This is a genomic window from Alcaligenes sp. Marseille-Q7550, assembly GCF_965112015.1.
Genome location: NZ_CBCOPU010000003.1, coordinates 336,480 through 388,803 on the forward strand (window position 1 = coordinate 336,480; position 52,324 = coordinate 388,803).

Below are 52,324 nucleotides of genomic sequence, written 5' to 3' on the forward strand. Positions count from 1 at the left end.
CGTGGTGGAGCGCAGCGTCTGGTCCAGCTTGTAGATGATGTTGGCCATCTGGAAAGCCACGTTGGCTTGCACGCTGCTGTCGGGAATGGGAACGTGAGTCGAGTTCATGGTGCCTTGGAAGAGTCTGTCCTGCAGCGCGCGGCCCCGCTTGCCCGGGACCGCGGCCTGGCCATCAGTATACAGCCAGGCGCCGTGCTCAGAACGCACCGGTGGGCGCATGGCTGGCCGCCCGGAAGATCTGCTCGTAGCTCCACGGATTGGCCATGGCCGAGCGCACCACCTGCGCGCGCACCTCATCGGGCAGGTAGCTGATTTCACCGTACAGGCAGGACCACTTCTGGCAATGCTCCACGATGGCCCGCTCGCTGTTCTCCCACGCCTCCAGTGCATCGGGTATCTCCCGGGGATCCTGGATGTCGCCCAAAAAGCTGGCCAGGGCCAGGCCGTTCTGCATGGCCATGCCGCCGCCCTGCCCCAGATTGGGCGGCTGGGCATGGGCGGCGTCGCCCAGAATGGCGGCGCGCCCGCTGGACCAGGCCTTGCAGCGCGTGATGCTGTAGCGGCCCCAGCTGACCGGGCCGTCGATGCGCTCGATCAGGTGCGCCCATTGCGGGAACAGCGCCGACCAGTACGCCTTGTCGATTTGCGTGTTGCAGGCGCGCGCATCGTCATGCGGACAAGTCAGGGCCAAATAGGTCTGCGTATCGCTGACGGGCGTGATGAGCAGGCGGTGCACGCCGTTCCAGTTCTCGATGTACTTCTTCGCGTCCTCGGGCGCGGTATCGTCGGGACGGCGTTCTATCATGGTGCGCAAGGCGCCTTCGCGCGTCTGCTCATGCAGGATCTCCAGGCCCAGGGACTGGCGCACACGCGAACAGATGCCGTCGGCCCCCACCACCAGGTCGGCTCGCAGGCGTTCGCCCGAAGCAAGCTGCACTTCGCCGCGCGCGCTGGCGCCTATGGCCTCCACATTGGTGCGCACGCGCATTCCAGCCCGCTTGCCGGCCTGCTCCAGCGCCTTGAGCAATTGCGAGCGCATGATGGTGATCAGGCGCCGATCGGGCGGCGTGGGGCCGCTGTCGATGACGCGGTTGTGCTGGTCGCGCTGCTCGAAATGGCTGCCGTAGAAGGCGCCTTCGATGGCCTGATCGTAGGCGTCGATCGCCTTGAGCACGCGTAGTCCGTTTTCCCAGATATAGATGCCCGAGCCGTTGGCTCGCAGTTCCGGCTGGCGCTCCAGCACCGTCACGTCCCAGCCGCGCTGCGCCAGGGCCGCCGCCGTGGCCAGTCCGCCCAGGCCGCCGCCCGCCACCAGGGCGCTCAGTTTCTTGTCTGCCATGTGCGCTCTCCTCAGACCTGCGCCCACAGGGGCAACGTGTGGCGGCTGTCCAGAGTCCGTTCGCCTTCCAGCGGCACGTACCATTCGCTCAGCAGGCCGTCCGGGTCGCGCAGGAAGAAGGATCGCTTCCAGGGCAGGCGCACGTCATGCACCGGCGTGATGCCCAGGGCCTGCAGGCGCTCCAGCGTCTGTTCCAGTTCCGCGACGCCGCCCAGCTCGAAGCTGCCGTGCGAAAAGGCGGCCTGCTCGTCGCCCACCAGGACCAGGCTGTAGTCGTAGTCGGACAGGCCGGCCTGAAGATAGGCCACGCCCTCTTCCTGGTGCACGACGCGCAAACCGCCGACCTGGGTGTAGAAATCCAGCATCCCAGCCAATTGCGCGGTGCGCAGCACCGCGTGGGTGACGCGCCGGGGCTGTACGGGCGCGCCGGCGACCGTTTCCAGGATGGGGTCGGTGTCGTAGCGGCCTTCGGTGAACGGCTCCTGCGCGGCCGGATCCCAGCGGCTGGTCAGCAGCTCCATCGGGCCATTGAGCACGCTGCGCCAGTCCTTGATCGTGTCGCAGTAGAACTCGTTGTAATTGCCGTCGGGATCGAACATATAGACGCTATGGGCCACCTGGTGGTCCACGGTCATGTCGATGTCGCGTTCCTGCTGGCGGGCCCGCTTCCAGCCTTCGACCAGTTCGGCTTCGTTCTCCAGCTCCCGGGCCAAATGGTTCAGGCCCGGGACCAGGCCTATGGTGCCCGGCAATTGCAGCAGGCCGTCGCGCCCATAGCGGTTCACGCCTTTGGTGGTTTCCATCATGCCCAGGTCGTGCGGCGTATGGCCGGTTCCCAGGAAGGTGGCGATCAGGTCGGGCTCGGTGAATTCCACTTTCAGTCCGCAGACCTGGCTGTAGAAGTCTTCCGCGCGCTGCAGCTCATCCACCCAGAGATTGACGTGGCCCAGTCGGCGGGGATGGAAGCAGGTCGCGGCCTGCGCCGCGGCGTGCATGGTTTGGCTTGTCATGGTGTCTCCTCCTTGGCATGACAGTTCATGGTCTGGAGCACGGCCAGCGTCAAGGCGCTGTCGCCCTGCTCCAGATCCATCAGGACATTGAAATGGTTGCGTCCGGCAATCGCCATGCTGCGCACGGCGCAGCCGGCCAGGCGGCATTGCTGCGCGTAATGAATGCTTTGCGCCTGCATGACGGCGGGCTCGAGCGCGCCCCAGGCCACCAGTACGGGCATGCCTGCGGCAGGCGGGTGCAGCGCGGGGCTGAATGCCTGGGCCAGGGTATGGTCCAGCTTCAGCCAGTCGTTCACCGGCGTGTGCATCAGCGGATGCAGGTCCATGACGCCGCTGAGCAGGCTGGCGCTGTGGATGCGGCGCTCGTTGCGCGCGGCATCGCTCGCCAGCAGCATGCCGGCCAATTGAGCGCCGGCCGAACTGCCGCTGACATGGATGCGGTTCGGAACGGCATTGAACTGCCCAGCATGACGCGCGATCCACTCCAGCGCACGCTCGCACTGGGCCACGATCTGCGGCAGCGTGTAGGCGGGAGCCAAACCGTAGTCCAGGCAGGCCACGGCGGCGCCGGCGGCGTGCAGGCTGCGCGCCATCATGGCCGAATCTTCCCGGGCCAGCATGCGCCAGTAGCCGCCGTGGATGAACAGGTACAAGGGTGAACCGGGCTCGCGGGCGGCATAGACGTCCAGTCGTTCGACCGGATCAGGCCCGTAGGCATGGGAGCTGAAGAAGCCGGGCAAGGCGGCCCGGGACGCATCGCTGGCGCGGCGATAGGCCGCCATTTCCGCCGCAAAATCCGGCACCGAGGCCTGCAGCCGGTACTGCCCCAGGTCCGCATGGTCGAAGCGCAACTGGTTCATGGCTTCAGGCCTCCCGTGCCGAGGGCAGCAGGGTCAGGACGACAAATCCCAGCAGCACCAGCACTTCCACGGCCAGGAAGCTGCCGAACGCCCAGATGTAGGAGCCTGTCAGGCTCAGCAGCAGTCCCAGCAGGGACGGCGCGACAAAAGTGGCGAATACTCCGCCCATTTCCGCGTAGCCGGCTGCGCAAGGGCCCAGGTTCACGCCGTAGCGTTCGCCCACGTAGCTGAAGATCGCCCCGCCGTGAAAGACGCCCACCCCGCACAGGAACGCCACCGCCAGCAGGCCGGCATGCGGCAGGGGCTGCCAGGCGGCCACGACGCAGGCGATCGCCGCCAGAATGGTCAGCAGCATGCCCAGACGCATCACGCCCACCCGGGTGTAGCGGTCGCTGGCGTAGCCGCCCAGCAGCAGGAAGAAGACTTGCGACAAGCCCATCAGCGTGCCGAACAGCGGGGCCTGCGCCGGCGCCATGCCCTGTACGTCGATGAAGGCGGGAATCAGCCAGGTGGCCGTGGCGGCGACCGAGAACAAGGCGCCGAAGATGGCCAGGACGCCGACCCAGATCCAGGGGGGAAGCAATCGCCCGCAGCACGCCGGCGTCGACCTGGATCTTGTCGTGCGGATCCTGGTAGGGGCCGGGGCGCACGATGATCTGGGTCAGCAGGCAGGCGCCCAGCGTCAGGCCGCCCAGCACGAAGAAGAAGGCGCGCCAGCCATGCTCCATGGCATAGGGCAGGCCCAGGGCGAAGTCCAGCGTGATCGCCAGCGAATAGGCCGCCAGGATGATGCCCAGCACCAGGCCCTGGCGACGCGGCGCGAACCATTGCATGACGATCTTCATGGAGCCGACCCAGACTGCCGAATCGAAGAAGCCGACCACCAGGCGCAGCAGGACCAGTTGCAGAAAATCCTGCGCCTGGGTCTGGGCCAGCATCAGCAGGCCGCTGCCGCCCAGGCCGATCAGATAGAGGCGGGCCGAACTCATGTGCCGGCCGCGCGGCGCCCAGAACAGCATGCCCAGCGCGAAGGACACTCCGAAGGCGCCCTGCACCAGCCCTGCCTGGGCCTCGCTCAGGGCCAGGTCGGCGGACACGATCTTGATCACTGCCGCAAAGCCATAGAAATCGGCCGCCAGGCACATCTCGCCGGCAACGGCCATCAACAACATCAGCACCGCCACGCCGCGCAGCGGCGTGGCGCTCATGGACGGATTGCCCGTCGCACCCTGTCCCATCATGTCATCCCCCTTTATGTGATGTTCAAGCCGGGCGCTTGTGCAGCGCGCCCTTTCCATTTGCTTTAAACGTGAAGGATTATGGGGATTCTCAATAATTCATGTCAATACATATGTATTAGTATATTCTCTATGGGGGTAAGGACTGATTCGTCAGTCGTCTCGTTCGGAGATTGTCTTTGGGACAAGCATGATCACGCTCGCGGCCAGGGCGCAGGCCAGCGTTACCTGCGCCAGTTCACCCCACCAGGCGGAGATTGCCAGGCCGGCCCCCAGCAACAGGCTGTACAGCAGGCCGAAGATGGCTCCTGCCCTGCCCGCCATCGATCGATAGCGGCGCAGAGCCCCGGCCAACAGATTGGGGATGGCCAGCGCATAGGCCAGGGAAACCAGCATTGCCGGCAGCAGGAACGCCAGGCTGGCGCGGGCCGCCTGCAGGCCCATGCCGGCCGCGGCCAGGAAAAGAACGCCGCGCCACACCAGCCTGTCCGCGGACAGGCCGGCCGCCAGCCAGCGCCGATTCAAGAACGCTCCCGCCAGGGTGCCGGCGGCCAGCAGCAGCCCGCCCGCCAGCAAAGGACGCGTGCCTGAGCCCAGGCCCTGCAGCAGGAATGGCGCCCATTGGTAGAAAGCGAATGCCGCCGTATTGAACAGGGCCACGAGCATGGCGGATCGCCAGATGCCCGGATCCCGCAGCAGGCGCCAGCCCATCTGCGCCATTGAATCGCCCGTGGCGGGATACCGACGGGTTTCGGGCAGATGGCGCAGACTTGCGCCCAGAAGCAGCAAGGCAAGGACGAGCAGGCCCAGGAACACGGCCGTCACGCCGCCGGCGGCAGCCAGCAACACGCCCATGGCCAGGCCCAGCAAGGGGCTGAGCGCCAGGGCGACGCCCATCAGGCCGAAGATCTTCGATAGTTCCTCGGCCTGGTAGCGGTCCCGCAGCATGGTCTGAACGCCGATGGACCCGACGGCCGCGCCGAAGGCGCTCAGCATGCGCGCGCCCAGCAACAGGCTGAAGGTGGGGCTGAACAGCGCTGCCAGGCACCCCAGTCCGTATACGGTGAGGCCGGCCAGGACCGCGGGGCGGCGGCCGGCGCTGTCGCACAGCCAGCCCCAGAACAGCACGCCAGCGGCGAAGGCGGCGAAGTAGACCGACAGGGTCTGGCCCGCCCGGCCTGAGGACACCGCATAGGCGTCGGCGATCAGCGGCAGGGCCGGGCTGTAGGCGGTTTCGACCACCTGGGGAAACATGATCAGGGCGATCATCAACAGGAGAAAACGAGTCATGGAGCACACTTGTAAATGGCAAAGACAGCCAGCGTAGCCCTGGCAGGAATTCCCCATTACAAGTATTCTGAATAAAAACCCATGAAATCGGACATTGATGCCCTGGCTGACTGCTGACGATCCCTTTCCCGAGCTGGCCGGACGCCATGCGCTGGGCATTGCCGCTCGCTTGGTTCAGCACGACTCCGGTCTGCACCGCCACCCCTGGGGCCAGATTCTGTACACCCGCAGCGGCTGCATCAGCGTGACGCTGGATACGCAGCTGTGCCTGCTGCCGCCGGGCCGGCTGATCTGGATTCCCGCAGGCCTGCCCCATCAAGCACGCATGAGCCGCCATGTCGACTATCGCTCCGTGTACCTGGATCCCGCCCACTATCCCGGCCTGCCCGCCCAGGTGCAGATCCTGGGCGCCAGCGAATTGCTGACGGCGGTGCTGGAGCGCGTCGCTCAGGCGGACCTGGATCAGGACTGGGACCAGGCGCCCGGCTTGCACCTGATGCGCCTGTTGCTGCACGAACTCGAGCTGGCGCCCCGCCAGGCCCTGTTTCTTCCCCTGCCTGCGGACGCGCGCCTGCGGCGGATTCCCGTGGACGTCCTGCCCCCCGCCCTGAACGTCCTGGCCAGCCGCCTGGGCGCCGGCCAGAAGACCATCAGCCGCCTGTTCAAGCGCGACACCGGCTTGACGTATCAGCAGTGGCGCCAACAGTGGCGCTTGCTCAAAGCCATCGAACAACTGGCGACGGGACTGAGCGTCACTCGCGTCGCCTCCGGGCTGGGCTTTGCCAGCGACAGCGCTTTCATTGCTTTCTTCAAGGATCAGATCGGCGTCACGCCCGGCCAGTACATCCGCCAGCGCGACGATTCCATGGAGGCTGGCGGCGGAAAACGGCAGACCGGGGCGCCGACGGTGCTACGATCGAGCACGGATTCATAAACAACGAGGGGACAATACATGACGCAACCGCTACGCCTGACTCTCCTGGCCGCCTGCAGCCTGATGGCCGGCGCCGCCCTGGCGCAATCCGGCCAGAACTTGACCGAACAGGCCTTGCACAAGGCCGACGCCCTGGAGCAGCAGGTCATCGAATGGCGCCGCCATATCCACCAGCATCCCGAACTCTCCTACCAGGAGCAGAACACGGCCGCCTATATCCAGTCGGCGCTGGCTGCCATGCCCGGCTTCGAGGTGCAGACCGGCATCGCGCAGACCGGCATCAAGGCGGTCCTGAAAGGCGGCAGGCCGGGCCCGGTGGTTGCGCTGCGCGCCGACATGGACGCCCTGCCCGTCCTGGAGCGCAACGAGCTGCCGTTCAAGTCCACCGCCAAGGGACAGTGGCAAGGCAAGGAAGTGCCGGTTTCGCATGCCTGCGGCCATGATACGCACGTCGCCATGCTGCTGGGCGCGGCCAAGGTTTTTTCCGACATGCGCGCCGAACTGCCGGGCACCATCGTGCTGCTGTTCCAGCCCGCCGAAGAGCAAGGCCCGGGCACGCCGCTGAGCGGCGCCAACGCCATGATGAAGGAAGGCGTGCTGGACAAGCCCAAGGTGGATGTCATCATGGGCCAGCACATCGGACCCGGCTATCCGGCCGGCACCATAGGCTATCGCCAGGGCAGCATCATGGCCAGCGGCGATGTCTTCGCCATTTCCCTCAAGGGCAAGGGCGGGCATGGCTCCTCGCCCTGGAACGCCGCCTCGCCCGTGGTGGCCGCGGCGGAAACGGTGGTGGCCTTGAACAACATCATCGCCCAGCGCACCGATCCGCTGGACGGCACCACGGTCGTCACCGTGGGCATGCTGCAAAGCGGCAACCGGCCCAACGTCCTGCCTGAAAATGCGGAGATCTCGGGCACGGTGCGCTCGCTGTCCAAGAAGAACCAGGCCACGGCGCATGAACTGATACGCCGCTATGCGGACAATATCGCCAAGAACCATGACGTGCAGGCTTCGGTGCGCATCGACACCGGCTACGAAGTCCTGATCAGCGATCCTTCGGCTACTCAGATCGTCATTCCCGCCCTGAAGCTGGCGGCCGGCGCGGACGGCGCGCGGGAGGTTCCGCCCGGCATGGGTTCCGAGGATTTCGGGGCGTTTTCCAAGAACATTCCCCTGGTGTTCTGGCGTCTGAATGCTTCGCCCTACCCGGACAAGGCCGGTGCGCCCAACCATTCGCCGGAATTCATGGTCGATGAAAAGGCCTTGCGCGTGGGCGTGCGCGCCCTGGTGGCCAGCGCCCTGACCTATATGACGCAGGCCGGAAAATCCTGATCAGTCGGGCCTTTCAATAAAAAATGCGCGGGCTTCGCGCATTTTTTCCCCTGTTGACGTATGGCGCGACTAAAAAAACCGCGCCTTTCGGCGCGGAGACTGTTTTCAAGCGCGACGCTATCAGCGGATCTCCAGCTTCCTGGCGCCTGTTTCGCCCTTTTTCTTGGGCAGGGTCAGCTCCAGCACGCCGTTTTCGCACTTGGCGTCGGCCTGCGTGTCATCGATGTCGTGGGCCAGGCTGAAACTGCGGGTCTGCACGCCATAGTAACGTTCGCTGCGCAGCACGGTCTCGCCCTGTTTTTCTTCCTGACTGCGCCGGGTTTCCACGCGTATGGATACCACATTCCCATCGACGGTCACGTTCACGTCTTCCTTGTTGACGCCGGGAATTTCCGCCGTCACCCGGTAGGCGTCCTCGTCCTCGTGCACGTCCAGGCGGATGTGCTGGTGGCCTTGCCCGGCCAGCGATCCCACCACCGGCATGCGTCGGAACATGTCTTCAAAATCGCGGAAAGCGTCCAGGTTCGTCAGTTCGCCAAAAGGATTGAAACGGGTCAGATTGTTTGCCATGTTCATCTCCTGTTCGCAGTGTATGCCGAGCCCTGAGTGTTCCATGGGGCGCCGGGCTCTGTTCGCCTCCAGAAAATCATATGGCGGCCCGGCCGGCTTTTTCAAGCCAAAAAATCAAGGGCTTGTCATGCGAGGTCAAGCCCTGGCAATCGAATGGGTGCGTGACGGATCAGGCGGAGGTGCCGGTGCGCGGCTGGCCGTCCAGTCCGGCTTGCAGCAGCGCCGGGTGGTCGTCGGGCACGACCGGGATTTCCTTGCCTTCCTTGTCCACGACCTTGCCGTCGACGACGCGGTCGCCGTCATTGAGCAAGGCCAGGTCGGACTCGCGCAGGTAGCGGCCCGTGCCCGCCGCGAAGACCGATGGCTGGTCCGAATTGCCGACGGTCAGGTGGTTGAACAGCAGGTTCAGGACGATGGCGACCAGCGCGGCCGAGCTGATGCCCGAGTGGAAGATGGTGGCGAACCAGACGGGGAAGTGCTCGTAGAACTTGGGCGCCACGATGGGAATCATGCCCGCGCCTATCGAGGTGGCGACGATGATCAGGTTCATGTTGTTTTCATAGTTCACCTTGGCCAGGGTGCGGATGCCGCTGGCGGCCACCGTGCCGAACAGCACCATGCCGGCTCCGCCCAGCACCGACGAGGGTACGGCGGCGACCAGCCGGCCCATGATGGGCAGCAGGCCCAGCGCGATCAGGATCAGGCCGCCGAAGGCCACCACGTAGCGGCTCTTGACGCCGGTCACGGCCACCAGGCCCACGTTCTGGGCAAAGGCGCTCTGGGTGAAGGAGCCGAACACGGGCGCCACCAGGCTGGAGAGCATGTCGGCGCGCAAGCCGTCGCCCAGGCGGCGCGAGTCCACCTTGGTGTCGATGATGTCGCCCACGGCCAGGATGTCCGCCGAGGTCTCCACCAGCGTGACGATGATCACGATGAACATGGAGATGATGGCGGCCGTCTGGAACGTGGGCATGCCGAAGTGGAACATCGAAGGCAAGGCGAACACGGGGCCGTCGCTGACGGCCGAGAAATCCGCCTTGCCCAGGGCCACGGCGATCACCGTGCCGATGATGATGGCCAGCAGGATGGACAGGCGCGAAATGGTGGCGCTGCCCAGCTTGCTCAGCAGCAGCACGATCAGCAAGGTGACGGCGGCCAGCGAAATATTGCCCACGCTGCCGAAGTCCGGGGACTGGGCGTTGCCGCCCATGGCCCAGAAGGCGGCGACCGGCATCAGCGTCAGGCCGATGGTCGTGATCACGCAGCCGGTCACCAGAGGCGGAAAGAAACGGATCACGCGCGAAAAGATCGGCGTGATCAGCAGGCCGATCAGGGATGCGGCGATGACGGCGCCAAAGACCGCCGGCAGCCCGCCGCCGCCGCCCAAGATGGCGATCATGGTGGCCACGCCGGAGAAGGATACGCCTTGCACCAGCGGCAGGCGGCAGCCGAAGAAAGGCAGGCCCAGGGTCTGCAGCAAGGTCGCCAGGCCGCCCATGAACAGGCAGGCCGTGATCAGCAGACCGGTCTCCGACGGCGGCAGGCCGGCCGCCTCGCCGATGATGAGCGGCACGGCGATGATGCCGCCGTACATGGTCAGGACGTGCTGGAAGCCGTAGGCCAGGTTGGGGCCCAGACCCAGGTTTTCGTCTTCAGGACGCTGCGCGGGAGCGGCGCCCGTGGAGGGTGTTGTCGTCACGTTGGTGTCTCCGAACAATAGGCAGGCAGGGCTCTGCGGCCCTGTCGTGAAGAAATTCAGACGGCGGCGGCGTCCAGCACTTTATCGCGCAGGCGGCGGGCGGCCTGCTGGTGGCGTTGCATCAGTTCTTGCAGATCGATGCCGCAAGGCTGTCCGTCGATGACGCGCCATTGGCCGGCCACCATGACGCGGTCGGCGCGGTCGGCGCCGCACAGCAGCAAGGCCGCCAAGGGGTTCTCCGCGCCCGAAAAGCGCAGTTCGTCCAGGGTGAACAGGGCCAGGTCCGCCTGCTGGCCCACTTCCAGGCCGCCGATGTCCCAGCGGCCCAGGCAGCGGGCCGAGCCTTGCGTGGCCCAGCGTATGACGGCCTCGTGCGTCACCTGGCCGGGCGCGTAGCGCAGCCGGCCCAGCAGCATGGCCTGGCGCATCTCCTGCGCCAGATTGGAGTGATCGTTGGAGGCCGAGCCGTCCACCGCCAGCCCCACCGGCGCGCCGGCCGCTTCCAGTTCGATGGTGCGGCACAGGCCGCTGCCCAGGACCATGTTGGACGAGGGGCAATGCGCAATGCCGGTGCCGGCCTGCCCCAGACGGCGAACCTCGTCATCATTGAAATGGATGCCATGGGCCAGCCAGGTGCGATCGCTGAGCCAGTCCTGCTCCTCCAGGTAATCCAGCGGACGCATGCCGAAGAGCTTTTCGCAGTACGCGGTCTCGTCTTCGGTTTCAGCCAGATGGGTGTGCAGGCGCACGTCCTCGCGCTGGGCTAGCGCCGCGCTTTCGCGCATCAGTTCCCGACTGACGGAAAACGGCGAGCATGGCGCCAATGCGATGGTGACCATGGCGCCGTCCTCGCGCTGATGATAGCGGCGGATCAGGCGCAGGCTGTCGTCCAGAATGGTTTTTTCGTCCTGCACGACGCTTTGCGGCGGCAGTCCCCCCTGCTCGCGGCCCACGCTCATGGAGCCTCGCGTCAAGGCGGCGCGCACGCCCAGGCGCTGGGCCGTTTCCGCCTGGCAATCGATGGCCTGCCGCAAGGCGCCGGAGAAGACATAATGGTGGTCCGCCACCGTGGTGCAGCCTGATTGCAGCAGCTCCACCATGGCCAGCTCGCTGGCGACCTGCATCTGCTCGTCGTCCAGCCCGGCCCACACGTCATACAAGGTGGTCAGCCAGGGGAAAAGAGGCTTGTTCAGGGCCGGCGTATAGGCGCGGGTCAGCGTCTGGTAGAAATGGTGATGAGTGTTGACCAGGCCGGGCAGGAGCACGTGCCGGGACGCATCCCATGCCTGATCATAGGCCTGGCGCGGCTGGGAGCCCGCCGCCACTTTTTCAAGAATGTGGCTGCCCTGGATCAACAGGCCGCCCCGCGCGGCGGGGTCCGAACAGGCCAGTGGATCCCGTATCCACAAGACGGGGGAAGTGCGACTCATTGTGCTGTCTCCTGCGTTTAATTCTTTTTTTATTGTTGTCGCTTCGCACAGCGGCCTTATCAAGCTCAGGTGATAAGGATTATTCAGCCCTGCCCAGGCGCCCTGCCCTCAGCCGCCTGGCCCGGGCAGAAAACTCGCATCATAGTAAAAAACGTATCTGATCCATACGAATTTTATTATGTCCGATGGTCTTACACGAGTTGATTTCGAATCCGCAAAAACAGAATCTTCTCAGGACTTACCCTGTGGACAAAATCTTTATTCTGCCTTTCTTTTCACTCCTCGGCTTATAAGCCTCTGGGCTATAAAGAAATTGCGCCGCGCCGGGCCCGGCCAGACCTGGAAGAGCGCCGCCGCTGCATTTTTGAATCAGGTCCGCATCCCATGTTACTTGTCTTGCTACGCCTCATCGGCGTGCTGGTGCAGCTCGACAAATCATAACGAGGAGATCACATGCAGCACATCAAGATCAAACCCGGCGCTCCCCTGGCCGAACAGGCCGAGATCGGCCACAACCGCTGGCATCCGGACATTCCAGACATGACCAGCGTGAAGCCGGGCGAGGAAATGATTCTGGAATGCCTGGATTTTCTGGACGCCCAGATCGAGAACACGGACAGCGCCAACGATGTGCGCGACGTGGACCTGACCCGCGCCCACCCCTTGACCGGTCCCATCCATGTGGAAGGCGCCGAGCCGGGCGACATCCTGGTGGTGGACCTGCTGGACATACGCTGCATCACGCCCGTGGGATTTTCAGGGATCTTCGCCAAGGAGAACGGCGGCGGCTTCCTGGCCGACCATTTCCCCGAAGCCGACAAGGCCATCTGGGATCTGCACGGCGTCTACGCCACCTCACGCCACATCCCCGGAGTGCGCATTGCCGGCATGATGCACCCCGGCCTGATCGGCACCCTGCCATCGCACGATCTGCTGCGCGAATGGAACCGCCGCGAAGCCCTGCTGGTGCCCAAGGGCCACGCCAAACCGCCTTATGCCGATACCGCCGTGCTGCGCGGCGTCAAGGGCGCCGAGTTCGACCGCATGGCCGCCGAGGCCGCGCGTACCGTCCCGCCGCGCGAGCATGGCGGCAACCTGGACATCAAGAATCTGACCATCGGGTCGCGCATCTACTTCCCTGTCTACGTCAAGGGCGCGGGCCTGTCCATGGGCGATCTGCACTTTTCCCAGGGCGACGGCGAGATCTCCTTCTGCGGCGCCATCGAAATGGACGGCGCGGCCCATCTGGGATTCGACCTGATCAAGGGCGGCATGGCCAAGTACAACTTGACCGCGCCCATCTACGTGCCCGGTCGCCATGATCCGCGCTACGACCAATGGCTGCATTTCACCGGCATCAGCGTGGAGGAAGGCGTCAATCATTATCTGGACGCCACCGTCGCCTCCCGCCAGGCCTGCCTGGCGGCGATCGACTACATCACCCGCGTGACGCAGCTCTCCCGCGCCCAGGCCTATATGCTGCTGACCGCCGCGCCGGTGGAAGGCCGCTACGGCGGCGTCGTGGACCTGCCCAACAGCTCGGCGTCCCTGGCCCTGCCCACGGGCATTTTCGACACCGACATCCTGCCGCAGGGGGCCCTGAACCAGGCCGCCCGGTTCGGCCGGCCCGGCACGCGCTGCACCTTGTCCTGAACCATGACGGCCGCGGGTTCGAGCAAGGATCCGCGGCACTGTTTTCCGGGAATAAGCCCATGCCTTTGTACGATTATCTTTGCAACCATTGTCTGACCCGCAGCAGCAGCCTGCGCAGCATCGCGGCCCGCAATGACCCGCAGACCTGCCCGGCCTGTCGCCAAAGCGTCTTGCTGCTGCAGTTGAGCGCGCCGCGCCGCCTCTTCAGCAAGGACGGCCCGTCGCGCACCCTGACGCCGCAGCAGGCGCTGGCGGGCGCCGACGTCACCGGACCGGGAACGCGTTCCCGCAGCCGCAATTCGGTGCTGCATACCTGCATGGGGCCGGGATGCAGCGTCTGCGCTTAGCGCATCAATGCCGTCACGGCAAGCTGTCAGATTTGACAGGGCCTTGCTCCAAGGCCCGACCCGCCTGGGCAGGCCAGGCACGAGGACTACACGCTTGTGTTGACGTTACAACAATAAGATACAAATACGAATCACTCCTGTCTATAATCGAGAATCAGTCTCATTAACAACAGGGTGGGTTTCATGTCTGTATCGCCGTTTCCCGCCGCTGCGCGCCATTCACGCAGCGGCCTGTCTTTTTTTGCTCTGACTGCTCTGGGCGCTGCACTGCATCTGGCTTACGGCGCTGCCGCCCTGGCACAGCAAGTGGACGAACTGGACCGCATCGTGGTCAAGGCCGAACAGGAGCTGAAGCAGACGCTGGGCTCGTCCATCATCACCCAGGACGACCTGCAGAAATCCCCGCCCGCCAACGATATTTCCGACGTGCTGCGCACCATGCCCGGCGTGAACCTGACCGGCAATTCAGCCAGCGGCCAACGCGGCAACAACCGCCAGATCGACATGCGCGGCATGGGCCCGGAAAACACCCTGATCCTGATCGACGGCAAGCCGGTCAGCTCGCGTTCCGCCGTGCGCTTTGGCTGGCGCGGCGAGCGCGACTCGCGCGGCGACACCAACTGGGTGCCGGCCGAGCAGATCGAACGCATCGAAGTGCTGCGCGGCGCGGCCGCCGCCCGCTATGGCAACGGCGCGGCCGGCGGCGTGGTGAACATCATCACCAAGCCCGCGACCGAGAGATTCCAGGGCACGGTCTCGCTGTACGGCAATCTGCCCCGGCACAGCGAGGAAGGCGCCACGCGGCGCATGAATTTCGGCCTGAGCGGCCCCATCAGCGAAAGCTTGTCCTTTCGCCTGTACGGCAATCTGAACAAGACCGACGCGGACGATTACGATATCAACAAGGATCACGCTTCCAAGCGCGGCGGCAGCAATCTGGGCACCTTCCCGGCCGGGCGTGAAGGCGTGCGCAACAAGGACATCAACGGCCTGCTTTCCTGGCGCCCCGACAGTCGGCAGACCGTGGACCTGGAAGCGGCCTACAGCCGCCAGGGCAATATCTACGCCGGCGATACGCAAAACACCAATACCAACGACGAGGTCAAGCGCCACCTGGGCGACGAGACCAACAAGCTGTACCGCCAGAGCTATTCCCTGACCCATAGGGGCGACTGGAACGACAAGACCAATTCCCTGGCCTATTTCCAGTACGAGAAAACGCGCAACTACCGCATTCTGGAGGGCTTGGCCGGCGGGACGGAAGGCGCCTTCAACGATCCTGCCCGCGCCCAGGACGGCGGCTTTGGCACCATAGACCTGAGCACCATGACGGCGCATGCCGAGGCCAGCCACCAGTTCAAGACGGGCAGCGTGGAGCAGTACGCCACGCTGGGCATGGAATGGGTGGGCCAGGAACTGAATGACAAATCGTCCGAGCTGGCCCTGCGCAACCGCTCCCGCATCCCCGGCGCGCCCACCGCATACCGGGCCAAGTCGCGCGCCAACATCTATTCCGTGTTTGCCGAAGACAATATCTACGCCACCGACAGCACCACGGTGACGCCCGGGCTGCGCTTCGACTATCACGACAAGCACGGCAGCAACTGGAGCCCTTCCCTTAACCTGTCCCATGCCGTCACCGACAACTGGACGGTCAAGGCCGGGATAGCCCGCGCCTACAAGGCGCCCAACCTGTACCAGAGCAACAGCGGCTACACCTTGTACAGCCTGGGCAACGGTTGCTGGGGCAACACTGGCGGCCCGAACGATGCAGGCTGCTTCCTGCAGGGCAACTCCGACCTGAAGGCCGAGACCAGCATCAACAAGGAACTGGGCATTGAATATGCGGGCGATGACGGCGTGGGCGCCAGCTTGACCTACTTCCACAACGACTACCGCAACAAGGTGGAAGCCGGGCGCGTTGCCGTGGACAGCTTCAGCGCCATGAACAACCAGCAACTGGTTCTGCAATGGGAGAACATTCCCAAAGCCGTGGTATCGGGTCTGGAGGGCAATCTGACCCTGCCCCTGGCCCCGGATTGGCTGTGGCAGACCAACTTCACCTATATGATCGAGTCCAAGAACAAGACCACGGGCGAAGCCTTGTCCACCATTCCCAAGTACACCATCAACAGCACCCTGGACTGGAACATCGATGCCGACTGGTCGCTGCGCGCCAAGGCGACCTTCTACGGTGAACAGAAACCGCCCAAGTTCGACTACTACGGGCTGCCGCTGGAAGGCTCGGCGACCGACAAGGTGTCACCCTACGCCCTTTTCGGCCTGAGCACGCAGTACAGGATCAACAAGCATTTCCGCCTCAATGCGGGCGTGGACAATATTTTCGACAAACGCCTGTTCCGTCGCGGCAACGCCATCGGCGTCAACCTGAACACGCCCAACTACATTTACGGCGCCGGCGCCTACACCTACAACCAGCCCGGCCGCACTTTCTTCCTGGGCCTGACCGGCACGTTCTGACGCGTTCGGCCGAGCGGCCTGCGCAGCAGGGGCTCCGTCCTTCAAAGGACGGGGCCCCTTTTTCGTCGCTTCAATCCCGACCATTTCAGTCGGACATCAACATTTCAGACCTTAAACGATGGGCTTTGACTTCCATCAAGGATAAACCGCTGCTTCCTTTATATGCTTATAACTGTAAATAATTTAAACGGGTCTTACCCAGGCATAAAGAGGTCAGAACATGATGCCCCCCGCCGCGCCCCAAAAGGGCAAGCGCCGCTTTCTCAAAGAGCTGCTGGGCCTGAGCGCCAGCGCCACCATCATCCCCATTCAGCCGGTCCAGGCCGCCATGAACAGCCAGCCGCCGCGGCGCGACGGCGGCAAGCCCGGCGCACGCTACGGCATGGTGGTGGACCTGCGCAAATGCATAGGCTGCCAGGCTTGCACCGTTAGTTGCTCCATCGAGAACGCGCCGCCCATAGGCCAGTTCCGCACGACCGTGCTCCAGTACGAAGTGCTCGACGGCCAGCAGCAGGCCGCCATGCTGAGCCTGCCGCGCCTGTGCAATCACTGCGACAACCCGCCTTGCGTGCCTGTCTGCCCCGTGCAGGCGACCTTCCAGCGCGAGGACGGCGTGGTTCTGGTGGACAACGAGCGCTGCGTGGGCTGCGCCTACTGCGTACAGGCCTGTCCCTACGACGCCCGCTTCATCAATCACGAGACCCAGACAGCGGACAAATGCACTTTTTGCGAGCACCGGCTGGAGGCCGGCCTGCTGCCTGCCTGTGTGGAGAGCTGCGTCGGCGGCGCCCGCGTCATCGGCGACCTGAACGACGAGCACAGCGCCGTCTCGCGCCTGATGCGCGAGCACAAGGACGAGATCCGCGTCCTGAAGCCGGGCATGAACACCAATCCGCATGTGTTCTACATAGGCTTGCCCGATGAATTCGTCGATGGCGTGGACGGCCAGGCCAGCGTGCGCCTGACCACGCAATTCTAGGAGAAGGCCATGACCATCATCGAACTGCTGACCCCTGCCTACGAAGTAGCCTGGCTGCCCTGGGCCGTACAGTATTTCTTCCTGGTCGGACTGGCCGCCGCCAGCGCCCTCTGGGTATGGCGCTGCGCCTGGTCGGGCGACGGTGCTTTGCGCGCGCTGGAGCCGGCGCTGATGATCGTGCTGCTGTGCAGCAGCATCGCCGCCCCGATATCCCTGCTGGCCGATCTGCACCAGCCGGGCCGCTTCTGGCATTTCTATGCCCATTTCACGCCCTGGTCCTGGATGTCACTGGGCGCGGTGCTGCTGCCCCTGTTCGTGGGCCTGTCCCTGGCCAATGTGCTGGCCTGGTGGCTGGACCGCCGCGTCCTCTGGCGCTGGCTGAGCCTGGCGCTGCTCGCGTCGGCCCTGTCCATCCTGGTCTACAGCGGCGCCGAAGTCATGGTGCTGCGTTCGCGCCCCTTGTGGAACACCGTGTTCCTGCCCGTCAATTTCGCCCTGACGGCCGCGTTGGCCAGCCTGGGCGCCATCCTGCTGGTGGCGCGCTGGCTGCCCGGCGGCACGGCATCCTTGCCGGCGGCTGCTCTGCGCCGCTGGGCCCTGGCGACCGTCCTGGCGCTGGCGGCCGGCGCCCTGCTATGGATGGCCACGGGCTTGTTCGGCCGCAGCCGTTCTTTCGAGACAGCCATGGAGCTGTTCCGGACCTACCCCGTCTGGCGCGTGAGCTTTCTGGGCTCGCTGGCCGCCGGCCTGCTGATCCTGTTCCTGCTGAGCCGCCCCGCCGCCGCCCTGCAAGGCCGCCTCCACAGCCTGCTGTGCGCCCTGCTGATGCTGGGTTCGGCCTGGGTGTTCCGCTGGATCATCTTCATGGCCGTGCAAGGCGTGCCCAAGTACGGCGCCGGCCTGTATCTGTACACCATGCCGCTGGGCAGCGACGGCCTGCTGGGCATGCTGGGCGTGCTTGGCCTGTGCATCGCGCTGCTGTCCCTGAGCACCACCCTGCTCTCTCTTTTCCCGGCCCGCCGCCGCGTCCTGGCGGCCTGAGCCCGCGCTGACATCCTTGAATCCAGGTTTGAGTCATGAGCAAGAAAAACGAAACCACCAATCTGTCCCGCCGGCAGATGCTGACCCGCGGCGGAGCCGCCGTGGGCGGCCTGGCCGCTTTTGCCGCCGGCTATAGCGACACCGTCGTCAAAGCCGTGAAGGGCCTGGGCCAGGGCACCGCCGGCGCGCCTGCCGCGCACGCCACCCGCGGCAACTCTTTGCAGGCCGAATTCCGCATCGATCCCGTCACAGGCCTGCTGGACACCCAGCCCGGCCAGGTCGTCAGCCCGTCCAGTTGCCTGGGGTGCTGGACGCAATGCGGCGTGCGCGTGCGCGTGGACACGGAACACGATGCCATCCTGCGCATCGCGGGCAATCCCTACCATCCGCTGGCCACCACCCAGCCGGCCGCCATGGATCAGCCCGTCCGCGAGGTCTATGCCATGCTGGGCGGCGAGAACGGCCTGGAGGGGCGCGCCAGCGCCTGTGCGCGGGGCGCCTCCATGCTGGCCCAGCACGCCAGCCCGTACCGCGTCCTCTCTCCGCTCAAGCGGGTCGGGCCGCGCGGTTCGGGACAATGGCAGCGCATCAGCTTCGAGCAATTGATCGAGGAGGTCTGCGAAGGCGGCGATCTCTTTGGAGAAGGCCTGGTCGGCGGTTTGCGCGCCATCTGGGATCACCAGACGCTCATCGATCCCAAGAATCCGGAATACGGTCCGCTGGCCAATCAATTGTTGTTCACGGATTCGGCCAATGAAGGCCGCACACCCTTGATCAAGCGCTTTGCGGAGCAAGCCTTCGGCACCGTCAACGTCAGCAACCACGGCTCGTACTGCGGCCAGAGCTTTCGCGTGGGCACGGGCGCGGCCATGGGCGACATGAAAGGCATGCCCCACGGCAAGCCGGACTGGAAGAACGCCCGCTTCGGCCTGTTCATCGGCGCGGCGCCGGCGCAGTCGGGCAATCCTTTCCAGCGCCAGGGCCGCGAACTGGCCGAGGCGCGTTCCCGGCCCGAGAACACCTTCCGCTACGTGGTGGCCTCCCCCATCCTGCCGACCTCCTCCAGCCTCGCGTCGCGCAGCGGCAACCGTTGGCAGCCCGTGCTGCCCGGCAGCGACCTGTCGCTGGTCATGGGCATGCTGCGCTGGATCCTGGAAGAAGAACGCTTCGACGCCGATCATCTGGCCCGTCCGCACGCGCCCGCCGCCGAGGACGAGCAGGCCGCTTCGTGGACCAATGCCGCCCACCTGTTGATTGCGGAGCCCGGGCATCCGGCTTTTGGCCGCTATCTGCGAGCATCCGATCTGGGTTGGGAAACGGTCGAAGGCAACGAACCAGCGTTCATCGTCGTGGACGAGCAGAACGAGCTGCGCGCCCATACCGAACTGGATCGCGCCGTGCTGTTCGCTGAACGCACCGTGATGCTGGACGGCCAGGAAGTGCGTGTCTGCACCGCCCTGCACATGCTGCGCGAGCGGACCCGGGAGCAGAGCCTGGCGCAGTATGCCGAGCGTTGCGGCATGGAGGAAGCCGCCCTGGTGGAGCTGGCCCGCGAATTCACCAGCCACGGCCGTTACGCCGTGGCCGACGCCCACGGCGGCACCATGAACGGATCGGGTTTCTACACCGCCTACGCCATCGCCATGCTCAACACGCTGGTAGGCAACCTGAACCTGAAGGGCGGCCTGGTGCTGGACGCCGGCCCCTTCGGTCCATTCGGCCCCGGCCCCCGCTACAACTTCGCCCAGTTTCCCGGCAAGGCCGCCGCCAAAGGCGTGGCCCTGTCCCGGCACCGCTTCGCCTACGAAAAGTCCAGCGAGTACCAGCGCCGCAAGGAGAACGGCGAATCTCCCTATCCCGCGCCTGCTCCCTGGTACCCGGCCGTGGGCGGGCTGAGCAGCGAAATGATCGCCTCCGGACTGAACGGCTACCCCTATTCGTGCAAGGTGTGGATCAACCACATGAGCAATCCGGTCTATGCGATTGCGGGCTTCAAGAACGCCATGCTGGACAAGCTCAAGGATCCGGCCGTGCTGCCGCTGTCCATATCCATCAACCCTTTCATCAACGAGACCAACGCCTACGCCGATTACATCGTGCCCGATACCGTCACCTACGAAAGCTGGGGCGTGTCCGCGCCCTGGGCCGACGTGATCGCCAAGTCCTCCACCGTGCGCTGGCCCGTGGTCCAGCCCCGCGTGGACCGCACGGCGGACGGCCGGCCCGTGAATCTGGAAAGCTTCCTGTTTGCCGTGGCCCTGCGCCTGGGCCTGCCCGGCTTTGGCAAAGGAGTGCTCAAGGACAAGAGCGGGCAGGCGCACGACCTGCTGTGCGCCGAAGATTTCTACCTGCGCGGCATGGCCAATATCGCCTATGGCGCGGGCCGTCCGGTGGGGGATGCCAGCGACGACGATATGCGCATGACCGGCGTGGACCGCCTCTTCCCTGAATTGCAGGCTCGTCTGCATCCGGAAGAGCAGCGCAAAGTCGCCATGCTGCTGACGCGCGGCGGCCGCTTCGATCGCGTCGAGAACGCCTGGAAAGGCGAGCAGCTCAAGAACCGCTACGACACGGCCCTGCAGATCTGGAACGAAGACCTGGCCCGCATGCGCCACTCCATGACGGGCGAGCGCCTGAGCGGCTGCCCCAGCTGGTATCCCACGCGGCTGGCCGATGGCAGCGCGATGCGCGACCATTTTACGGAACAGGACTGGCCTTTCCTGATGAGTTCCTATAAATCCAATCTGATGAGCTCCATGTCCATAGGCATGGACAGGCTGCGGCAAGTGCATCCGCACAATCCCATCTCTCTGAACCAGGAGGACGCCGGGCGCCTGGGCATACGCAACGGGGACCGGGTGCGCGTCAGCACGCCGGGCGGTTCGGTAGAAGGCGTGGCCCTGGTGCGCGGCGGCATCATGCGCGGCGCCATCGCCATCGAGCACGGCTTCGGCCATACGGAACTGGGCGCGCGCGCCCATGCCATAGACGGCCAGCCCATGCCCCACCAGCCCGCCCTGGCGGCAGGCGTGAACCTGAACGAGCTGGGTTTTGCCGATCCGACTCGCGGCAAGGGCCAGGACAATGTCTGGATCGACTGGGTTTCGGGCGCCGCCGTGCGCCAGGGCCTGCCGGCGAAGGTCGAGAAGATCATGGCCTGACCGCCGCTGCCCGCCGTGACGCATCGCTTCGCCCCCATCCAGGGCGAAGCGCCCAGCCTTGCAAGCGGAACATCCGCTTGCAAGGCTTTTTCAATGTTGTTGCAGGCCCTTCTTGGGGCGGGTCCGCTCCAGCCGCAGGTAGCGGATTGCCAGATTGAGATTGCGGCCCACCGACATGCCGATGAACAAGGTCCATAGAGCTGCGGCGGCGACGGACAGCATCGGGTTTCTTGCCGAGACTGCGCCGGATTCGATGGCATAGTGAAGCGCGAACTCGAAGAAGAAGGTCGCAAGAATCACGACGAGCATCATTGCGTCGCCGGGAAGAGAAATGGTGTGCTTTGCTCGATCAGCGGCGATGGTCCAAGTGCGCACATGGTAAGTTCCGACCCCCAGCCCTATCACGCTTCCGACTATGCCCGCCAGAAGATCGAACAGGCCGACTGAAGAAAACAGCTCAAGGTAGCCTCGAGCGCCGAGAACCAGCATCAATGCGGGCATGATGAGCAGGCGTTCGACCCGAATAGTCCGGGGATAACAGCGCGCCACTCCCATCCAGAGAAGCACAAGAAACAGGACGTAGACATAGAGCGGTACGTGAGACATGGCTGACCTCCTCGATGTCAAATACGATCCTGATGTTGTCAGTATCTGGCCGCGATAATTGCGGTGTCAAGGCGCGTGCCGTCGACGTTCAGCCATTAAGGCCCCTTCTCTTGCTGGAGACTTTCTTTATCAAACAGGGAAATTTTTTCCGTTAATTGCATTTTTGTATTCGCATAGCATCTACCCGCATACTCGGTTGGGTTCTGGCATGAGGAATCCGCTTGGGAAAGCCTACTACAGCAGCAGCCTGCTTTCCCTGAAAATGCACATGGGCGCATACGGCGCCCATGCCCTATTCCTTACAAGCCGGACTTCACAGCGGCATTGATTGACAGCGATGCAAACACCGTCAAGCGCTGCGATGCACGCTCAGGCCCGCAAAGCTCTGTGCCACCGGCATGATCTCGATGTAGTTGACATTCATGTGCGCCGGCGCGTTCATGATCCAGCAAATCGTGCCTGCCACGTCTTCGGGAGTCAGCGCCTGCACGTTCTGGTAGACTGCGGCGGCCTTCTCCTCGCTGCCCAGGCGCACCTTGGAAAAGTCCGTGCCCGAACACAGGCCGGGCGCCACGGTGGAGACGCGCACTGCCGTACCCGCCAGGTCCGCCCTCAGGTTCTTGCTGAAATGATGCACGAAGGCCTTGGTCGCTCCATAGACATTGCCGCCCGCATACGCATAGGCGCCGGCGGTGGAACCCAGGTTGATGACGTGTCCCCTGTTCTGCTCCACCATGCCGGGCAGCAAGGCGTGGGTGATATGCAGCAAGGAGCTGATATTGGTGCTGACCATGGTGTCCCAATGCTCCAGACTGGACTGCTGGGCCGGCGCCACGCCCAGGGCCAGGCCCGCATTGTTGACCAGCACATCGATGGACGGGAAGCGTGCGCGTATGTCGGCCAGCGCCGCTTCCACGGCGCTGCGGTCGGTCAGGTCCACGCTGACGGGCACGAAGCGCTCGCCCAGCTCGCTTGCCAGCTCCTGCAGCTTGTCCTTGCGGCGCGCCAGGCCGATGACGGTATGGCCTTCGGCCACCATCTGGCGTGCAATGGCGGCTCCGAATCCCGACGAGGCTCCCGTGACGACTGCGGTTTTCATGTTGCTCTGTTCCTGTATGCCCGCCGGCAGCGCCGGCGAGCGATTAAAGTATCAAGAATAGCAAAAAAGCCCGCCCGGGTCAGAGGCTGGCCGGGCGTTCCAGTCCCAGATGGCCGCGCAGGGTGCGGTGCTCGTAATCCTGGCGGAACAGGCCCCGCTTTTGCAGCACGGGAATGACCTGCTCCACGAAATCGCGGATGCCGCCCGGCAGTGACGGCGGCATCAGGTTGAAGCCGTCCGCGCCTTCGTTGCGCCACCACAGCTCGATCTGGTCCGCGATGGATTCCGGAGTTCCCACCATGGTGCAATGGCCGCCGCCCGCAGCCAGGCGGCCCAGCAATTCGCGCACGGTGGGCTGTTCGGTCTGGATGATGCGCAGCACCGTGGCGTAGCGCCCTTTGGGCCCCTTGAAACTCTCCAGAGGCGGCAGGGGCGGCACGGGCGCGTCCAGATCCCAGCCCATGCAATCCTGGCCCACGAACGTGCCCAGCTGGCGCAGCGAGGTTTCCGCAGGCAGCAATTCGTCCAGCTCGCGCTGCTTGCGGCGCGCCTCGTCCATCGTGGAGCCCACATAGGTGACCAGACCCGGCATGATGGGCAGGGGCACGCCCCGCCCCGTCGCCTGCACGCGCCGCTTCATGTCGCGGTAGTAGGCCTGGGCGGACGGCAGATCGTAGGCCACGGCATAGATGGCCTCGGCCTTGCGGGCCGCCAGGTCGCGTCCCTGCTCGGAAGCGCCGGCCTGGAACAGCACCGGCTGCCCCTGGGGAGAGCGCGGCAGGGTCAAGGGCCCGTCCACCAGGAAATGCTCGCCTTGATGATGGATCTGGCGCACCTTGTCCACCTGCGCGTAATCGCCTTGGCGATTCATCACCAAGGCATCATCGGTCCAGGAATCGAACAGCTTCAGGGCCGTGTCCACGAACTCCTCGGCCCGGGCGTAGCGCCAGGCATGGTCGGGCATGGCGGCATAACCATGATTGCGCGCCTCCGCATCGAACATGGAAGTGACCACGTTCCAGCCCATGCGTCCCTGCGAAACATGATCCAGCGAGCACAGCATGCGCGCCGCCACGAAAGGCGTGTAGAAGGTGCTGGACACCGTACTGATCAGGCCGATGCGCTCGGTGGCTCGCGCCAGCGCGGACATCAAGGTCAAAGGCTCCAGGAACCAGCGCGGCCCGTCGGCCACATTGTCCGTGGACTGTCCGTCGGCAAAGAAGATGGCGTCCAGCTTGCCCTTTTCGGCCAGTTGGGTCAGTTCTTCGTAGAAACGGGCGTCGCCCAGGCGCTCCACCTGGGAATCAGGATGGCGCCAGGCGGCGCGGTGATGGCCGCAGCCATGTATGAACAGGTTGAAGTGCAGCTGTCTCATCCGTTTTTCACCAGTCCGCCATCCACGACCAGGTTCTGTCCCGTGACGGCGCGCGCCCAGGGACCCGCAAAGAAGAGCGCCGCATCCGCGAATTCCTCGGGCGTGGTCACCCGGCGCAGCGGCGTGCTGGCGGCGATCAGGTCGAACACCGCTTCCGGCGTGGCCGCCGAGGCGTCCGTCGTGCGCAGCAGGCCGCCGGAGATCATGTTGACGGTGATCTGCTGCGGGCCCAGGTCCTGCGACAGGGTGCGCGTCAGGGACAGCAGCGCCGCCTTGGCGGCCGTGTAGTCGTGATAGGGCACGACGGGATTCTGGAACAGGTTGGTGCCGATATTGATGATGCGGCCAAAGCCGGCTTCCTGCATGCCCGCCAGGGCGGCCTGCGTCGTGTTCAAGGCCCCGCCCACCACGCCTTCCAGCTGCTGATGCAGGTCGGCCCAGCGCAGCGTGTCCGCATGCGGGCGCGCATCGCCATTGAACTTGAAAGCCGGCAAGGCATTGTTCACCACCGTGGTGACAGGCGCGCCGAAATGCTGGCGCGCCGCGGCGAACATGGCCCGCACCGCTTGCGCGTCGGTCACGTCGGCCTGCACCGCCAAGCACTGGCCGGGAAACTCGGCCGCCAGGGCCTGCGCGCCCGCCGCGCTTGTCAGGTAATTGATGACCACCCGCGCGCCCTGGCGCGCAAAAGCGCGCACCAGGCTGGCGCCCAGGCCGCGCGCCCCGCCGGTGACGAGGACGACTTGCCGTGAGAGTTCCGAGATATGGTCCAGAGACATGACATTCCTTCCAAAGATTCGGCGAGGATGTCAGCCCTGTCCGGACAGGGGGAATGAGGGTTCGACATCCCTTCGCCAGTATGAGCTGGATCAGGTTCGACGGGTTTTATCTCAGCCCTTTTGGAAAAGGACACCCCGTGCCGCAGGGCAGACCATAGCACAGAACGCGCCTTCAGTCTTTATTGACTTTCAGGCCGCGCGCTTCTAAGCTTTGCGCAGTTCCTGGGGGAGTCCTTGGAACGTGTTCATTTCATGGCTCGCAAGACGACGGCCAGTCGCAATCCTGGCGCGCGACGGCAAGGCCATGAAAAGACCATGAACACGTTCTTGACGGGCTGAGATTCCGCTCTCATGCGGTAACCCTTCGAACCTGATCCGGATCATGCCGGCGAAGGGAAGGAAACGCGGCCGATCGGCCTGCCTGCAGCCTGTCGCGCTGCGCACGCCGCCTCACACGCCCATTTCTATCCCTCCATTCTTGTCCGCCCTGCGCCCAACCGGGCCGCTGCAGGCGGGTTCGCGCCTGCCCTGTCAGGCTTTGGGGAGATATCATGCTGAACCAGAACGCCACGCTGCTGTGGCTGATCGCCTTTTCAACCTTGTTCGCGGTGGCCGGGGTGCTGTACGCCCGGCGCCAGAACGGTTCTCTGGAAGACTTCGTGGTGGCGCGCAACAGCCAGAGCGCGCTGGCCACCATCCTGACCCTGCTGGCCTCGTCCCTGGGCGCGTGGATCCTGTTCTCCCCCGCCCAGGCGGCCACCTGGGGCGGCCTGTCCGCCGTGATCGGCTATGCGCTGGGCTCCATGTCCCCGCGCCTGGCCATGATCCCGCTGGGCAAGCGCATGCGCGAGCTGCTGCCGCGCGGCCACAGCCTGACCGAGTTCGTCATCGCCCGTTACGGCCGGCCCATGTATGCGCTCACCTTGCTGATCATGCTGTTCTACATGTTCATCGCCATGACGGCGGAAATCACTGCCATGTCCAAGATGATCACCCTGATCGCGCCCATTCCCTTGTGGGTCACGGCCAGCGTGGTGCTGGTGGCCACGCTGATCTACACCTCCTATGGCGGCCTGCGCGCCTCCATCTTCACGGACAAGGTGCAGATGCTGGTGATCGTGCCCATGCTGTTCCTGATCGTGCTGTTCGGCTGGCAGGCCGTGGGCGGCCCGGCGCAATTGCTGCGCACCGTGGAGCTGCAGGCGCCGCGCCTGGTGGAGCTGAGCGACCCGGTCGGCGTCAAGGCGGGCCTGACCTTTTTCGTGGCCATCCTGCTGACCGGCCTGTTCCACCAGGGCAACTGGCAGCGCATCTATGCCGCCCAGAGCGACAAGGCCATGCGCAACGGCTTTCTGCTGGGCGGCCTGTTCGTGGCGCCCTTCATCTTCCTGATGGGCTTGTTCGGCCTGGCCTTCGTGGGCCTGGGCGGCCAGGGCGACAGCTCCGTGGCGCTGTTCAACGTGATTCTGCCCCAGGCGCCCGTCTGGTTCCTGGTGCTGCTGATCCCGCTGGGCCTGTCGCTGGTCATGAGCAGCGCCGACACCGTCATCAGCGCCGTCTCCAGCCTGGTGGCCGTGGACCTGGGCCGGCTGATGCCCCAGCGCAGCACTGCCCAGATGATGCGCCTGGCGCGCTGGCTGGTGTGGCTGAGCGCCATTCCGGTGCTGGTGGCCTCCTCCCAGGGCTACAGCGTGCTGTACCTGTTCCTGCTGGCGGATCTGTTGTGCTCGGCCGCGGCCTTTCCGGTATTCTTCGGCCTGTACAGCCGCCGCTACGACGGCTTCACGGCCACCCTCAGCACCGTGGCGGGCCTGGTTGCGGGACTGGCCATCTTCCCGCGCCCCAACGGTGCGCTGGACTATCTGCTGGAATCCTTCGTGCTGGCGGCCGTGGTGCCCGCCTTGGTCACCGCCATCATCATGCCCCTGCGCCGGCGCCTGCCCCACTTCGATTTCGGCAAGCTGGCCGGCTCCACGCGGGTCCTGGACCAGAACTGAATGTGAGCGCGCACACGCGCGCCGGCCTCGCCATGAAGGCCGGGACCGGTGCGCAAGCACAGGATCAAGGTCGGGTCTGCCCCTCAGGGGCCGTCAACAGGATCAGTTCCACGCGCCGATTGCTGGCACGTCCTTCGGAGGTTGCGTTGTCCCCCAGTGGCCGCGTATCGGCGTAGCCCACGGCGCTCAGGCGCTGACTGGCCACGCCATTGGATTCCAGATAGCGCACCACGCTGCCGGCGCGCGCGCCGGACAGCTCCCAGTTCGATGGATAGCGGTAGCTGCGGATGGGCACCGAATCCGTATGGCCTTCGATGACGATCTGGTGTGGTGTGGAGTTCAGCACCGTCACCAGCTTGCGCAGCACGCCCAGGCCTTCCAGCCCCAGGTCCGCGCCGCCCGAAGAGAACAGGATTTCGCTGTTGATGCGGAAACTGATGGACTTGTCGTTGACCACGATGTCGATATCGTCGCCCAGGCCGTCCAGCTGCAGGCCATGATCGCCCGCGCCCTGCCCCGGCGCCTTGCCGCTTTCGGGCAGCAGCCCCGCTCCGGCCGGCATCGCGCCGGCGGCCCCGGCCTGGGCCACCGCCGTCATCCCGCCCTGCCCCGCGCCCGCTTCCGACTGGGCGCGCTTGCCGGCGAAGGACAGCATGACGATCATCAGCACCAGCAGCAGCGTCATCATGTCCAGATAGGTAGTCAGCCAGGACTCTTCTTCCTCGGGCGCGGCCAGCGCCGGCTCGTCCCAGCGGCGCTCCCGCCGCGCGGCGAGATTGCCGGCCAGCTGCTGCTCGGCCATGCCGCGGCGCGCTTCTTCCAGTTCCTTCTGGACGGCCTTCTGGCGCTCCGCCAGTTCGCCCAGGGTGATGTCCTGCTCCTTGCGTGCCATGGCGCTCAGCTCCGCTCGGGAGCCGGATCGGGATCATCGTCGCGGCCGCCCCGGTCGTTGATTTCATCCTGATACTGAGCCATGAAGGAATTCAGGGCTTCCCGCATCAGGGCCGGACCGCGCCGCTGGCTCATCATGGACACGCCCTGCATGATCATGTTCATCAGCACCACGCGCTGTTCGGTGCGGCGTTCCAGCTTGACGGCCACGGGCTTGAAGACCAGGTTGGACAGCAGCACGCCGTAGAAGGTCGTCATCAGCGCCAGCGCCATCTGCTGGCCGATGGACGTGATGTCGCCATCGCCCAGCAGGAACATCAGGTTCACCAGGCCGATCAGCGTGCCCACCATGCCGAAGGCGGGCGCAAAGCTGGCCATCAGGCGGAACAGCTGGGCCTCCGCATGTTCGCGCGCACGCAGCCGGCTGATGCGCCATTGCAGCAGATCCTGGATGTCTTCTTCAGGCGCCCGGTCTATGACCAGCTGCACGCCGGTCTTCAGAAACGGATTGGCCACTTTCTCCAGCGCGGTCTCCACCGCGCGTATGTCGCCCATCATCCACAGGCGCGAGATGTTGATCAGCTCGTCCATGTCCTGCTGGGTATACAGGCGTTCATTGCGCAGCACGGTGCCGATCAGCCCGAAGATGCGCACCACTTCGCTCAGGGGATAGCTGATGAAGGTGGCCGCCAGCGTGCCCACCAGCACCACGGCGAGGCTGGGCAGGTCCACGAACAGGGCGGGATTTTCAGCGGTGAAGAAAAGGATGACGGCGAACAGCAGCACGCTGGCCACGATGCCGATCAGGGTAGAGGGATTCATGCACAAGTCCTGGTTGCGGGCCCAACGGCCCTCAACCCTACATATCGGCCGTGCAAGGACTTTCTTTAGACGTGAAGATTGATCTGGATCAATCCGCGCGCTCGTACCAGACCTGGATGTCCGCCTGCACGCGCACCGGCGTCGTGCTGCCGGCCCAGCTCCAGACCTCGTGCTGCAGGACGAAGCCGCGCCGCGCGTCCTGGCCCGCGAAGGCGCTGGTGTTCAATACTGCGCCGTTCATGTCCACGCAGGGGCCGCCGCCATCCAGGCACAGGCGGCTTTTCAACACGGCGCGGCCGCCATGGCGATAGCTGACATGCACCTTGCGTATCGTGATCGCACCGCTTGAACGGGCCAGCTCCGGAGGGGCCGGAAACGACTGGGCGGCGCGCGGCAGCCCGGTAGTGATCGCAGGTCCCAGTTGCTGGGCTCCCCACGACGGGGACGCTGCCTGCGCCGGCGCCATTGCCGACATGGCGGCAAACACGCCGTGAATTAAAAAACTGTTTAAAAATACAGCTAATTTCTTTTTCATGCCTGTTTCGGTTTCGTTTAACTGTATCTTTATACAGATAAAATAAGCGCCTTAACGAAAGCGGAAGCCCGACTTAAGTTTTTTTTCAACTTTTGCGCGTAAGCGACTAATATAACTGGACATTTTTCTGGTAGCATTAGCGCACGGATCTGATTGAAGTTCTGTTTCTCGCCCACGGAAACCGAAGATGCAACAACACAGAAAAAAGAATTTTATACGCCTGGCGCTCAGCGTCTTGTTTTCAGTGCCCTTTTCGACCTCCACCCTGGCCCAGACCGTCGCCCTGGCGCCCCAGGCCGTCACGGCAGAGCCCGCCTCGGCCGTCAGCTACAAGGCCCCGCACCTGGTCTTCAAGAAGAACCTTCAGCCGGTCACCTATACCGAAAACGACAGCCAGCGCGCCCTGAACAGCCTCAAGCACGACGCCCTGATCCAGAACGCCGCCCTGCGCTCGGAGATCGCCTTCGTCCAGGACCTGGAGTCGGCCACCGTGCTGTACCAGAAGAACAGCGACGCCGTGCGGCCCATCGCCTCGATCACCAAGCTGATGACCGCCCTGGTCGTGGCCGAGTCCGGCCTGCCCATGGACGAAATGCTGGAGATCATCGACGATGACGTGGACCGCGTCAAATATTCCAGTTCACGCCTGAGCGTGGGTTCCACCCTGAGCCGCGCCGACATGATGCACCTGGCCCTGATGTCCTCGGAGAACCGCGCCGCCCACGCACTGGGCCGCAGCTACCCCGGCGGCCTGGCCGCCTTCGTGCGCGCCATGAACGACAAGGCGCGCGCCCTGGGCATGCGCAACACGCATTTCGTCGAGCCCACCGGCCTGTCCAGCGACAACGTCTCCAGCCCGCGCGATCTGGTCAAGCTGCTGGCCGCCGCCAGCAAACAGCCGCGCATCCACCAATACACCACCAACGACCAATATTCCGTGCAGGTCGGCCGCGGCCGCCAACTGGTGTTCAACAACACCAACCGTCTGGTCAAGAACGCCAACTGGGACATCCAGGTCTCCAAGACCGGCTTCATCAACGAAGCCGGCGAATGCCTGGTCATGCTCACCAAGATCGAAGACCGCGAAGTGGCCATCGTCCTGCTGAACTCCTCCGGCCGCTACTCCCGTATCGGCGACGCCGTGCGCATCCGCAACCTGGTCGAAAAATCGAATGGACTGGCCATGCTGTGACGTGATGGCGCTTTGCCTTTGAACAAGAGATGCCCCGCTTTGGCGGGGTATTTTTTTGGTTCTTCGAAGAATTTCGGGAGCCAATTTGCCAGGTCGGTGATGAACTGGTTTTTTGAAGACACCGTTCAAGGCACCGATGGCATCGCCCCGGCCCTAAGCATCCATACCAAACAGAAAATTCAGCGGATGGTTGATGCGTTGTACGGCTTTTGTGCGAACGCTCCGCCGCGGCCTGCCTTGCGAGAACCCGAGTTTCTTTCCGCTTGGCCCAAACGGCTCGCCAAGCATGGTCGGATTATCGGCCTATTGCCATCAACGGCTTAATCTACACCGTCGGCTTTAACCATTGCTCCAATATCATATCTGCGGCTTCATAAGAAATTGAGTGCGATGTATCGATGACCAGCCGCTGTTTCGCCCATGGCTCATACACGCGCTGCAGCACCTTCAGAATCCCTTGGCCGCTCAGGCATGTGGAAGTTCAAACATCGAAACAAATTTCAAGCGCATGCAGGCCAGCTTACTTCGTCCGCATGAAAGTCGCCAAGACTCCCTGGCGTCAAAATCGCTGCCCAGCTATCCAACCCCATCCGCCCATCCTACAATTCCCCTATGTGCATCGCTTACATCGCCATGGGGGTCAATGCGGATTGGCCCCTGATCATTGCGTCCAACCGCGACGAATTCCATGCCCGTCCCGCACAGGCGGCGCGCCCGTGGGCGGAAGAACCCGGGATTCTGGCCGGCAAGGACCTGCTGGCCGGCGGAACCTGGCTGGGCCTGGATCCGGAGCGCGGTCGGCTGGCCCTGCTGACCAATTACCGCGAGCCCCTGGTCGCCCCCGAGCCCGGGCGACGCTCGCGCGGCGAGCTGCCTCCGCAATTTCTGCGTGATGAACGCTCGCCACAGGCTTTCCTGCAGCAACTGCATGAGCAAAAAGATCTGTATGCAGGCTTTAACCTGCTCGCGCTGCAATGGCCGAACGGCGCCGGCCCCATGCTGGCGGGCTATTACAGCAACCGGCATCCGCAAGGGCATCCGCTGGCCCTGGACCCGGGCATCCGGGTGCTGAGCAATGAATGGCTGGACAGTCCCTGGCCCAAGAGCCTGTACTTGAAAGAAATATTGGACGCCGAAGGCTTCGACGGTTCGGATGCCGCGCTGGAGCAATTGTTCATGGGTCTGCGATATGATCGAGCCGCGCCGGACGCCAATCTGCCCCGCACGGGACTGAGCCTGGAACGCGAGCGCCTGTTGAGCAGCCCGTTCATCGTCAGTCCCGACTACGGCACGCGCTGTTCCACCGTCATCGTGGTGGACAAGCTGGGCCGCGGCCTGCTGCGTGAACGCAGCTTCACGCAGCAGGCCGCCGTCTCCCGCCAGCACGACTGGCACTTCCAATGGCCGGCGCTCCTGGAGGCCGCCCCCACCCGACACGACAACGCTTCTTTCAGCAAGGAAACATCATGAGCACTCGTCTTTCCCTGGCCGGCCTGGGCCTGGCCCTGGCTGTGCTGGCCGCTCCTTCGGCCCATGCGCAGGAGCTTCCCCCCAGCCAGCACTACGGCTCCACGGAATACATCAGCGGCGGCATAGGCAGCGACGAGGCCGAGCTGTTCCGACTGGCCCGCAAGACGTTCCCGCTATCGGTGAATTTTTCCGCCAACCTGGGCGAGCGCGCCGGCTACGTGTCCGACGTGCAGCTCGTCATCCGCAACAGCAATGACCAGACGGTGTTGAACAGCCTGATCGACGGCCCCTATTGCCTGATCCGCCTGGCTCCCGGCGCCTACAAGGTATTCGCCACCTACCAGGGCGTGACCCAGGAGCGCAGCGCCCAGATCATGGACGGTCAACCGCGCGAGATCAACTTCATGTGGAAGTAGGATAATTGCGCCGATACGTATCCGGGCCCATGGCCTGGATCTGTGCGGCGATCAACTGTTCGAAGGGCCGCAGCAAGGGTGTGAAGTCCCGCTGCGGCTCCAGTATCTGCAGGACCCGGACGATGGCTTCTAGCGTGGACACGGCCTGCGGATCGGGCGCCTTGCGCAGGCGATAGCGCGAGGGCGCTCCGACCGGCAAGACCCAGCGCGGCAACGCCAGCAGGACCGGGTTGGCCGCCAGGATGCGGCGCGCCTTGCGCCAGGTGCCGTCCGGCACCACGATCAGGTCGGGCGGTCCGCGATCGGGCGGCCCGCGATCGGAATGCGCGCCGACGGGCTGGCCGGCCGGCACGGCTCCCTCGCCTGGAAACAGCAGCACGGCCTGGCGAGCCTGCGCCAGACGCGCGGGCAGCGCATCGAAACATTCCCCCACCCACAATTCCGTATCCTGCAGGCCCAGATGGGCCAGATTGGCCGTATTCAAGGCATGACGCGCCTCGGACGCATGTTGCAGGATCAATATGGGGCACGCCTGCTCCAGCGATGGAATCAGGGGACACAGGCAGCGGGGCTGAGGCCGCTGGCAACGGGAGCAGCGACGGGAGGGAACGGGACTCATGCCGAAACGCGAAAACAGGAAGGCCCCATTATAAAAGCCTCCCCGCCGAGCCGGATATCGGCATGAGGAGCGCTCGCCGCCACGCGCCTGACCATTGCGCGGCCGGCTCCGGGCAAGCGGCATTTTCTTGAAGGAGTCTCTGCAGACAGGACGTTTCGCTCAAGCTGAACTTGGGCAATTCCCACAAATACTGTATATTTATACAGCAACAAGGCAAAACACCCATGACTGTCGCCTTGCGCCCTCTTCTCGATCTGCACCCGTCCCTGTGGACCGGCCAGCACTGGTCTCGTCCCGCTGACGCCTGTCTGCCCAGCGGGTTTGCCGAACTGGACGCGGAACTGCCGGGCGGCGGATGGCCGCGGGGCAGTCTGGTGGAATTACTGGCCCCCGGGACGGCAGCGCCTTGTCCCTGCTCCTGCCCGCCCTGAACGCGCTGGAAGCCGACCGGCTGCGCGTGCTGGTCGCTCCGCCTTACCAGCCCGTGCACCAGGCCTGGCGTTCTCCCCCTTGCGCATCGGACCCCGAACCGGTCCAGGCATCCGGCCAAACCATGCACGACAACGCCAGCCATGGTCCGTTGCGTTTGCTCTGGATACGCAGCCGCCAGGTCTCCGACACGCTGTGGGCCAGCGCCCAGGCGCTGCGCCACGGCCACTGCGGCGCCGTCCTCGCCTGGCTGCCCGCCCAGGTTCCGCTGGCCGCCCTGCGCCAGTTGCAATTGCTGGCCAGCCAGGGCGACAGCCTGTTCTTTTGCCTGCGCCCAGCCGGCGCCCAGATGCCCGCCAGCCCGGCGCTGCTGCGCCTGCAGCTGGAACCCCGCCAGGATGCGCAAGGCCGCGCCTGGCTGGACGTGCATATCCGCAAGCGCCGCGGCCCGCCCTGCCCCCGCCCTATCTGCCTGCGACCTCAGGATATCGCTGCGGGGTCCATTTCCACGCCTGCCACGCCTCGCCATGTCCCCCTGGCTATGCCTGCCCCTGCCCGGCAACAGCACCTCGCCTGATGCCTGCCGCGAACAGGTCCAGGCCGTGCTGCCCTTGCTGCTGCGCTACAGCCCGCAGCTGGCGCAGCCGCAACCCGGCGTCCTCCTGCTGAACCTGGGCGCCAGCCTGATGCTGTTCGGCGGGTTGCGCACGCTGTACGCCCGCATACGGCAGGACCTGCAGCCCCTGCTGCCGGGTCTGCGCCCGGCGCTGGCCTCCACCGCCCGGGGCGCCTGGATGCTGGCGCTCGCGCCAGGACGGCAGCGCCGGTGCCTGCGCCGCCTGCAGCCGCGCCTGGACGCCTTGCCGGTGGATCTGCTGGCCCCCTCGCCGGACGAACTGCGCTGGCTGCACAGTTTGGGCTGCCGGCGCCTGGGCCAGTTGCGCCAATTGCCGCGCGATGGCCTGGCGCAACGCGGTCTGCGCGATCTGCTGCTGCGCCTGGACCAGGCCTACGGCGAACGGGAACTGGTCCTGGACTGGCTGCAGGCGCCCCCCGCTTTCCAATTGGCCCTGGACCTGGATTATTCCTCCCGCGCCAGCGGCCCCCTGCTGCACGGTTTGCAGCGCCTGTTGCACCCTCTGGAACAGTGGCTGGAGCAGCGCCAGTTGGCCAGCGGTCAACTGCTGGTCCTGCGGCAGGCCGAACGCCGCCGCGACCACCTGCATGAAGCCAGCCTGAACATCCAGATGGCGCGTTCCTGCTGGCGCAGTCAGGACTTTCTGCCCTTGCTGCAGGAGCGCCTGCTGCAGATCCGCCTGGACGCGCCCATCCAGCGCCTGGAACTGCAAGCCCTGCAGCTGCATCCCCGGCAGGCGCAGCACAGCAGCCTGTTTCCGGACGCCCGGCATTGGCAGGAACAGGATCAGCGCCTGCTGGAACGCCTGCAGGCCCGGCTGGGCGCCGAACAGGTGCTGGTCCCGGCGCCGCAGGCCAGCCATTTGCCCGAACAGGCCAATCAATGGCGGCCGGCCCTGGCCGGCACTCATTCCGCCTGCCCGGTTTCCCCTCCCTTGAGCCGGCCTGTCTGGATGCTGGAATCCGCGCAGCCCCTGGCCCACGACCAGAATGCCGTCTGGCTGGAGGGTCGGCGCCTGCGCCTTCTGCAAGGTCCCGAACGCCTGCAGACGGGCTGGTGGAGCCCCGAAGGCCACCGCCAGCGCGACTACTTCGTCGCACAGGACTAACAAGGACGGCGCTACTGGGTCTACCGCGATCTGAGCCAGGAACAGGCCTGGTATCTGCATGGGGTGTTCGGATGAATGCCGCCCCCGAGACCGGCCTGCTGTATTCGGAACTGGATTGCATCTCCAACTACAGCTTCCTGACCGGCGCCTCGCATCCCGAAGAACTCCTCACCCGGGCGGCCGAGCTGGGCTACCAGGCCCTGGCCCTGTGCGACTACGCCTCCATGGCCGGGGCGGTTCGCGCCTACGCGCAAGCCAGGCTGCACAAGAACATCCGCCTGCTGGTGGGCAGCCGCTTCCGCTTTATCGACGACAGGGACCTGGCCGATCCAGCGCCCGGCCTTGCCGCAGGCACCCCGCACGAACTTCTGGTTCTGCCGCGCAACAAGCAGGGCTACGGCAATCTGTGCCAGTTCATCTCCTTGCTGCGCCAATCCCTGGACCTGAAGAGCCAGCCCGACATCCCCTGGACCTGGCTGCAGCGGGCGCGTTTCGGCCAGGACAGCGAGCCTCTCCAGGACTGCCTGGTCATCTACAAGCCGGCCTACGGATTGCCGGCCCGGGACATCGTGGCCCGGGTGCGCCGCCTGCAGACGCTGTTTCCCGCCCGCCTGTTCCTGGGCGTCAGCCTGCACCGCCGCGACCAGGATGCTCGGCACCTGCAGCAGCTGCGCCTGGCCTCCCGGCACGCGGGATTGCGTTGCGCCGCGCTGGGCGGCGTGCAGATGCACGTGCGCTCGCGTCAGCCCCTGCACGACACCCTGGCCGCCATACGGCTCAAGACTCCGGTCCATGAATGCGGCTGGGCGCTGGCGGGCAACGCCGAACAGCACCTGCGCACCCGCCTGCAACTGGCCAATATCTATCCTGCCGACATGCGCGAAACCACGGACCAGATCCAGCAGCTGTGCCAGTTCTCCCTGGACGAGATCCGCTACGAATACCCCGTGGAAATCGTCCCGCCCGGCATGAACGGCATGCAGTACCTGCGCCAGGAAACCGAACGCGGCATAAGGCGGCGCTATGCCCAGGGCATCAGCGCCGAATTGCGCGCCCGCCTGGAGGAAGAACTGGCCCTGATCCAGGACCTGAAATATGAATCCTATTTCCTGACCATCTACGACATCGTGACCTATGCTCGCAGCCAGGGCATTCTGTGCCAGGGACGGGGCTCGGCGGCCAATTCGGCGGTCTGCTATTGCCTGGGCATCACCGAAGTGGACCCGGCCAGCAGCCACACCCTGTTCGCCCGCTTCATCAGCCGCGAACGGGCCGAACCGCCCGATATCGACGTGGACTTCGAACACCAGCGGCGCGAGGAAGTCATCCAGTACATCTACGGCAAATACGGCCGCGAGCGCGCCGCCCTGACCGCCGTGGTCATCACCTATCGGCGCCGCAGCGCACTGCGCGACACGGGCAAGGCCCTGGGCATCCCTCAGGCCCTGGTCGAGGCCCTGATCCAGTGCGACCGGGCCTGGCTGAAGGACACCCGCGTGCAGGAAGAAGTCCTGGCGCGCTTTCCGGAATGCCCGTCCGAACTGGCGCATCTGTGGCTGTCGCTGACCCGCCAGCTGATGGGCTTTCCCCGCCACCTGTCCCAGCATCCGGGCGGCTTCGTGATTTCCCAGTCTCCCCTGCACCGGCTGGTCCCCATCGAGAACGCCACCATGGCGGGACGCAGCGTCGTGCAATGGGACAAGGACGACCTGGACATCCTGGGCCTGCTGAAAGTGGACATCCTGGCGCTGGGCATGCTCAGCGCGCTGCGCCGCTGCCTGGACAGCATCAGCCGGGAGCTCGGCCAGCCGTACCCCCTGCAGGATATCCCTCGGCATTGCAACAAAACCTTCGCCATGATCCAGCGCGCCGATACGGTGGGCGTGTTCCAGATCGAGTCGCGCGCCCAGATGAGCATGCTGCCGCGCCTGAAGCCCGCCTGCTTCTACGACCTGGTGGTGCAGGTGGCCATCGTGCGCCCCGGCCCCATCCAGGGCGGCATGGTGCACCCCTACCTGGAGCGGCGCCGCGATCCCAGCAAGGTGGACTACCCCGCGCCCGAGATCCAGCACGTGCTGGAGCGCACGCTGGGCGTGCCCATCTTCCAGGAACAGGCCATGGAACTGGCCATGGAAGCCGCGGGATTCTCCGCCGACGAAGCCGACCAGCTGCGGCGCGCCATGGCGGCCTGGCGCCGGCGCGGCGGATTGGGCCCGTTCGAGGAAAAACTGAAGGAAGGCATGAAGAAAAAGGGCTACGACGACGACTTCGCCCAGCGCCTTTTCGACCAGATCAGCGGCCTCGGCGAATACGGCTTTCCGGAAAGCCACTCGGCCAGCTTTTCCAAGCTGGCCTGGATCAGCTCCTACCTGAAGTGCCATCATCCGGACCATTTCCTGGCCGCCATGCTCAATTCCCAGCCCATGGGATTCTATGGCCCCAGCCAATTGGTGCAGGACGCACGCCGTCACGGCGTGCAGGTCCTGCCGGTGGACGTGCAGCACAGCGACGTGGAAAGCGCGGTCTGCCCCGCCGCCCAAGGCGGGCGCGCCGTGCGCCTGGGCCTGCACATGGTGAAAGGCCTGAGCCAGGACAGCGCCCGGGCCATCGTGGCCTACCGGCAGGCGCATCCCGGGCGCATCATGGACCTGGCCTGCCTGCGCCAGGAACTGGGCCTGTCGCCCCACGACCAGCAGGCCCTGGCCCAGGCGCATGCACTGCGCAGCGCCTATGACCAGCGCCGCAGAGGCCTGTGGGAGGCTCGCCGCCACAGCCAGCCCGGCCTGCTCAGCCATGCGGAGACCCCCAACACCACGCCCGTTCTGCAAGCCGCCACGGCCGGCCAGGAAGTCCTGAACGATTACCACTCCCTGGGTCTGACGCTGGACCGCCATCCCGTGGCGCTGCTGCGCGCCCGGCTGGAGCGGCTGCATTTCGTGCCGGCGCAACAGTTGCATGCCGATTACCCGGACCGGCGTCTGGCGCGCGCCTGCGGGCTGGTGACCACGCGCCAGCGGCCCGGCACCGCCAAAGGCACGATTTTCGTCACCCTGGAAGACGAGACCGGCAGCGTCAACGTGATCGTGCGCGACGAACTGGCCCAGCGGCAGTCCGACGCCCTGTTGCAATCGCGCCTGCTGGGCGTCTATGGCGTCTGGCAGCGCGAAGGCAGCGTCTGCCACCTGATCGCCCGCCGGCTGGTCAAGCTGAACCACCTGGTGGGCGAACTGGCGGCGCGCAGCCGGGACTTCCAGTAAGCGGCTCGCCCGCCGGCCGCCTGCGGTAAAATAAATGCTTGCCCGTTCAACCAGGAACCACCATGAGTCAGACACTCAAAGCCCGCTTAGCCGACGACATCAAGACCGCCATGCGCGCTCGCGATAGCGAACGCCTGGGCACGCTGCGTTTTCTGCAGGCCGCCGTGAAACAGCGTGAAGTCGATGAACGCATCGAACTGGGCGACGCCGAGATCACCAGCATCATCGAAAAACAGGTCAAGCAGCGCCGCGAATCCATCCAGGCCTTCGAACAGGCCGGCCGCACGGAAAGCGCCGACAAGGAAAAAGCCGAACTGGCCGTGCTGCAGGAATACCTGCCCAAGCAGGCCGACGAGGCCGAAATCAACGATGTCATCGCACAGGCCATCGCCCAGGCCCAATCCGAAGGCGCCCAGGGTCCGGCCCTGATGGGCAAGGTCATGGGCCTGGTCAAGGCCAAGCTGGCCGGTCGCGCCGACATGTCCGCCGTCTCGGGCCTGGTCAAGCAAAAACTGAACTCGTGATGCAGTCCTTGCTGGCCGAAGCCCTGTCGGACAGGCAGGACTTCTTCGGCGCCCACATCCCCCTGATGCAGCACCTGGGCCTGCAAACCGTCTCCAGCACGCCGCAAGGCGTGGAGACATTTCTGCCCTGGCAGGCCTGCAACGCCAATGCGCGCGCCGACGTGCACGGCGGCACCCTGATGGCGGTGCTGGATTTCACGCTCAGCGCCGCCGCGCGGCCTGCAGGCCGGGCTCGGGCATGGCGACCATAGACATGAACACCCAGTTCCTGCTGCCGGCGCGCGGCGATGTCTGGTTCCGCGCCCGCTGCCTGTTCCTGGAAGGCGACACCGCTTACTGTGAAGGCGGCGGCTACGACGACAAGGACCGGCTGCTGGTCAAGGCCGCGGCCACCTTCCGCGTCGTGCGCGGCAGTTGAACCCGGCCTCCGGAACGAGCCGGCGTGCGAGCTCCGGCTAGCTCCGCTCCCCCTCGGACGAACTCTCCCGGGCGTTGCGCTTGAACAGCCCCGCCATCTCGGCGGCCGCTTCGCGCATGGGCCCGGCAAACTGCAACAGCTCCGCCATGGAGCGCTGCGCCGTGGCGGCATGGCAGGCCAACGCCGCCACCACGTGTCCCTGCTCATCCTGTACCGGCACGGCGATGGCCACCATGCCGCGCACGAACTCCTCATTGTCGATGCCGATGCGCTGGCTGCGTATCCCCTGCAGCTCTGCCTCCAGGCGGGTCCGATCAGCAATGGTGCGCGGCGTCAGCGCCTCCAGCGTGATCCGGTCCAGCATCTGGCGGCGCTGCACGTCCGGCGCCAAGGCCAGGAACAGCTTGCCGCTGGCCGTGCAATGCAAAGGCACGCGCGCGCCGATTTCCATGCGCAACTGCAGCCGCATGGGCTCGGGACTTTCCACCCTGGACAGATATTGCACGGTGTCGCCGGCCAGCGCCGTCAGGTTGCAGGATTCGCCGATGATACCCACCAGCCGCCCCAGTATGTGCCGGCTGGCGCGCAGAAAATGCGGCGAGCCCAGCAGGCCCGCCGCCAGATGATGGGCGCGCGGACCGGGCATGTAGCCGCCGTCGCCCGGCACGCGCATGACATAGGCCGCCTGCTCCAGCGACTGCAGGATGCGCAGCAGGCTGGTCTTGGGCAGCCCCGTGCGTTGCGCCAACTGGGCCAGGGTCTGGGCGTACTGCGTATGCGCCAGTTGCTCCAGCACGGTCAGAACCCTCAAGGGACGGCAATCCTCTGCCTGCATCACGGCCTCGCTACCTGAAAAATGAAACGGAAATGATACTTAGCGTTCCAGGTGCGGAACTTTCCGTGTTTACCCTATAAATGTTTCAAGCCTGAATCTTCAGACTGGCGGCACGAACAGAACTGGAGTGAGGCAATGGACACCACTGAAAGCGTTGACTATGTCATCGTGGGAGCGGGATCGGCCGGCTGCGTGCTGGCCAACCGGCTCAGTGAAAACGGCAAGTACACCGTCTGCCTGCTGGAGGCCGGGCCGCCGGACAGCAATCCCTGGATACACATTCCCATCGGCTACGGCAAGACCATGTTCAACCCCCGGCTGAACTGGGGCTTCCACACCCAGCCCGACCCCAACATGCTGAACCGGGAGATCTATTGGCCGCGCGGCAAGACCCTGGGCGGCTGCAGCTCCATCAACGGCCTGATCTACGTGCGCGGCCAGAAGCAGGACTACGACCACTGGGCCGCGCTGGGCAATGAGGGCTGGTCCTGGGACGAGTGCCTGCCGTATTTTCGCCGCATCGAGAACAACGACCTGGGCCCCGGCCCCACGCGCGGCACCCAGGGACCGCTGCACGCCACCAGCATACGCACCCGCAACGAACTGGTGGACGCCTTCATCGCCTCGGCCGAACGCAACGGCATCCCGCGCGTGCAGGACTTCAACACCGGCGACCAGGAAGGCGCAGGCTACTACCAGTTGACCACGCACCGCGGCCGGCGCTGCTCGACCGCCGTGGCCTTCCTGAACCCGGCGCGGGAGCGGCCCAATCTGCGCATCAAGACCCTGGCCCAGGCCAGCGCCATCCTCACCGAGCAGGGCCGCGCCGTGGGCGTGCGCTATCGCCAGGACGGAGTGATCAAGACCCTGCGGGCGCGGCGCGAGGTGATCCTGTCGGCCGGCGCCCTGCAGTCGCCCCAGCTCATGCAGCTCTCGGGCATAGGCCCGGCCGCCATGCTGCAGAAATTCGGCATTCCCGTGGTGCGCGACATGGCCGGGGTGGGCCGCAACCTGCAGGACCACCTGCAATTTCGCCTGATCTACGAGGTGAACAGGCCCATCAGCGACAACGACAGGCTGCGCTCGCTCTGGGGCAAGGCCAGCATGGGGCTGCAATGGCTGCTGTTTCGCGGCGGGCCGCTGTCCATCGGCATCAATCAGGGCGCCATCTTCTGCAAGGCCTTGCCCGAGGCCGCCACGCCCGACATCCAGTTCCATTTCGGGACCCTGTCGGCGGACATGGCCGGCGGCAAGGTGCACGATTTCTCCGGCTGCACCTTTTCGGTCTGCCAACTGCGTCCCGAATCGCGCGGCCACCTGGAACTGCGTTCGGCCGATCCGTTCGACGCGCCCGCCATCCACCCCAACTACCTGTCCACGGACCTGGACCGCCGCACCGCCATCGCCTCGATCAAGATGGCGCGCCGCATCGCCGCCACCGAACCCATGGCCGGCCTGATGGCGCGCGAGTTCCGCCCCGGCCACGAGGTCCGCAGCGACGAGGAGATCCTGCATTTCTGCCGCGAGTACGGCGCCACCATCTTCCACCCCACGGGCACGGCCCGCATGGGCCGGGCCGACGACCCGCTGGCCGTGGTCGACGCCCGGCTGCGCGTGCACGGCGTGCCGGGCCTGCGCGTGGTCGACGCCTCCATCATGCCCACCCTGGTATCGGGCAATACCAACGTGCCCATCGTGATGGTGGCCGAGCGCGCCAGCGAGTTCATCCTGGCCGATGCCCGCCGCCAGGACAACGGCGCACACGCGCCCGACGCACGACTGGCCGCCTGAAGGAGCTCCGCAACGCACAAAGGCAGCCCCTAGCAGTTTCGATCGCCACACAGCACGAACCGGGGCGCAGACCCCGGCCCATCCCAGGAGACAATGCATGTCAGCAGATCAGAAAACCGTCAAGCGCGTGGTGACGGCCTCCGTCATCGGCGCCACCATCGAATGGTATGACTTCTTCCTTTACGGCGTGGTCGCCGGACTGGTGTTCAACAAGCTCTACTTCCCCAGCGGCGACCCCTACGTGGGCACATTGCTGGCCTACGCCACCTTCGCCGTGGGCTTCATCGCCCGTCCGCTGGGCGGCGTGGTGTTCGGCCATTTCGGCGACAAGATAGGCCGCAAGAGCATGCTGGTGCTGACCCTGACCATCATGGGCGTGTCCACCATGGCCATAGGACTGATTCCCTCGTACGACAGCATCGGCATCTGGGCCCCCGTCCTGCTGCTGATCTGCCGCGTCTTCCAGGGCATAGGCCTGGGCGGCGAATGGGGCGGCGCAGTGCTGATGGCCTATGAATACGCGCCGGCCAACAAGCGCGGCCTGTACGCCTCCTGGCCGCAGGTGGGCCTGGCCACCGGCCTGTGCCTGGCCTCGGGCGTGGTCGCCCTGCTCTCCAGCCTGCTGTCGGACGCACAGTTCCTGGCCTGGGGATGGCGCATCGGCTTCCTGGGCTCCGTGCTGCTGGTGCTGGTGGGCATGTACATCCGCCTGTCGGTCAAGGAAAGCCCGGAATTCGAGCAAGTCAAGCAGGCCAATGCGGAAAGCCGGATCCCCTTCGTGGACATGATCAAGCGTTACCCCGGCAATATCCTGAAGGGCATGGGCGCGCGCTTCATCGACGGCGTGTTCTTCAATATCTTCGGCGTGTTCATGATCAGCTACCTGGCCGATCACCTGAACCTGACCCGCACCCAGGCGCTGACCGGCGTCATGGCCTCGGCGGTGGTGATGTGCTTCACCATCCCCCTCTTCGGCGCCCTGTCGGACCGCCTGGGCCGCACCCGCGTCTACTTCTGGGGCGCGCTGCTGACCGGCCTTTCCTCGCTGCCCGCCTTCTGGCTGATCACCACCCACAGCGACAATCTGATGGTGGTCTGGCTGGCCATCGTCATCCCCTTCGGCATTCTGTACGCATCGGTCTACGGGCCGGAGGCCGCCCTGTTCTGCGAGCTGTTCGACACCAAGGTGCGCTACACCGGCATTTCCTTCGTGTACCAGATGTCGGGCATCTTCGCGGCCGGCATCACCCCCATCATCTCCACGGCCCTGCTGCAGGCCAACGGCGGGCGCCCTGGCTCATCGTGGCCTACACCATCGTGGTGGGCCTGATCTCCGCGATCAGCGTGGCGACCATCGCCGCTCCGCCGCCGGAGCGCCAGGCCGGGACCAAATGCTCCCGGGCCATCCGCAAGGCGCGCGCCTGAACATTGCGCCCGCCTGCGCGCAGACGGCAAAAGGCCCGCTCCAGGCGGGCCTTCTCACAAATGGACGATGCGGGCTCAGTGCGTCTGCAGATCCGCCCCTACCTGGTGCTCGCATTCGGGCTCGGTGTCCAGAAAGGGATAATCGGTGTAGCCTTTGGGGCCCTGGGTATAGAAGGTTGCGCTATCCCAGGCGTTGAGCGGCGCACGCATCTGCAGTCGCAGGGGCAGGTCGGGATTGGACAGAAATGCCTTACCGAACGACACGGCGTCGGCCATGCCCTTGGATAAAGTCGTCTGCGCGGTGGGCAGGTCGAAGTGCTCGTTGGCGATGAGCGCGCCGCCGAACTGGCACTTGATCATGGGCAGCAGGCTGTCCGAGGCGGGGCTTTCGCGCAGGAAGATGAAGGCGATGTCGCGCCGGTCCAGCTCGCGCGCCACATAGGAGAACAGGCGCTGCGGGTCGGAGTCCTTCATGCCGTGCAGATCGCCGCGCGGCGACAGATGCACGCCCACCCGGCCCGCGCCCCAGATCGCCACACAGGCGTCCACCACCTCCAGCAGAAAGCGCGAACGATTCTCGATGGAGCCGCCGTAGGCGTCGCTGCGGGTATTGGAGCCATCGTGCAGGAACTGGTCGATCAGGTAGCCATTGCCCGCATGGACCTCCACGCCGTCGAAGCCGGCGCTGAGCGCATTCTGCGCGGCGACGGCGAAATCGTCGACCACATCGGCGATTTCTTCCGTATGCAGGGCGCGCGGCACCACGAAGGCGCGCTCGGGCCGCAACAGGCTGACCGTGCCTTCACAGGCGATGGCGCTGGGCGCGACCGGGATCTGGCCGTTCAGGAACTCGGGGTCGGAGACGCGGCCCACATGCCAGAGCTGCAGCACGATGCGCCCGCCCTTGGCGTGCACCGCCTCGGTGATGTGGCGCCAGGCTTCCACCTGGGCGCTGCTCCAGATGCCCGGCGTATGCGCATAACCGACGCCTTGGGGCGATACGGACGTGGCTTCGGCTACAATCAGCCCCGCGCTGGCGCGCTGGCAATAGTAGATCCGCATCAAATCGTTGGGCATGCGGCCCTCGGAGGCGCGCGAACGTGTCAAGGGCGCCATGACGATGCGGTTCCTGAGTTCAATATCACCCAGCTTGATGGGGTCAAACAAACTAACCATTGTTTTACACTGTCCACTAGTGATGTCTCCCCAGGATCGATGCGACACGCACCCAAGGGAATACCCGATAAGGGTTTTTACCAGATTTTCCTTTATAACATCAACGCTTAATTTGACTTGCACGTCTTTCAAGCCTCAATCGGATCAATGACCTATGGCACAGTTTGCAGTAATCGGGCTTGGCCGCTTCGGCTCGGCCGCCGCCCTGGAGTTGATGAAGATGGGTCATTCGGTGCTGGGCGTGGACGCCAATCCCAAGCTGGTGGACAAGTACGCCGATCAGCTCAGCCGCGCCGTGATCGCGGACGTGACCGACAGGCAGGCCCTGGAAGAGCTGGGCCTGGACAACTATGACGTGGTCCTGGTGGCCATCGGCGCCGATATCGAGGCCTGCCTGGTCTGCGTGGTGCACCTCAAGAGCCTGGGAGCGCCCACCATCTGGGCCAAGGCCATCTCGCACGCCCAGCACCTGATCCTGGCCAAGATAGGCGTGAACCGCATCGTCCATCCCGAAGAAGAAATGGGGATGCGGGTGGCGCAGATGCTCAGCTACCCCATGGTGAACGACTACATCACCCTGGGCAACGGCGACTACCTGGTGGAGGTCACCGCCAGCGACAGCCTGAACGGCCAGACCATACGCGAGGTGCTGCGCGAGCAGATGGACGACGTGCAGGTGCTGCTGGTCAAGCGCCGCGGCGAAACCATCATCCAGCCCGAGCCCGACTACGCCCTGCATGCCAAGGATCTGCTGATCCTGTTCGGCCAGTTGCAGGCCCTGCGCACGGCGGCTCCCAAGCTGGTCTGAGCATGCGCGACTGGCTGCCCACCCTGATCCCCCGGCGCCAGGGGACCCATCACCGCAATCGCACGCTGGCCGCCAGCCCGCCGCAGGTGCTGGCGCTCGGCTTCCTGGGGCTGATCGTCGTGGGAGCCGTGCTGCTGAGCCTGCCCCAGGCTGCCGTGCAGCGCCTGAGCTTTTTCGAGGCCCTGTTCATGGCGACCTCGGCGGTCACCGTCTCGGGCCTGGCCGTGGTCGACCCGGCGTCCGAACTGACTCATTTCGGTCAGATCACCCTGGCGCTGCTGGTGCAGATCGGCGGCATGGGCTTTGTCACCTTTGCCGTGATCGCCGCCATCACCATGCGCAAGCGCATCAGCGTGAACCAGCAGGCGCTGGCCCTGGAGGCCTTCAACCAGACCAGCGTCTCGCGCATCCGCGACACGGCCCTGCAAGTCTTCAAGATCGCCGCCCTGATCGAGCTGAGCGCGGCCCTGATCCTGTTCCTGCGCTGGCTGATCGACATGCCCTGGACGACCGCCCTGTACCGCGCCCTGTTCCATTCGGTCACGGCCTTCAACAATGCCGGCTTCTCGCTGTTCCACGATTCCCTGGTGCCGGTCTCGGGCGATCTGATCGTGGTCATGACGCTCTCGGGCCTGATCATCCTGGGGGGCATCGGCTTTACCGTGCTGGCCGATGTGGGCCAGAAATGGCGATGGCGCAATCTGCAGGCCTACACCAAGCTGATCCTGATCGGCACCCTGGTGCTGAACCTGATCGGCTTTGCCGCCCTGTGGCTGCTGGAGATGAACAACCCCAACACCCTGGGCATGCTGGGCCGGGCCGACCAGGCCCTGGCGGCCTGGATGCAGAGCGCCGCCACCCGCACCGCCGGCTTCACCACCATGGATCTTCATTACCTGCGCGACAGCACCCAATTAGTGCTGATCCTGCTGATGCTGATCGGCGGCGGTTCGCTCAGCACCGCCAGCGGCATCAAGATCGGCACACTGATCGTGCTGCTGGCGGCCGTGCGCTCCTATGTGCGGCAGCGCCAGGAAGTCGTGCTGATGGATCGCACCGTCGCCCCGGAAACCGTCCAGAAGGCGCTGGCCCTGTTCCTCATCACCGGAGCGCTGTATTTCGTCTCCGTGCTGCTGATGACCCTGTTCGAGGACCTGCCGCTGATCAGCATCCTCTTCGAGGCGGCCTCGGCGCTGAGCACCACGGGCATGAGCCATGGCATCACCGACATGCTGTCCACGCCCAGCCAGCTCCTGCTCATGATTCTGATGTTCACCGGCCGCCTTGGCCCGCTGACCCTGGTCTACACGCTGGCCACCCGCAAGCGCAGCCGGATCCGCTACCCCGAAGGCAACTTCCAGGTGGGCTAGGCGCGCCCGGTTTGCGCCATATTCAAGAAAAGTAAATAAAAAATACAGCTGTCATAGACTTTTGGTATGGTTTAAGGATGTAGTCCACAACCAACCACAAATCAGGACGCAGGCTTATGGATCACAGGAAGATGGCTACCTTGACCAAGCGCGCCAGCACGGGACTGAGCGCGCTTTGCCGGGAACTTACCAGCCGGGGCATGAGCTACCACCCGCTGGTCGAGATGTATCAAAGCCAGATGAGCATCATCGGTCAACTCAACGACGAGGTCCTCGCCCTGCGCAAGGAAATCGACGACCTGAAGAAAGCAGCAAAAAAGTAGAACGGCCCACGGGCCGTTTTTTTCATGCCCGGCCGCCTTTCTGCTAGGATCGGAATTTCCCTGAACCACCTCGTGAAGCCATGCCCGCCGCTTTGCCGCCTCTATTGCTTGGCGCCGTCCTGACGATCGTGCTCGCTTGCGCCCAGGCCCAGGACGACCAGGTGCTTTCCACCCGGTCCCTGCCTCACCCGCCCATCGGGACCCCGCCGCCCGCCCTGCCGCCGGCCTTGCTCGCACCCGTGGCGCCGCCGCAGTTTCGCACCGCGCGCCTGGCCATCTCCATAGACTCCGCGCACATCCAGCCGGGACTGAACGACAAGGAGCTCCCCGCCCCGGCCCGGGGCGACGCCGCCTTGCTGGTCGTGCGCTACCACTACGCCAACCTGACCGAGCGCCCCATCGACATGCGGGTCCATCGCCCCCGCCTGTACCTGATAGATGGCCTGGGCCGCCGCCTGGAGCCCAACCGGCGCGCCACGCGCGACTACCTGTATCAACAGGACCTGGACACGCCGGGGCTGGACAAGCTCAACCCCTTGGTCAGCGTATCCGAGGCAGCCGTCTTCGAAATCAGCCCTGCCCTGTTCGATCCGGCGAGCTGGAGCCTGCTCGTGAAAGCCGGACAGGACGTGCGCGTGCCACTGGCGCTGCTGGTTCAAGCGCGGCAGCCCGCAGCGCGCTAGAGCGCCGGCCATACAGGTTAACGCTAGTAGCAATTGTTTTTTCCTTGTCCATACAATACCAGCGTCAGTAACGGTTCAGGTGAGAGTCTTCATTCTTGTGAAGCGCCGACGGAGCAACGACCCCGGAATCTCTCAGGCAAAAGAATCCTGTACCCGCGACAATCTGGAGAGAGGCATGTCAATGCCCACCGAAGGGGACCATCTTAAAACCATGGATAAGCTCTCAGGTAAAAGGACAGAGGGGGTACAGAGGCCATATGGCCTCTGTTCACCTTCTCGTCCGGAGCATTTCTATGGCTACACGGCCAAGCGCCTGTAAACGGCGACTTGGCTCGATACTTCACATAAATTCCTGTTCGCGCACCCGCCTGTTTTGAGGTTATGCCGTCAAAACAAGACGGATCGCTGTGCGCTCTTCAGCCTGCCCATATCGGCATCAGGAAAACCGTCCAGCAGGACGGTAGGTACCCCCTTTTTTCTCGCAGCACAGTCATACTTAAGCATTTGAATGAAAAAAATCAAGGAGAACAGTGTGTCTCAGCAACACTCATCTGGACTGCAACGCTCGTTGAAAAACCGGCACCTGCAGCTAATAGCGATTGGAGGAGCTATCGGCACAGGGCTATTCATGGGGTCGGGCCGCACCATCAGCCTGGCCGGACCCTCGGTCTTGTTCACCTACATGATCATCGGGTTCTTTCTGTTTTTCGTCATGCGGGCAATGGGCGAATTGCTCTTGCATAATCTGGAATACAAGTCGTTCGTGGACTTCTCGGCCGATATACTGGGCCCCACCATGGGTTATTTCCTGGGCTGGAGCTACTGGTTTTGCTGGGTGGTCATAGGCATTGCGGACATTGTCGCCATCACCGGCTACACCCAGTTCTGGTGGCCCGATGTACCTTTGTGGCTGCCGGGGCTGGCCTGCATCGTTTTCCTGCTGGTCTTCAACCTGCTGTCGGCAAAACTGTTCGGTGAACTGGAGTTCTGGTTCGCCCTGGTGAAGATCGGCGCCATTGTCACCCTGATCCTTGTGGGGGCCTACCTGTTGATCACCCGCTTTGTCGGCCCTGCGGGTGATACGGCCAGCCTGAGCCATTTGTGGGACCGCGGCGGCATGTTTCCCAATGGCGTCAGCGGGTTTTTCGCCGCATTCCAGATCGCCATCTTCGCCTTCGTGGGAATAGAACTGGTGGGCACGGCCTCGGCCGAAACCGCGGACCCCGCCAAGAACCTTCCCAAGGCGATCAACAAGATTCCGGTGCGGGTAATCGTGTTCTACGTGCTGGCGCTGACCGCCATCATGACGGTGACGCCCTGGGATGTCGTCGCCCCGAACAAGAGCCCTTTCGTGAACATGTTCCTGCTTATCGGGGTGGGAGCCGCGGCGGCCATCATCAACTTCGTGGTGCTGACCTCCGCCTTGTCGTCGGCCAACAGCGGCATGTTCTCGACGGGCCGGATGCTCTACGGCCTGTCCAAGAACAAGCTGGCGCCGGAGCCATTCGGCAAGCTCTCGCGCAATGGCACACCGCGCAATGGGCTGATCTATTCCTGCGCCTTGTTGCTCTGCGGCATCTTCCTGCTCTATGCGGAAGGCGACGTCATGCGGGCCTTCACGATCGTGACGACGGTAGCCAGCATCTGCTTCATCTTTGTCTGGGCGGTCATCCTGATCTCCTACCTGAAATACCGCCGGATCCGTCCGCATGCGCATGCGGCGTCAAGCTACAAGATGCCTTTTGCCATTCCCATGTGCTATGCGACACTGGCATTTTTCGTGTTCGCCCTGTACCTGTTCAGCCAGGAAGAAGAAACCTTGATCGGCCTGATCGCCACGCCCTTCTGGTTCCTGGCCTTGTTCCTGTTCCTGCCTTTCTATAAGAAGCGGCTCAAGCAAGCTTCGACGCTGAACATGGCTGCCCAGACCGCCCGATAAGCATGACGGCACTGTCTCGCAAGAGGCAGTGCCGCTAGGCTAGAACAACAAGAGCAACCGAAAGTGCACCCCTCGTACGCTCTCAAGAGAAAGTCGGCCGTATGACCTGGGCGATCCGGCCATGCCCCTACCCCGAAACCAGCAAGAATGTCATGCTTGCGACTATAAATGGAGAGTTCGTCAGACAGCCTCAGACGCCGACCCGGCAGGCATTTGAAGTTCACGATTGCGCGCATCTTCTACAATGACGTCAATGTCGCTTAGCAGTTGCCCCATCTCCAATTGCACCTCTTCAGGCGCCCACTCAAAGGCGTTGAATTCTCTCCACAGATCTATAAAGCTCCTCGCCGCCGCCTGGGCCCTGCTCAAATCTGGCGCAGCCTTCAGCCCATCCACGTAGTCTTGCAAATACTCCACCCTGGGGCCAACCCATTTTTCGTACAACTCGCATCCAAAAGCGATATGTACCCGCTCCAACACGGTGCGTGCCAGCCGCTGCTCTGGACCATCGCTGAGCTCACACAGGGCCTTATCGGCGGCCAGCAGTTTTTGACACTGCAAATCAACCATCCGCGCTGCCAGCTTATTCCTTTTCAAGGACCGGAAATAGATCTCCAGCATGGAGTCGGCCGGAAATCGGTCCATCAGCCTGCTGATGTGCGGCGCGGCCATGTCTGCGTGCAACCTGAGCAACTGCGCCTCCAGCTCCTCCGCATCCACGGGCGTATCGTTCAACGCGTCGATGATCTTGCCCAAAGGCTCGGACACGATCACATGGGCCAATTGTTCATACAAGGCCGCTCTTATTTTATTCAGCACCCCGGCCGCCGAAGAGCGTAACTCGGCAGGTGAAATCTGTTCAAGCACGGCATCGCAGGCTTGCGGATGATTGAAAATCCCCTCGCACAGCGCGATGAGCTCCGGATGCGTCATGGCCTTCAGGCAAGCGTACAGGGCTCTCTCCCATCCGTAAAAAAAAAATGATACTTCCCGAGTCAGTTCACTGATGAGTCCCAATTCCTTGGCGATTCTGCTCAAGGCGCGGGCATCATTGGCCGGGGCCGACAGGCTGCCCAGCAAACTACCGATACGGCGGCTGTTCTCCCTGACTTCCATGCAGCGTTCGAGCCTTGCGCGCGCCTTCGCGGAATCACCGCCGACGGAGAGCCTCAGATCCTCGGGAAAACTGCCATGTAGAAATGCGCGTGCGCGACCGACAGGCGCTGTACCGCGCTGCTGAGGCATATAACGCAGCTTGCCCACCGCTCCCAAAGGACCGGGTGCGTATTTTTGCAGCGGCAGAATCCGGGCTCCCGTCTGGGTCGGAGTTTGGATAGTCATGTCAACCCTCCTAGAGAAATAAACTCGCGCTGAAGAGCTGGCGGATGCCATAGGTCAGCGATTCAGAGTTTCAGGAACAATGCCCGGCAAGGCCCCGGCAGAGGCAGGGAGCCGCCATCGCAAGACCCGGCGATCACGGTGAAACCACGAGGCCATTCACCAAGCCATGACGCGGCCCGGATGGGAGGACGAACGCCGCCCCAGCCCTGACTATGGCAGTCTCAAGACGCATCACCGATGAGCAGCACCAACATGCACCTGAGGCTCCAGCTCCAGCCCAAAGCTGCGCAAGACCACGGCGGCGGCACCGAGATTCGCGCGCATGCTTTCATCCAGCTTGCATAGGGAATGCAAATTGAGCGGTCCATCCGGATTGTTCTGACGGTCACGGAGCAGGCCCATGCTTGCCCCGATCAATACCCTCATCCGCTCAACCAAGCTTTTGGGCAGCGCTTGCCAGATCTGAAAGGTGTCTTCCACCGCGAGACTTAAACGACGCAAAGCATCAGGCACGGCAGTCCTATCACCCTGCAGCACAGCCGCGGTCAGATGCTGTGCCTCGATCGACAGGCTGCGCGGAGCCCGTCTAGAAGAAAACTCATCATCCATCTCCTCTATCAAAAAGTCGAAACGACTCGCCGCCGAATCCAAGCCCTTATGCTGCAAAACCCCTTGGATGGCATACAGTTTTTGGAAACTCAACGCGCCCAGCAGCGTCTTGAACTCGTCCGTGGACAGGCCTCTCAAATAGCGGCTAATCGTGTTGTGATCATCGGTAAGCGCCAACAATTGCGCACACAAGTCTTGCTCATTTACTGAGCCAGCGGCCAGCAGATCGACAATCTTCGACAAAGGCTCATGCACGCTATGTCGGAGCACTCGCTGATTGAAGGCTTCCGCGATATTGCTCAGCAAGCGGAACGCCTGCCCGCGCACCGCATCATCAGGACGAGTCGAAATCTCGGCCAGAATATCGTCGACAGCTCGCCCATTGCACAGCCCGCCTTGGCTCAGAGCAACAAAATCGAGTACCTTGAACTCATCCAGATAAGTATCCAGGCAGTACTTCGCTCCCTTTAGCGAGTACAAACC

At 64.4% G+C, this 52,324-nt stretch carries 45 protein-coding genes, 2 pseudogenes and 2 riboswitches (1 of these 49 running past the window's edge); of the genes and pseudogenes, 25 read left to right on the forward strand and 22 right to left on the reverse strand.

The window, feature by feature from the left end:
* The 7 genes and pseudogenes from ACWPWO_RS18085 to ACWPWO_RS18115 form a co-directional block, all read right to left on the reverse strand.
* On the reverse strand, positions 1–108 hold the 5' portion of the coding sequence (locus ACWPWO_RS18085) for a MarR family winged helix-turn-helix transcriptional regulator (RefSeq protein ID WP_454007765.1). 348 nt of this gene lie to the left of the window's left edge; the window shows 108 of its 456 coding nt (coding positions 1–108); the start codon lies at positions 106–108; the stop codon falls past the left edge of the window.
* Positions 109–196: 88 nt separating this feature from the next.
* Positions 197–1,339, reverse strand: coding sequence for an FAD-dependent oxidoreductase (locus ACWPWO_RS18090; protein ID WP_454007766.1), 1,143 nt, complete (start codon positions 1,337–1,339; stop codon positions 197–199).
* An 11-nt stretch (positions 1,340–1,350) separates the two neighbouring features.
* Positions 1,351–2,349, reverse strand: a complete 999-nt coding sequence (locus ACWPWO_RS18095; protein ID WP_454007767.1) for a VOC family protein — start codon at positions 2,347–2,349, stop codon at positions 1,351–1,353.
* A complete protein-coding gene (locus tag ACWPWO_RS18100) occupies positions 2,346–3,209 on the reverse strand; it encodes an alpha/beta hydrolase (RefSeq protein ID WP_454007768.1) in 864 nt (287 codons plus the stop codon). Before ACWPWO_RS18100 ends, ACWPWO_RS18095 begins: the two co-directional genes overlap by 4 nt.
* 4 nt (positions 3,210–3,213) lie before the next feature.
* Positions 3,214–3,792 (reverse strand): MFS transporter, encoded by a 579-nt coding sequence (locus ACWPWO_RS18105; RefSeq protein WP_454007769.1) that lies wholly within the window; start codon positions 3,790–3,792, stop codon positions 3,214–3,216.
* A gap of 97 nt (positions 3,793–3,889) precedes the next feature.
* A pseudogene (locus ACWPWO_RS18110) lies at positions 3,890–4,507 on the reverse strand (MFS transporter); the annotation flags it as partial.
* Between the two features lie 93 nt (positions 4,508–4,600).
* Positions 4,601–5,737 (reverse strand): MFS transporter, encoded by a 1,137-nt coding sequence (locus ACWPWO_RS18115; protein WP_454007770.1) that lies wholly within the window; start codon positions 5,735–5,737, stop codon positions 4,601–4,603.
* Positions 5,738–5,834: 97 nt separating this feature from the next.
* Between ACWPWO_RS18115 and ACWPWO_RS18120 the strand changes: the two genes are divergently transcribed.
* Both ACWPWO_RS18120 and ACWPWO_RS18125 read left to right on the forward strand, forming a co-directional pair.
* Positions 5,835–6,671 (forward strand): AraC family transcriptional regulator, encoded by an 837-nt coding sequence (locus ACWPWO_RS18120; protein WP_454007771.1) that lies wholly within the window; start codon positions 5,835–5,837, stop codon positions 6,669–6,671.
* A gap of 18 nt (positions 6,672–6,689) precedes the next feature.
* Positions 6,690–8,006, forward strand: a complete 1,317-nt coding sequence (locus tag ACWPWO_RS18125; protein WP_454007772.1) for a M20 metallopeptidase family protein — start codon at positions 6,690–6,692, stop codon at positions 8,004–8,006.
* A gap of 120 nt (positions 8,007–8,126) precedes the next feature.
* Here the strand turns inward: ACWPWO_RS18125 and ACWPWO_RS18130 are convergent, their stop codons facing one another.
* The 3 genes from ACWPWO_RS18130 to ACWPWO_RS18140 form a co-directional block, all read right to left on the reverse strand.
* The gene (locus ACWPWO_RS18130) at positions 8,127–8,576 is read right to left on the reverse strand and encodes an Hsp20/alpha crystallin family protein (RefSeq protein ID WP_454007773.1); all 450 of its coding nucleotides are present in this window, start codon (positions 8,574–8,576) and stop codon (positions 8,127–8,129) included.
* A 169-nt stretch (positions 8,577–8,745) separates the two neighbouring features.
* A complete protein-coding gene (locus ACWPWO_RS18135) occupies positions 8,746–10,275 on the reverse strand; it encodes a nucleobase:cation symporter-2 family protein (protein ID WP_454007774.1) in 1,530 nt (509 codons plus the stop codon).
* Positions 10,276–10,331: 56 nt separating this feature from the next.
* Entirely contained in the window at positions 10,332–11,705 is a 1,374-nt protein-coding gene (locus ACWPWO_RS18140) for an 8-oxoguanine deaminase (protein ID WP_454007775.1), read from the reverse strand.
* A gap of 453 nt (positions 11,706–12,158) precedes the next feature.
* Between ACWPWO_RS18140 and fmdA the strand changes: the two genes are divergently transcribed.
* The 6 genes from fmdA (at position 12,159) to ACWPWO_RS18170 (ending at position 21,367) form a co-directional block, all read left to right on the forward strand.
* Entirely contained in the window at positions 12,159–13,358 is a 1,200-nt protein-coding gene (gene fmdA, locus ACWPWO_RS18145) for a formamidase (RefSeq protein ID WP_454007776.1), read from the forward strand.
* 59 nt (positions 13,359–13,417) lie between these two features.
* Positions 13,418–13,705: an FmdB family zinc ribbon protein gene (locus tag ACWPWO_RS18150; RefSeq protein WP_454007777.1), complete on the forward strand. Its 288-nt coding sequence runs from the start codon at positions 13,418–13,420 to the stop codon at positions 13,703–13,705.
* A 183-nt stretch (positions 13,706–13,888) separates the two neighbouring features.
* The gene (locus ACWPWO_RS18155) at positions 13,889–16,186 is read left to right on the forward strand and encodes a TonB-dependent siderophore receptor (RefSeq protein ID WP_454007778.1); all 2,298 of its coding nucleotides are present in this window, start codon (positions 13,889–13,891) and stop codon (positions 16,184–16,186) included.
* Between the two features lie 220 nt (positions 16,187–16,406).
* Positions 16,407–17,165: a sulfate reduction electron transfer complex DsrMKJOP subunit DsrO gene (dsrO, locus tag ACWPWO_RS18160; protein ID WP_454007779.1), complete on the forward strand. Its 759-nt coding sequence runs from the start codon at positions 16,407–16,409 to the stop codon at positions 17,163–17,165.
* Positions 17,166–17,174: 9 nt separating this feature from the next.
* The gene (gene nrfD, locus ACWPWO_RS18165; protein ID WP_454007780.1) at positions 17,175–18,206 is read left to right on the forward strand and encodes an NrfD/PsrC family molybdoenzyme membrane anchor subunit; all 1,032 of its coding nucleotides are present in this window, start codon (positions 17,175–17,177) and stop codon (positions 18,204–18,206) included.
* A gap of 35 nt (positions 18,207–18,241) precedes the next feature.
* A complete protein-coding gene (locus ACWPWO_RS18170) occupies positions 18,242–21,367 on the forward strand; it encodes a molybdopterin dinucleotide binding domain-containing protein (protein WP_454007781.1) in 3,126 nt (1,041 codons plus the stop codon).
* Between the two features lie 90 nt (positions 21,368–21,457).
* Here the strand turns inward: ACWPWO_RS18170 and ACWPWO_RS18175 are convergent, their stop codons facing one another.
* The 4 genes from ACWPWO_RS18175 to ACWPWO_RS18190 all read right to left on the reverse strand — a co-directional run bounded on the left by ACWPWO_RS18175 (position 21,458) and on the right by ACWPWO_RS18190 (position 25,226).
* Complete coding sequence (locus tag ACWPWO_RS18175; RefSeq protein WP_454007782.1) at positions 21,458–21,973, reverse strand: DUF6622 family protein; 516 nt, start codon at positions 21,971–21,973, stop codon at positions 21,458–21,460.
* A 349-nt stretch (positions 21,974–22,322) separates the two neighbouring features.
* The gene (locus tag ACWPWO_RS18180; protein WP_394065732.1) at positions 22,323–23,072 is read right to left on the reverse strand and encodes an SDR family NAD(P)-dependent oxidoreductase; all 750 of its coding nucleotides are present in this window, start codon (positions 23,070–23,072) and stop codon (positions 22,323–22,325) included.
* 79 nt (positions 23,073–23,151) lie between these two features.
* Positions 23,152–24,447, reverse strand: coding sequence for an LLM class flavin-dependent oxidoreductase (locus ACWPWO_RS18185; RefSeq protein WP_454007783.1), 1,296 nt, complete (start codon positions 24,445–24,447; stop codon positions 23,152–23,154).
* Positions 24,444–25,226 carry a 3-oxoacyl-ACP reductase gene (locus ACWPWO_RS18190; protein ID WP_454007784.1) on the reverse strand — a complete coding sequence of 261 codons (783 nt, stop codon included), beginning with the start codon at positions 25,224–25,226 and terminating at the stop codon, positions 24,444–24,446. Before ACWPWO_RS18190 ends, ACWPWO_RS18185 begins: the two co-directional genes overlap by 4 nt.
* A 50-nt stretch (positions 25,227–25,276) precedes the next feature.
* Positions 25,277–25,374: riboswitch (TPP riboswitch) on the reverse strand.
* 403 nt (positions 25,375–25,777) lie between these two features.
* Here ACWPWO_RS18190 and ACWPWO_RS18195 point away from each other — a divergent pair.
* Positions 25,778–27,223 carry a sodium:solute symporter family protein gene (locus tag ACWPWO_RS18195; RefSeq protein ID WP_454007785.1) on the forward strand — a complete coding sequence of 482 codons (1,446 nt, stop codon included), beginning with the start codon at positions 25,778–25,780 and terminating at the stop codon, positions 27,221–27,223.
* 64 nt (positions 27,224–27,287) lie between these two features.
* Here the strand turns inward: ACWPWO_RS18195 and ACWPWO_RS18200 are convergent, their stop codons facing one another.
* The 3 genes from ACWPWO_RS18200 to ACWPWO_RS18210 form a co-directional block, all read right to left on the reverse strand.
* On the reverse strand, positions 27,288–28,115 hold the full coding sequence (locus tag ACWPWO_RS18200; RefSeq protein ID WP_454007786.1) for an OmpA/MotB family protein: 828 nt from the start codon (positions 28,113–28,115) through the stop codon (positions 27,288–27,290).
* Positions 28,116–28,120: 5 nt separating this feature from the next.
* Positions 28,121–28,936: a motility protein A gene (locus tag ACWPWO_RS18205; protein ID WP_454007787.1), complete on the reverse strand. Its 816-nt coding sequence runs from the start codon at positions 28,934–28,936 to the stop codon at positions 28,121–28,123.
* Between the two features lie 88 nt (positions 28,937–29,024).
* Entirely contained in the window at positions 29,025–29,411 is a 387-nt protein-coding gene (locus tag ACWPWO_RS18210) for a flagellar protein FlhE (protein WP_454007788.1), read from the reverse strand.
* Positions 29,412–29,658: 247 nt separating this feature from the next.
* On the opposite strand from ACWPWO_RS18210, the gene pbpG reads away from it, so the two are divergent.
* The 3 genes from pbpG to ACWPWO_RS18225 all read left to right on the forward strand — a co-directional run bounded on the left by pbpG (position 29,659) and on the right by ACWPWO_RS18225 (position 32,549).
* A complete protein-coding gene (gene pbpG / locus ACWPWO_RS18215; RefSeq protein ID WP_454007789.1) occupies positions 29,659–30,663 on the forward strand; it encodes a D-alanyl-D-alanine endopeptidase in 1,005 nt (334 codons plus the stop codon).
* 612 nt (positions 30,664–31,275) lie between these two features.
* A complete protein-coding gene (locus ACWPWO_RS18220; protein ID WP_454007790.1) occupies positions 31,276–32,133 on the forward strand; it encodes an NRDE family protein in 858 nt (285 codons plus the stop codon).
* On the forward strand, positions 32,130–32,549 hold the full coding sequence (locus ACWPWO_RS18225) for a carboxypeptidase-like regulatory domain-containing protein (protein WP_454007791.1): 420 nt from the start codon (positions 32,130–32,132) through the stop codon (positions 32,547–32,549). Before ACWPWO_RS18220 ends, ACWPWO_RS18225 begins: the two co-directional genes overlap by 4 nt.
* Here the strand turns inward: ACWPWO_RS18225 and ACWPWO_RS18230 are convergent.
* On the reverse strand, positions 32,536–33,168 hold the full coding sequence (locus ACWPWO_RS18230; protein ID WP_454007792.1) for a tRNA-uridine aminocarboxypropyltransferase: 633 nt from the start codon (positions 33,166–33,168) through the stop codon (positions 32,536–32,538). The two genes, ACWPWO_RS18225 and ACWPWO_RS18230, sit on opposite strands and share 14 nt — an antisense overlap.
* Positions 33,169–33,574: 406 nt before the next feature.
* Between ACWPWO_RS18230 and ACWPWO_RS18235 the strand changes: the two genes are divergently transcribed.
* The 6 genes from ACWPWO_RS18235 (at position 33,575) to ACWPWO_RS18260 (ending at position 39,541) form a co-directional block, all read left to right on the forward strand.
* Positions 33,575–34,174, forward strand: a complete 600-nt coding sequence (locus ACWPWO_RS18235; protein WP_454007793.1) for a hypothetical protein — start codon at positions 33,575–33,577, stop codon at positions 34,172–34,174.
* Positions 34,125–35,342 carry a Y-family DNA polymerase gene (locus tag ACWPWO_RS18240; protein ID WP_454007794.1) on the forward strand — a complete coding sequence of 406 codons (1,218 nt, stop codon included), beginning with the start codon at positions 34,125–34,127 and terminating at the stop codon, positions 35,340–35,342. Before ACWPWO_RS18235 ends, ACWPWO_RS18240 begins: the two co-directional genes overlap by 50 nt.
* 71 nt (positions 35,343–35,413) lie before the next feature.
* Positions 35,414–38,599, forward strand: a complete 3,186-nt coding sequence (locus ACWPWO_RS18245) for an error-prone DNA polymerase (protein ID WP_454007795.1) — start codon at positions 35,414–35,416, stop codon at positions 38,597–38,599.
* 62 nt (positions 38,600–38,661) lie between these two features.
* Positions 38,662–39,123: a GatB/YqeY domain-containing protein gene (locus tag ACWPWO_RS18250; RefSeq protein WP_454007796.1), complete on the forward strand. Its 462-nt coding sequence runs from the start codon at positions 38,662–38,664 to the stop codon at positions 39,121–39,123.
* On the forward strand, positions 39,120–39,374 hold the full coding sequence (locus ACWPWO_RS18255) for a hypothetical protein (RefSeq protein ID WP_454007797.1): 255 nt from the start codon (positions 39,120–39,122) through the stop codon (positions 39,372–39,374). The genes ACWPWO_RS18250 and ACWPWO_RS18255 overlap by 4 nt, the downstream gene beginning before the upstream one ends.
* Positions 39,375–39,376: 2 nt before the next feature.
* Positions 39,377–39,541: a hypothetical protein gene (locus ACWPWO_RS18260; RefSeq protein WP_454007798.1), complete on the forward strand. Its 165-nt coding sequence runs from the start codon at positions 39,377–39,379 to the stop codon at positions 39,539–39,541.
* A 37-nt stretch (positions 39,542–39,578) separates the two neighbouring features.
* On the opposite strand, the gene ACWPWO_RS18265 is transcribed toward ACWPWO_RS18260, so the two are convergent.
* Complete coding sequence (locus ACWPWO_RS18265) at positions 39,579–40,352, reverse strand: IclR family transcriptional regulator (RefSeq protein ID WP_454007799.1); 774 nt, start codon at positions 40,350–40,352, stop codon at positions 39,579–39,581.
* A gap of 159 nt (positions 40,353–40,511) precedes the next feature.
* Between ACWPWO_RS18265 and ACWPWO_RS18270 the strand changes: the two genes are divergently transcribed.
* Both ACWPWO_RS18270 and ACWPWO_RS18275 read left to right on the forward strand, forming a co-directional pair.
* Complete coding sequence (locus ACWPWO_RS18270) at positions 40,512–42,167, forward strand: GMC family oxidoreductase (RefSeq protein ID WP_454007800.1); 1,656 nt, start codon at positions 40,512–40,514, stop codon at positions 42,165–42,167.
* Between the two features lie 97 nt (positions 42,168–42,264).
* A pseudogene (locus ACWPWO_RS18275) lies at positions 42,265–43,567 on the forward strand (MFS transporter); the annotation flags it as partial.
* Positions 43,568–43,667: 100 nt separating this feature from the next.
* Here ACWPWO_RS18275 and ACWPWO_RS18280 read toward each other — a convergent pair.
* Positions 43,668–44,768 carry an alkene reductase gene (locus ACWPWO_RS18280; protein ID WP_454007801.1) on the reverse strand — a complete coding sequence of 367 codons (1,101 nt, stop codon included), beginning with the start codon at positions 44,766–44,768 and terminating at the stop codon, positions 43,668–43,670.
* 154 nt (positions 44,769–44,922) lie between these two features.
* Here ACWPWO_RS18280 and ACWPWO_RS18285 point away from each other — a divergent pair, with 154 nt between their 5' ends.
* The 5 genes from ACWPWO_RS18285 to ACWPWO_RS18305 all read left to right on the forward strand — a co-directional run bounded on the left by ACWPWO_RS18285 (position 44,923) and on the right by ACWPWO_RS18305 (position 49,891).
* Positions 44,923–45,576 (forward strand): potassium channel family protein, encoded by a 654-nt coding sequence (locus ACWPWO_RS18285; protein WP_454007802.1) that lies wholly within the window; start codon positions 44,923–44,925, stop codon positions 45,574–45,576.
* Positions 45,577–45,578: 2 nt separating this feature from the next.
* On the forward strand, positions 45,579–46,946 hold the full coding sequence (locus ACWPWO_RS18290) for a TrkH family potassium uptake protein (RefSeq protein ID WP_454007803.1): 1,368 nt from the start codon (positions 45,579–45,581) through the stop codon (positions 46,944–46,946).
* 131 nt (positions 46,947–47,077) lie between these two features.
* Positions 47,078–47,269 (forward strand): hypothetical protein, encoded by a 192-nt coding sequence (locus ACWPWO_RS18295; RefSeq protein ID WP_394065710.1) that lies wholly within the window; start codon positions 47,078–47,080, stop codon positions 47,267–47,269.
* An 80-nt stretch (positions 47,270–47,349) separates the two neighbouring features.
* Positions 47,350–47,952, forward strand: a complete 603-nt coding sequence (locus tag ACWPWO_RS18300) for a hypothetical protein (RefSeq protein ID WP_454007804.1) — start codon at positions 47,350–47,352, stop codon at positions 47,950–47,952.
* 68 nt (positions 47,953–48,020) lie between these two features.
* Positions 48,021–48,110: riboswitch (glycine riboswitch) on the forward strand.
* Positions 48,111–48,460: 350 nt separating this feature from the next.
* A complete protein-coding gene (locus ACWPWO_RS18305) occupies positions 48,461–49,891 on the forward strand; it encodes an amino acid permease (RefSeq protein ID WP_454007805.1) in 1,431 nt (476 codons plus the stop codon).
* Between the two features lie 180 nt (positions 49,892–50,071).
* Here the strand turns inward: ACWPWO_RS18305 and ACWPWO_RS18310 are convergent, their stop codons facing one another.
* Together ACWPWO_RS18310 and ACWPWO_RS18315 are read right to left on the reverse strand one after the other, a co-directional pair.
* Positions 50,072–51,232, reverse strand: a complete 1,161-nt coding sequence (locus tag ACWPWO_RS18310) for a hypothetical protein (protein ID WP_454007806.1) — start codon at positions 51,230–51,232, stop codon at positions 50,072–50,074.
* 231 nt (positions 51,233–51,463) lie between these two features.
* Positions 51,464–52,324: hypothetical protein (locus ACWPWO_RS18315; RefSeq protein WP_454007807.1), on the reverse strand; the 861-nt coding region annotated here is incomplete at its 5' end.

Coding starts and splice junctions, on each gene's coding strand:
- ACWPWO_RS18230 (WP_454007792.1), bottom strand. CDS start 33,168: ATGAGTCCCGTTCCCTCCCGTCGCTGCTCCCGTTGCCAGCGGCCTCAG.
- ACWPWO_RS18310 (WP_454007806.1), bottom strand. CDS start 51,232: ATGACTATCCAAACTCCGACCCAGACGGGAGCCCGGATTCTGCCGCTG.
- pbpG (WP_454007789.1), top strand. CDS start 29,659: ATGCAACAACACAGAAAAAAGAATTTTATACGCCTGGCGCTCAGCGTC.
- ACWPWO_RS18260 (WP_454007798.1), top strand. CDS start 39,377: ATGAACACCCAGTTCCTGCTGCCGGCGCGCGGCGATGTCTGGTTCCGC.
- ACWPWO_RS18225 (WP_454007791.1), top strand. CDS start 32,130: ATGAGCACTCGTCTTTCCCTGGCCGGCCTGGGCCTGGCCCTGGCTGTG.
- ACWPWO_RS18205 (WP_454007787.1), bottom strand. CDS start 28,936: ATGAATCCCTCTACCCTGATCGGCATCGTGGCCAGCGTGCTGCTGTTC.
- fmdA (WP_454007776.1), top strand. CDS start 12,159: ATGCAGCACATCAAGATCAAACCCGGCGCTCCCCTGGCCGAACAGGCC.
- nrfD (WP_454007780.1), top strand. CDS start 17,175: ATGACCATCATCGAACTGCTGACCCCTGCCTACGAAGTAGCCTGGCTG.
- ACWPWO_RS18090 (WP_454007766.1), bottom strand. CDS start 1,339: ATGGCAGACAAGAAACTGAGCGCCCTGGTGGCGGGCGGCGGCCTGGGC.
- ACWPWO_RS18170 (WP_454007781.1), top strand. CDS start 18,242: ATGAGCAAGAAAAACGAAACCACCAATCTGTCCCGCCGGCAGATGCTG.
- ACWPWO_RS18120 (WP_454007771.1), top strand. CDS start 5,835: ATGCCCTGGCTGACTGCTGACGATCCCTTTCCCGAGCTGGCCGGACGC.
- ACWPWO_RS18100 (WP_454007768.1), bottom strand. CDS start 3,209: ATGAACCAGTTGCGCTTCGACCATGCGGACCTGGGGCAGTACCGGCTG.
- ACWPWO_RS18290 (WP_454007803.1), top strand. CDS start 45,579: ATGCGCGACTGGCTGCCCACCCTGATCCCCCGGCGCCAGGGGACCCAT.
- ACWPWO_RS18280 (WP_454007801.1), bottom strand. CDS start 44,768: ATGGTTAGTTTGTTTGACCCCATCAAGCTGGGTGATATTGAACTCAGG.
- ACWPWO_RS18185 (WP_454007783.1), bottom strand. CDS start 24,447: ATGAGACAGCTGCACTTCAACCTGTTCATACATGGCTGCGGCCATCAC.
- ACWPWO_RS18115 (WP_454007770.1), bottom strand. CDS start 5,737: ATGACTCGTTTTCTCCTGTTGATGATCGCCCTGATCATGTTTCCCCAG.
- ACWPWO_RS18190 (WP_454007784.1), bottom strand. CDS start 25,226: ATGTCTCTGGACCATATCTCGGAACTCTCACGGCAAGTCGTCCTCGTC.
- ACWPWO_RS18285 (WP_454007802.1), top strand. CDS start 44,923: ATGGCACAGTTTGCAGTAATCGGGCTTGGCCGCTTCGGCTCGGCCGCC.
- ACWPWO_RS18175 (WP_454007782.1), bottom strand. CDS start 21,973: ATGTCTCACGTACCGCTCTATGTCTACGTCCTGTTTCTTGTGCTTCTC.
- ACWPWO_RS18195 (WP_454007785.1), top strand. CDS start 25,778: ATGCTGAACCAGAACGCCACGCTGCTGTGGCTGATCGCCTTTTCAACC.
- ACWPWO_RS18155 (WP_454007778.1), top strand. CDS start 13,889: ATGTCTGTATCGCCGTTTCCCGCCGCTGCGCGCCATTCACGCAGCGGC.
- ACWPWO_RS18200 (WP_454007786.1), bottom strand. CDS start 28,115: ATGGCACGCAAGGAGCAGGACATCACCCTGGGCGAACTGGCGGAGCGC.
- ACWPWO_RS18270 (WP_454007800.1), top strand. CDS start 40,512: ATGGACACCACTGAAAGCGTTGACTATGTCATCGTGGGAGCGGGATCG.
- ACWPWO_RS18180 (WP_394065732.1), bottom strand. CDS start 23,072: ATGAAAACCGCAGTCGTCACGGGAGCCTCGTCGGGATTCGGAGCCGCC.
- ACWPWO_RS18210 (WP_454007788.1), bottom strand. CDS start 29,411: ATGTCGGCAATGGCGCCGGCGCAGGCAGCGTCCCCGTCGTGGGGAGCC.
- ACWPWO_RS18150 (WP_454007777.1), top strand. CDS start 13,418: ATGCCTTTGTACGATTATCTTTGCAACCATTGTCTGACCCGCAGCAGC.
- ACWPWO_RS18140 (WP_454007775.1), bottom strand. CDS start 11,705: ATGAGTCGCACTTCCCCCGTCTTGTGGATACGGGATCCACTGGCCTGT.
- ACWPWO_RS18125 (WP_454007772.1), top strand. CDS start 6,690: ATGACGCAACCGCTACGCCTGACTCTCCTGGCCGCCTGCAGCCTGATG.
- ACWPWO_RS18250 (WP_454007796.1), top strand. CDS start 38,662: ATGAGTCAGACACTCAAAGCCCGCTTAGCCGACGACATCAAGACCGCC.
- dsrO (WP_454007779.1), top strand. CDS start 16,407: ATGATGCCCCCCGCCGCGCCCCAAAAGGGCAAGCGCCGCTTTCTCAAA.
- ACWPWO_RS18130 (WP_454007773.1), bottom strand. CDS start 8,576: ATGGCAAACAATCTGACCCGTTTCAATCCTTTTGGCGAACTGACGAAC.
- ACWPWO_RS18220 (WP_454007790.1), top strand. CDS start 31,276: ATGTGCATCGCTTACATCGCCATGGGGGTCAATGCGGATTGGCCCCTG.
- ACWPWO_RS18295 (WP_394065710.1), top strand. CDS start 47,078: ATGGCTACCTTGACCAAGCGCGCCAGCACGGGACTGAGCGCGCTTTGC.
- ACWPWO_RS18305 (WP_454007805.1), top strand. CDS start 48,461: ATGAAAAAAATCAAGGAGAACAGTGTGTCTCAGCAACACTCATCTGGA.
- ACWPWO_RS18095 (WP_454007767.1), bottom strand. CDS start 2,349: ATGACAAGCCAAACCATGCACGCCGCGGCGCAGGCCGCGACCTGCTTC.
- ACWPWO_RS18245 (WP_454007795.1), top strand. CDS start 35,414: ATGAATGCCGCCCCCGAGACCGGCCTGCTGTATTCGGAACTGGATTGC.
- ACWPWO_RS18300 (WP_454007804.1), top strand. CDS start 47,350: ATGCCCGCCGCTTTGCCGCCTCTATTGCTTGGCGCCGTCCTGACGATC.
- ACWPWO_RS18240 (WP_454007794.1), top strand. CDS start 34,125: ATGTCCCCCTGGCTATGCCTGCCCCTGCCCGGCAACAGCACCTCGCCT.